Origin of the sequence: Arthrobacter sp. C9C5 (genome assembly GCF_013359735.1) — a bacterium.
Classification (GTDB): Bacteria; Actinomycetota; Actinomycetes; order Actinomycetales; family Micrococcaceae; genus Arthrobacter.
In genome coordinates this window covers 1-57,671 of sequence record NZ_JABFMX010000023.1, presented here as the reverse complement: position 1 = coordinate 57,671, position 57,671 = coordinate 1, and the positions used below count along the sequence as shown (strand labels likewise).

General features: G+C 62.7%; 41 protein-coding genes and 1 pseudogene (1 of these 42 running past the window's edge). 14 read left to right on the top strand and 28 right to left on the bottom strand.

The genetic code is table 11. The annotated features are described in order from the left end of the window. Positions 1-750: the 5' portion of a biotin synthase BioB gene (gene bioB / locus HNO80_RS16030; protein ID WP_175323847.1), read on the bottom strand. Its footprint begins 276 nt before the window's first position; 750 of the gene's 1,026 nt are visible here — the first part of the coding sequence; it begins with the start codon at positions 748-750; its stop codon lies off the left edge, out of view. A gap of 647 nt (positions 751-1,397) precedes the next feature. Here bioB and HNO80_RS16025 point away from each other — a divergent pair. Together HNO80_RS16025 and HNO80_RS16020 are read left to right on the top strand one after the other, a co-directional pair. Beyond that, on the top strand, positions 1,398-1,721 hold the full coding sequence (locus HNO80_RS16025) for a hypothetical protein (protein WP_175323846.1): 324 nt from the start codon (positions 1,398-1,400) through the stop codon (positions 1,719-1,721). Positions 1,722-2,289: 568 nt separating this feature from the next. Next, positions 2,290-3,333, top strand: a pseudogene (locus HNO80_RS16020) (IS110 family RNA-guided transposase); the annotation flags it as partial. Positions 3,334-3,423: 90 nt separating this feature from the next. Here the strand turns inward: HNO80_RS16020 and HNO80_RS16015 are convergent. The 9 genes from HNO80_RS16015 to HNO80_RS15975 form a co-directional block, all read right to left on the bottom strand. Continuing rightward, entirely contained in the window at positions 3,424-3,705 is a 282-nt protein-coding gene (locus HNO80_RS16015) for a winged helix-turn-helix transcriptional regulator (protein WP_175323845.1), read from the bottom strand. Further along, positions 3,702-4,106, bottom strand: a complete 405-nt coding sequence (locus tag HNO80_RS16010) for a VOC family protein (protein ID WP_175323844.1) — start codon at positions 4,104-4,106, stop codon at positions 3,702-3,704. Before HNO80_RS16010 ends, HNO80_RS16015 begins: the two co-directional genes overlap by 4 nt. Before the next feature lie 204 nt (positions 4,107-4,310). Next, positions 4,311-4,955 carry a YegP family protein gene (locus HNO80_RS16005; protein WP_175323843.1) on the bottom strand — a complete coding sequence of 215 codons (645 nt, stop codon included), beginning with the start codon at positions 4,953-4,955 and terminating at the stop codon, positions 4,311-4,313. A gap of 558 nt (positions 4,956-5,513) precedes the next feature. Next, entirely contained in the window at positions 5,514-6,188 is a 675-nt protein-coding gene (locus tag HNO80_RS16000; RefSeq protein WP_175323842.1) for a response regulator, read from the bottom strand. Beyond that, complete coding sequence (locus HNO80_RS15995) at positions 6,185-8,860, bottom strand: DUF4118 domain-containing protein (RefSeq protein WP_175323841.1); 2,676 nt, start codon at positions 8,858-8,860, stop codon at positions 6,185-6,187. Before HNO80_RS15995 ends, HNO80_RS16000 begins: the two co-directional genes overlap by 4 nt. Positions 8,861-8,893: 33 nt before the next feature. After that, complete coding sequence (gene kdpC / locus HNO80_RS15990) at positions 8,894-9,502, bottom strand: potassium-transporting ATPase subunit KdpC (RefSeq protein ID WP_175323840.1); 609 nt, start codon at positions 9,500-9,502, stop codon at positions 8,894-8,896. A 12-nt stretch (positions 9,503-9,514) separates the two neighbouring features. Continuing rightward, entirely contained in the window at positions 9,515-11,656 is a 2,142-nt protein-coding gene (gene kdpB, locus HNO80_RS15985; protein ID WP_175323839.1) for a potassium-transporting ATPase subunit KdpB, read from the bottom strand. Continuing rightward, positions 11,653-13,320, bottom strand: a complete 1,668-nt coding sequence (gene kdpA / locus HNO80_RS15980; protein ID WP_175323838.1) for a potassium-transporting ATPase subunit KdpA — start codon at positions 13,318-13,320, stop codon at positions 11,653-11,655. The genes kdpB and kdpA overlap by 4 nt, the downstream gene beginning before the upstream one ends. 7 nt (positions 13,321-13,327) lie before the next feature. Continuing rightward, positions 13,328-13,426, bottom strand: coding sequence for a potassium-transporting ATPase subunit F (locus HNO80_RS15975; protein ID WP_175323837.1), 99 nt, complete (start codon positions 13,424-13,426; stop codon positions 13,328-13,330). Positions 13,427-13,865: 439 nt separating this feature from the next. Here HNO80_RS15975 and HNO80_RS15970 point away from each other — a divergent pair, with 439 nt between their 5' ends. Continuing rightward, on the top strand, positions 13,866-15,842 hold the full coding sequence (locus HNO80_RS15970; RefSeq protein WP_175323836.1) for an APC family permease: 1,977 nt from the start codon (positions 13,866-13,868) through the stop codon (positions 15,840-15,842). 738 nt (positions 15,843-16,580) lie between these two features. Here HNO80_RS15970 and HNO80_RS15965 read toward each other — a convergent pair. Both HNO80_RS15965 and HNO80_RS15960 read right to left on the bottom strand, forming a co-directional pair. Next, positions 16,581-16,868, bottom strand: coding sequence for a hypothetical protein (locus HNO80_RS15965; RefSeq protein WP_175323835.1), 288 nt, complete (start codon positions 16,866-16,868; stop codon positions 16,581-16,583). A gap of 101 nt (positions 16,869-16,969) precedes the next feature. After that, complete coding sequence (locus tag HNO80_RS15960) at positions 16,970-17,644, bottom strand: hypothetical protein (RefSeq protein ID WP_175323834.1); 675 nt, start codon at positions 17,642-17,644, stop codon at positions 16,970-16,972. A 613-nt stretch (positions 17,645-18,257) separates the two neighbouring features. Between HNO80_RS15960 and HNO80_RS15955 the strand changes: the two genes are divergently transcribed. The 3 genes from HNO80_RS15955 to HNO80_RS15945 all read left to right on the top strand — a co-directional run bounded on the left by HNO80_RS15955 (position 18,258) and on the right by HNO80_RS15945 (position 22,265). Beyond that, positions 18,258-18,854, top strand: a complete 597-nt coding sequence (locus HNO80_RS15955; RefSeq protein ID WP_175323833.1) for a recombinase family protein — start codon at positions 18,258-18,260, stop codon at positions 18,852-18,854. Positions 18,855-19,344: 490 nt separating this feature from the next. Next, on the top strand, positions 19,345-20,253 hold the full coding sequence (gene dprA / locus HNO80_RS15950) for a DNA-processing protein DprA (protein ID WP_175323832.1): 909 nt from the start codon (positions 19,345-19,347) through the stop codon (positions 20,251-20,253). A gap of 659 nt (positions 20,254-20,912) precedes the next feature. Beyond that, positions 20,913-22,265 (top strand): ParB/RepB/Spo0J family partition protein, encoded by a 1,353-nt coding sequence (locus HNO80_RS15945; protein WP_175323831.1) that lies wholly within the window; start codon positions 20,913-20,915, stop codon positions 22,263-22,265. A gap of 445 nt (positions 22,266-22,710) precedes the next feature. Here the strand turns inward: HNO80_RS15945 and HNO80_RS15940 are convergent, their stop codons facing one another. Genes HNO80_RS15940 through HNO80_RS15915 form a run of 6 tightly spaced genes read right to left on the bottom strand, consistent with a single transcriptional unit; the run spans position 22,711 to position 33,498 of the window. Next, the gene (locus HNO80_RS15940) at positions 22,711-24,354 is read right to left on the bottom strand and encodes a UvrD-helicase domain-containing protein (RefSeq protein WP_175323830.1); all 1,644 of its coding nucleotides are present in this window, start codon (positions 24,352-24,354) and stop codon (positions 22,711-22,713) included. Continuing rightward, a complete protein-coding gene (locus tag HNO80_RS15935) occupies positions 24,351-25,976 on the bottom strand; it encodes an ATP-dependent nuclease (protein ID WP_175323829.1) in 1,626 nt (541 codons plus the stop codon). Before HNO80_RS15935 ends, HNO80_RS15940 begins: the two co-directional genes overlap by 4 nt. A gap of 3 nt (positions 25,977-25,979) precedes the next feature. Beyond that, positions 25,980-26,705, bottom strand: a complete 726-nt coding sequence (locus HNO80_RS15930; RefSeq protein ID WP_175323828.1) for a M48 family metallopeptidase — start codon at positions 26,703-26,705, stop codon at positions 25,980-25,982. Beyond that, positions 26,692-29,790, bottom strand: a complete 3,099-nt coding sequence (locus HNO80_RS15925; RefSeq protein WP_175323827.1) for a type I restriction endonuclease subunit R — start codon at positions 29,788-29,790, stop codon at positions 26,692-26,694. Before HNO80_RS15925 ends, HNO80_RS15930 begins: the two co-directional genes overlap by 14 nt. Positions 29,791-29,827: 37 nt before the next feature. Further along, entirely contained in the window at positions 29,828-31,066 is a 1,239-nt protein-coding gene (locus HNO80_RS15920) for a restriction endonuclease subunit S (RefSeq protein ID WP_175323826.1), read from the bottom strand. Then, the gene (locus HNO80_RS15915) at positions 31,063-33,498 is read right to left on the bottom strand and encodes a type I restriction-modification system subunit M (RefSeq protein ID WP_349627377.1); all 2,436 of its coding nucleotides are present in this window, start codon (positions 33,496-33,498) and stop codon (positions 31,063-31,065) included. The genes HNO80_RS15920 and HNO80_RS15915 overlap by 4 nt, the downstream gene beginning before the upstream one ends. A gap of 432 nt (positions 33,499-33,930) precedes the next feature. Between HNO80_RS15915 and HNO80_RS15910 the strand changes: the two genes are divergently transcribed. The 4 genes from HNO80_RS15910 (at position 33,931) to HNO80_RS15895 (ending at position 38,466) form a co-directional block, all read left to right on the top strand. Beyond that, positions 33,931-35,619: a TnsB C-terminal domain-containing protein gene (locus HNO80_RS15910; RefSeq protein WP_175323824.1), complete on the top strand. Its 1,689-nt coding sequence runs from the start codon at positions 33,931-33,933 to the stop codon at positions 35,617-35,619. Positions 35,620-35,621: 2 nt separating this feature from the next. Continuing rightward, positions 35,622-36,530: a TniB family NTP-binding protein gene (locus tag HNO80_RS15905; RefSeq protein ID WP_175323823.1), complete on the top strand. Its 909-nt coding sequence runs from the start codon at positions 35,622-35,624 to the stop codon at positions 36,528-36,530. Continuing rightward, positions 36,527-37,729: a TniQ family protein gene (locus tag HNO80_RS15900; protein WP_349627376.1), complete on the top strand. Its 1,203-nt coding sequence runs from the start codon at positions 36,527-36,529 to the stop codon at positions 37,727-37,729. Before HNO80_RS15905 ends, HNO80_RS15900 begins: the two co-directional genes overlap by 4 nt. Positions 37,730-37,830: 101 nt before the next feature. Then, a complete protein-coding gene (locus tag HNO80_RS15895) occupies positions 37,831-38,466 on the top strand; it encodes a recombinase family protein (RefSeq protein WP_175323821.1) in 636 nt (211 codons plus the stop codon). Positions 38,467-39,094: 628 nt separating this feature from the next. Here HNO80_RS15895 and HNO80_RS15890 read toward each other — a convergent pair. Next, a complete protein-coding gene (locus HNO80_RS15890; protein WP_175323820.1) occupies positions 39,095-40,492 on the bottom strand; it encodes a diguanylate cyclase domain-containing protein in 1,398 nt (465 codons plus the stop codon). A gap of 872 nt (positions 40,493-41,364) precedes the next feature. Beyond that, the gene (locus tag HNO80_RS15885; protein WP_175323819.1) at positions 41,365-41,931 is read right to left on the bottom strand and encodes a hypothetical protein; all 567 of its coding nucleotides are present in this window, start codon (positions 41,929-41,931) and stop codon (positions 41,365-41,367) included. Positions 41,932-42,053: 122 nt separating this feature from the next. Here HNO80_RS15885 and HNO80_RS15880 point away from each other — a divergent pair, with 122 nt between their 5' ends. Continuing rightward, positions 42,054-42,743, top strand: a complete 690-nt coding sequence (locus HNO80_RS15880) for a TetR/AcrR family transcriptional regulator (RefSeq protein ID WP_175323818.1) — start codon at positions 42,054-42,056, stop codon at positions 42,741-42,743. A 597-nt stretch (positions 42,744-43,340) separates the two neighbouring features. Next, positions 43,341-44,522 (top strand): EAL domain-containing protein, encoded by a 1,182-nt coding sequence (locus HNO80_RS15875; RefSeq protein ID WP_175323817.1) that lies wholly within the window; start codon positions 43,341-43,343, stop codon positions 44,520-44,522. Positions 44,523-44,681: 159 nt separating this feature from the next. On the opposite strand, the gene HNO80_RS15870 is transcribed toward HNO80_RS15875, so the two are convergent. From HNO80_RS15870 to HNO80_RS15850, 5 genes are all read right to left on the bottom strand, one after another. After that, the gene (locus tag HNO80_RS15870; protein ID WP_175323816.1) at positions 44,682-46,838 is read right to left on the bottom strand and encodes a putative bifunctional diguanylate cyclase/phosphodiesterase; all 2,157 of its coding nucleotides are present in this window, start codon (positions 46,836-46,838) and stop codon (positions 44,682-44,684) included. A 37-nt stretch (positions 46,839-46,875) separates the two neighbouring features. Then, positions 46,876-47,214, bottom strand: a complete 339-nt coding sequence (locus tag HNO80_RS15865; protein ID WP_502707873.1) for a YegP family protein — start codon at positions 47,212-47,214, stop codon at positions 46,876-46,878. A 201-nt stretch (positions 47,215-47,415) separates the two neighbouring features. Then, positions 47,416-48,615, bottom strand: a complete 1,200-nt coding sequence (locus tag HNO80_RS15860; protein ID WP_175323852.1) for an IS30 family transposase — start codon at positions 48,613-48,615, stop codon at positions 47,416-47,418. Positions 48,616-49,038: 423 nt separating this feature from the next. After that, positions 49,039-50,229, bottom strand: coding sequence for a sensor domain-containing phosphodiesterase (locus HNO80_RS15855; RefSeq protein WP_175323814.1), 1,191 nt, complete (start codon positions 50,227-50,229; stop codon positions 49,039-49,041). Between the two features lie 221 nt (positions 50,230-50,450). Beyond that, positions 50,451-51,149, bottom strand: a complete 699-nt coding sequence (locus HNO80_RS15850; RefSeq protein WP_175323813.1) for a hypothetical protein — start codon at positions 51,147-51,149, stop codon at positions 50,451-50,453. A 656-nt stretch (positions 51,150-51,805) separates the two neighbouring features. Between HNO80_RS15850 and HNO80_RS15845 the strand changes: the two genes are divergently transcribed. After that, positions 51,806-52,132 carry a histone-like nucleoid-structuring protein Lsr2 gene (locus tag HNO80_RS15845; protein ID WP_175323812.1) on the top strand — a complete coding sequence of 109 codons (327 nt, stop codon included), beginning with the start codon at positions 51,806-51,808 and terminating at the stop codon, positions 52,130-52,132. 327 nt (positions 52,133-52,459) lie between these two features. Then, on the top strand, positions 52,460-53,830 hold the full coding sequence (locus tag HNO80_RS15840) for a competence protein CoiA (RefSeq protein ID WP_175323811.1): 1,371 nt from the start codon (positions 52,460-52,462) through the stop codon (positions 53,828-53,830). A gap of 66 nt (positions 53,831-53,896) precedes the next feature. On the opposite strand, the gene HNO80_RS15835 is transcribed toward HNO80_RS15840, so the two are convergent. The 3 genes from HNO80_RS15835 to HNO80_RS15825 all read right to left on the bottom strand — a co-directional run. After that, complete coding sequence (locus HNO80_RS15835; protein ID WP_175323810.1) at positions 53,897-54,490, bottom strand: recombinase family protein; 594 nt, start codon at positions 54,488-54,490, stop codon at positions 53,897-53,899. 20 nt (positions 54,491-54,510) lie between these two features. Continuing rightward, positions 54,511-55,767: an IS110 family RNA-guided transposase gene (locus HNO80_RS15830; RefSeq protein ID WP_175323851.1), complete on the bottom strand. Its 1,257-nt coding sequence runs from the start codon at positions 55,765-55,767 to the stop codon at positions 54,511-54,513. Between the two features lie 803 nt (positions 55,768-56,570). Beyond that, positions 56,571-57,671 (bottom strand): aldehyde dehydrogenase family protein (locus tag HNO80_RS15825; RefSeq protein ID WP_175323809.1); only part of this gene is annotated, 1,101 nt, incomplete at its 5' end.

Below are 57,671 nucleotides of genomic sequence, written 5' to 3'. Positions count from 1 at the left end.
GGGGCGGGGGTTCAGGAAGTTCAGCGGGACCTCGTGGGGTTCCAGCGCGGCGAGCTGGGCAGCAAGTTCGGCACGCTGCTCCAGGGATTCGCCCATGCCGATCAGGGCGCCGCAGCAGAGCTCCATGCCGGCGGCCTTGACCATGTTGCAGGTCTCGAGACGCTCCTCGTAGCTGTGGGTGGTGACCACCTCGGAAAAGTAGCTGCGGGCTGTTTCCAGGTTGTGGTTGTAGCGGTGCACTCCCCAGGCAGCGAGCTGGTCCACCTGGTGCTGGGTGAGCATCCCAAGAGAGCAAGCGATGTTGATCTCCACGGCTTCGTTAATCCGGTCGATCGCGAACTTGATCTGGTTCATCAGTTTGATGTCCGGTCCGCGGACTGCTGCCACGATGCAGAACTCCGTGGCGCCAGTGGCAGCGGTTTCCTTAGCTGCCTTGACCAGCTCCGGGATGTCCAGCCAGACGCCCCGCACGGGGGAATCGAAGAGCCCGGACTGGCTGCAGAAGTGGCAGTCCTCCGGGCACCCGCCGGTCTTGATAGAGATGATGCCCTCGACCTCGACGTCCTCACCGCAGTGCCTGAGCCGGACCTCGTGGGCCAGCTGCAGAGCCGCCGGAAGGGCTTCATCGGGCAGGCGGAGCACCTCCAGCAGTTGGCCCTGCGTGAGTCCGCGTCCGTCCTCGAGGACCTGCTGGCGGGCGGTTTCGAGAATCCCGTACCGGGTAGGTGCCGGATCTGCCTGAATCGTCATTGATCGTCCTTTGCGCTGCCTGGTTGCTGGTATGCCGTAGAACTGAGGCTAGTTTCCCGATGAGGGCAGGATTTTGTTGGGTATCTACAAGCGGGTGGTTGAGGCTTTGGCCCAGCCCTCACTGACACGTGACCCGCAGCCCCGGTCCCTGGTCCCCGCGCCGAAAGACTTCAGGCTGCGTGAATCGCTCGACTCCAACCCCCTGCGGAGACATCGGACGCTGGGCGGCGGCGGGGAGGAAAAGATCCTCTCTGCGCTCGGACAGCACAAGCATTTTTTCTTTTTTGCCGCTGTCCGTTGGATCCTACGTGCCCGCTCCACCGCCGCAACCGTCCTGCGGACGGCCGCGCAACGGCTGTCTTGGGTTCGGCGCTGCGCTTATTTCCTCACCCAATCCATCCGCTGCTTGCCCTGCGGGTTGCCCCGGCTCCGTTGGGCACAGCTACGCGATGCTCCGCCAGCAGGCAAAAAACATGGTGGGGGAGAGGGAAACCGGCACTTCCAGCGCCCGCCCCGCCCGAGCGAAACGGAGCATCACCTCATGAGTATCCAAATCATGACCAGCACGGCCGCAGCCGATAGCGCGGAACCGGTGACCCGTCCCGGCCCTTCCCGCCGACGACCGGGCAGGAGACGGGTACGACTGGATGGACACCCTCGAGGGCACCGCGTGGTCGGTGCTGCCGAACTGGGCCAGCGAAGGCTGGGACGCCGGAGCGTGGCCCTACATCATCTTCGCCGTCGCCCGCACGCGGGACCGGAACGGGGAACTGTTCGGCTACGGAACCTACGTCGAGGGCGACACCTCCGCCTACTGGTTCCGGTCCCAAGACGCCTGCTTCGAAGCGGTCACCGCCGAGGTGTTCTTCCACTGGGCCTCCGGACAGTCCGACGGACCCGACAACCTGCCCGCCACAGCCGCCGAACTGTCGGAGCCGGACCGGAAACCCTACCCCGGCTGGAGGGATTAAAACCTCTTGCTGGCGTCCCGGCCACCAACGGCCGGGACGCCAGCAAGACACGCCAACACCCGTTGACAACATCATTGAGATTCCTTCGGATTCTAGGCGTCCGCTCCACCCCGTCTAGCCCCTCCTTCGTCGGGGCCTGCGGTGCAGGAAATGTCCCTCCGGCGCTCCTGCGTCGCTGATTTCCTCCGGGAATTTCCTCCCCCTTGCCCTGCGGGTAGACAGGGCTCCGTCGGCCGCCGAGCAAGCGAGCTTGCCAGCAACCAAAAAACAACTGTGAGTCTTTACGTGGCTGGTCTGGGACTAGCTGGCAGTGTTGATGCCGGTCGTTCTGCTTGGTGCGTGACTCGAAAAAACAATTGCCCCTCGAGGGTGCGTTTCCCCCGATTTGTCCACGCTGGGTGGAGCGGCCGGCGCTGACCTGTCCCACGTCGGTGGCTTGATTAGAAGCTTGCCCAGCCTCTGAGGTTGTGGCTCATCACAGTTTTGCCTCGAAGTGACTCTTCCCAGGTCCGGCGCCGGTCGCACTGCGACCTGTCTTGTCCGTTCGAAAGGAAGGAGCGTGGCCGCGTTGACTATCGTTGCGCAGACCCGCCCGTTCGTCATCGGCGTGGACTGTCACGCCCGCACACACACTTACGCCATCATCGAGGCCGGTACCAAGCGACAGGTCGCATGCGAGCAGTTCCCAACCACCTCCGCAGGGATTTCACGCGCACTTGCCTGGGTAGGCCGACGAACAGACGGCGATATGGGGTGTCTATGGGCTGTTGAGGGTGTCGGCTCCTATGGGGCCCGTCTGGCCAGGGCGATAGCCGACGCCGGTTACGACGTCGCCGAAGCTCCACGCATGAACGCCCGAGGCCGTCGGGGGCTGGGCAAATCGGACCCGTTGGACGCCACCGCCATCGGAGCCGCTGTCCTTGGCTTGGAGGAGTCCCAACTCCGGGTTCCGCGACGGGACGAAGGAACCCGTGCCGGACTCAGGATCTTGAGTGCAGCCCGGGATCAGCTGACGCGGGAACGAACGATGTATGTAAATGCACTCATCGCCCTCCTTCGGGCACATGATCTTGGAATCGACGCCCGTAAATCTCTGGTTCCCGCCCAGATCGCCGCGATCACCAGATGGCGGGAACGGCAGGAGCAGATCGAACTATCGATCGCGCGCGAGGAAGCGGTTCGGTTGGCGCGCCGCGTTCTCGAAGTGACCGCTCAGCTGGCCGCTAATCAGAAGCGCATGACTGAGCTAATCCAGCAAAGTCCCGCCGCCCCGCTATTGGAGATGGTGGGCGCTGGGGCCGTTTCAGTCGCTGCCGTCCTGACGGCTTGGTCGCATCCAGGAAGGGTTCGCAGCGAAGCTGCCTTCGCCTCACTGGCAGGGGTGAATCCGTTGCCGGCCTCAAGTGGTAACACGGTCCGGCACAGACTCAACAGGGGTGGTGATAGGCGCCTCAATCGTGCCTTGCACACCATCACCATGACCCGGATGGTTCACCACCCTGGAACGCGGGAGTACGTCGCCAAACGCACCCAGGAAGGCCGTAGCTACCGCGAAATCCGAAGATCCCTCAAGCGCTACCTTGCCCGAACCCTCTACCGTCAGCTCAACACCCTTTACGCCTCTATGGATGCAGCCCGCCCACGTGTTCCAGGGGCAGAGCTCAGCCAACTCGTCGGAGCGCGTCGCGATTCCGCGCCACGCCTAGGCCTCATCGCTGCCCCAGCGTCCTAGCGCGATGATCGCCTCACGCAAGGCAAGCCCGCGATCGGTCAGCGCATAGGCCCGGGTGTTGTGCCGGAGGGGCAGACGGGACAGTACCCCGGCCGCTTCGAGCTCGCGCAGGCGGGTCGCGAGAATGTTCGTCGGCACTCCGAGGTCGCGGTGCAGATCGCCGTAGCGCTGCGGCCCGTCGAGCAGCCGCTCCACGATGAGCAGGGCCCACCGTGTTCCGACGATATCGAGGGCCGCGGCGAGGTCGCTCACTCGGTCGGATCGGCGTCCGGTTTCATCCAAAACGGCGAGTAGTGGTAGCCGTCAGGGTCGTCGAACTGGCGCTGGTACATGAAGGGGTAGTCGTCGATATCACCGATCCGCCCGCCGGCGGCACCGGCGCGCTCGACGAGCTCGTCAACCGCCTGACGGCTGCCGAGGTCGAACGAGACCGTGACCTTCGAGGGCGTATCGGGCCCGCCGACCAGCTCCTCGGCGCCGCCGACGCTCGCGTACATCTCGCGGCTGCCGAGCATGACGTACTGCTCGGGCGCGATCGCGAAGCATGACACGTTGTGATCGGACATTTCTGGGTTGAGGGTCCAGCCCAGGGAGGTGTAGAAGGCGGTCGCGCGCTCGACGTTCTCGACCGGGCAGGTGATGAAGAGGCTCATGTGCCTCATACTTGCAAAATGCAAGTGTGACGTCAAGATCTCGGCCGCGCGGTCCGCAACTTGCAGGCGTGTAGGAGCACGTTCAGAGGTACGGGCGAGTATTAGGGACCAGACCGTGCGTTGGGCATTGGTGCAGAGATTTGTCGCGCTCCCACGGGCCAGCTAGAAATTGTCTCGAAACCCTAGGGATTCGAGGCATCTGGGTTATGAGACACTTCGCGAAGAAGATCCCGAGTGCCCGTAAGAGAATTGGCGGATGCTATCGATTGTCGCAACACTCGACCTGTCTGCAAGCGTGAGGGTTTCGAAAACATCCGAGAGGAGCTGGCTCAGGCATTCCGGGTAGGAGCGCTTGAGTCGGTGCTCGTCCAAGTGGACCTCCAAGGCTCCCAGCCAAGCCTGGCGGAGCCAATATAGCTCCACTGGCCCGTGTGCAGGCCCCAGGACCGGGCAACGGTCAGGGCCCGGAGCCAGCCGGTACCCATTGCCTTCACGATCCATGACGTAGGGGAAATCGTCGAGAAGAGCGAACGCGTCGATGAGGTCCTGGGCCGACCGGTGGTATGCAAATTTCCCGTCGGCGTCGACTGAAATGAAGTCTCTTGCGCATTGAGACGGTGCCTGCACGCCGGGACATGCCCGTACGGTTGTTTGCGGGGCAGGAGCTATCGGGCAGAGATCATTGATCAGGCCCATGCCTGCGCATTCTCGCATGGAGCTAATGCCGGCCACAGCTGCGTGCTTGTTGGGGAAGACCCTGGAAACGGCCAGCGCTGTTCCGTCGGATGCTTTGAGTATGAACCGGAAGTACATGTCCTCGTCGGCGAAGAGCTCAATAGTTCCGTTCATTGCGGTCCTTCCGGATGTGGGGACGTCGAGCGTCCGTCATTTCTGCTTGGTCCATTCGTGCGTGCTGTCGTACTGGGCTCGTACCCAAATATTTGTCAGTTCTTGCCTAACGACCCCGGTCCACGGCAGCTGCCTTGTCCCTTGCATCCATGGGACACCCAAAAATCCCCTGAGTTGGCTGTCTTAACAGACTCCATACGCAAGGGGCACCGAAATTTACACTTTCTTCACACCGGTCCGCGGCACCCGGAGGAAAAGGCTGTCCACCTGCGCTACCTCCTTCTGGGCCGCTGCGACGCATCTCCAGTCGCCCGCGAATTCTTTTGGAAGCAAAGCCCGGCCCGGCCCGCAGAGCCCGCACCCAAGTAGGCTGATCGGACCAGGGCGATGGGCTGGGGACAATGACGGCGGCGGTGGCTGCGGCCGTCGGCAGTTGGCCGGTAAGGAGCTGAGTCGGACTTGCTGCCCAGGTCTTTGGCGGGCTTCCGTGGGCCGTCGTGACTCCTGCTGTTCCCGGCGGCCGCTTACCCCGGACCGGGTTATTTCCGCCGTCCCTGCTCAGGGCTGGAAGCGATAGCCGAGACCGGCCACGGTGAGGAGGTAGCGCGGGTTTGCGGTGTCTGGTTCTAGTTTTCGCCGGAGCTGGGCCATATACACGCGGAGGTAGTTGGCATCCTTGGCGTAGGCCGGTCCCCAGACTTCGGACAGGATTTGCTGCTGGGTGAGGAGTTTTTCGGGGTTGCGTACGAGCAGTTCCAGGACGCTCCACTCCGTAGGCGTCAGCCGGACCTCGTTGCGGTCCCTGACGACGCGGTGTTTGGCTAAGTCCACTGTGAAATCCTGCGTGACGACGACGGGTTCCTGTTCGGGGTCCGTGGTCCGGCGCAGAAGGGCACGCAGTCGTGCCAGGAGTTCGTCCGGGCCGAAGGGTTTGGTGATGTAGTCGTCGGCCCCGGCGTCCAGAGCTTCGACTTTGTCATCGGAGCTGTGGCGGGCCGAGAGGACCAGGATTGGTACCCGGCTTGCGGTGCGGAGTTCCCGGATGACGGTCGTTCCGTCCATGTCGGGCAGGCCCAGGTCCAGGATGATGACGGCGAAGGGTTGCTGGGACGCGGCGAGGAGCGCGGTGTGGCCATCGGCCGCGGTGGTGACGTCGTAGCCGTGAGCTTGCAATGTGATTTTGAGGACTTTGAGCAGGTCAGGGGCGTCATCGACCACAAGTACGGCAGTCATGGTGCGCCCGGGGCGGGCGGTGTGAGCGGCCGCGCATGGATCCGTCCGGTCAGGAAAGATTGCGGTTCCAGGGGCGACTGACGGACGTGTCCTTCTGGCGCGGTGCCGGTCGAGAGGGGAAGCCGGATTACCATGGTCAGTCCCCCTCCGGGGGTCTGTTCTGCTGTCAGGGTCCCGCCCATGGTCTCCGTGAAGCCTTTCGCCACGGCCAGTCCGAGTCCGACGCCCGTGGTCTGTGGAATGTCGTCCAGTCTCTGGAAGGGCCGGAACATTTCGACGACACGTTCTGCCGGGACGCCGTGGCCGTGATCGATGATCCGCAGTTCTCCGGCGGGGTGGCCTCCCAGTGTGGTGGAACTAAACCCGCCGGCGGCACCGACGATGACGATGTCCGAATCGGGCGCGTACTTCACGGCGTTTTCGACGATGTTTGCAATCACACGCTCCAGCATGCCGGGGTCGGCGTCAATCTCCGGCATATTGGGGGGCAGGTCGACCCGGACCTTTCCTGCGGGGACACCGTGGAGCGCGGCCGGGATCACCTCGTGCCAGCGCACCGGCCTGAGCAGGGGATTGACTGAATCCGAAGTGATCCGGGACATGTCCAGCAGATTGCCGACCAGCAGATCCAGCCGGTCCGAACATTCATCGATGGTTTCCAGCAGTTCCCTTTCCTGCTCCGGGGTGTAGCGGTTTCCTTCCTGGAGGAGGCCGCCGACGGCTAGCTTGATTCCGGCCAGGGGTGTGCGGAGGTCGTGGGAGACTGCCCGGAGGATGGACGCGCGCATGGTGTTGCTTTCGGCCAGGCGCATCATATCCCGTCTGCTTGCCACCAGCTGCTGGCGTTCGAGCTGCGCGGCCAGATGGACACCGAAGGCCCCCAGCAGGCGCCGGTCGCTCGCGGGCAGAATGCGTCCGAACAGCACAAGGCGGGTGGAGGGGTCGATTTCTTCGACGTTGTCGCCTTCCGCGCGTTCGACCTGATCGACCCGGGAAGCAGCTGGCTTCTCACCCGCGGCGGCCAGCAGCCGCCACTGTCGGCCACTGGCTCCCGTTCCTGCGCCGGCATCACTGTCACCGAGGTTGAACAAGGCGGCCCCGCGGACCCGGAAGACGTCCAGGGCCTGCTCCAGCAGCCCCTCTATAGGGTCTTCCGAGCCGACCGCGCCGCGGGTGAGATCCCCCAGGGTCGTGGCTTCCGCGCGGGCACGAGCGGCCTCCTTCGACCGGCGGGCTGACAAATCGACGACGACGGCCACGGCTGCCGAAACACCCACAAACACCAACAGGGCGAGGACATTTTGCGGATCGTTGATCGTTAGGTTGCCCACCGGAGGGGTGGAGAAGTAGTTCACCAGCAGGCTGCTCCAGAGCGCGGCGAGGATCGCCGGCCAGAGCCCTCCAATCAGTGCGACGGCGACGGACCCGCTGAGCTGGACGAGCACTGCTGTGGCCACGTTGGGATCGGGGTTCAGTGCCAGCAGCAGCTGTAGCAGTATCGGCAGGACAAGGGCGAGTCCAAAACCGATCACCACCCTGACCCGGCCCAAGTCGCGTTGCCGGGACGGCCGGGTGCCGTGGCCGCCGAGCGGGTGGGAGACCATGTGGACGTCGATGTCGCCGGAATCGCGGACCACCCGCGTGCCGACACCTCCGCCGAGCAGGTTTCCCAGCAGCGCCGAGATCTTCTTGCGCCGGGAGATGCCGACGACGATCTGGGTGGCGTTGACGCTGCGGGCGAAGTCCAGCAAGGCTGCGGCCGGATCCTCGCCCGTCACAATGTGGTAGCTGCCGCCCAGGTCCTGGATCAGGCGTCGTTGGGTCTCGAGCGCCTGGGGGGATTCGCCGGCCACACCGTCCGAGGCCCGGACGTGGACCGCCAGGAGGTCACCGCCATTGACGCGGTTGAGGATCCTGGCACCCCGGCGAATCAGGACATCCCCTTCGGGTCCGCCGGTCAGCGCGACCACGATGCGTTCCCGGGCGGGCCATGTGACATCGATACCCTGATCGGCCCGGTACCTGGCCAGGCCTTCATCGACCCGGTCCGCGAGCCACAGCAGCGCGAGCTCGCGCAGTGCGGCGAGATTGCCCAGCCGGAAATAGTTCGACAGGGCGGCGTCGACCTTTTCCGGGGCATAAATCTTGCCGTCGCCGAGGCGCTGGCGGAGCAGCTCGGGGGAAATGTCGACCAGATCGATCTGGTCGGCCCGGCGGACGACCTCATCCGGCACCGTCTCGGCCTGATGGACCTCGGTGATCGCGCTGACGACGTCCCCAAGCGACGCGAGATGCTGAATGTTGACGGTGGAGAGGACGTTAATGCCGGCGGCCAGGAGTTCCTCGACATCTTCCCAACGCTTGGCGTGGCGGCTCCCCGGAATGTTGGAATGGGCGTACTCGTCCACGACCGCCGTCCCCGGGGCACGGTCAAGGACGGCGTCGAGGTCCATTTCCTCAAATTCGGTGCCCCGGTACGGCAGCCGCCGTGGCGGAATGACTTCGAGCCCTTCGAGCAGCGCCCGCGTCTCGCTGCGTCCATGATCAAGGGCAAACGCGACGACAACATCCTCGCCGCGCTTGCCCAGCCGGTGCGCCTCTTCGAGCATCTCGTAGGTCTTACCGACCCCGGGCGCGGCCCCCAGGAAAATACGCAGCGTTCCACGTGCCATGCCGTCAGTCTCTCACTTGAATTGTGCCAGCTATTACGGCTGCGCTGCGGCGGCCACGGCGAGGTTCAGGGCCGTCACGTTGACGGACGGCTGACCCAGGAACGCCAGCAACCCGCTGCTGGTGTGCCGGTCCACAAGCAACGACACGGCTTCTGCGCCCAGGCCATGCGCCGCGGCCACCCGGGCCACCTGCAGTCTGGCGTACTCCGGGGAGATGTGCGGGTCCAGTCCGGAACCGCTGGCCGTGACGGCGTCCGCCGGAACCTCGGACTCGCTGACGCCTTCCGCGGCAGAGACGGCGGACCGGTTGGCCTCAACTGCCTCCAGGAGCTTGGGATCGTTGGGGCCGAGGTTGCTGGCCGAGGACGCCGCCGGATCCCAGCTCACGGCCGAGGGCCGGGCATGGAACCAGCGCGGATCCTGGACGCCGTTGTCGTCGGCGGCGGCCTGGGCGATCAGGGCGGACGCGGCAGGGGCGCCGGCATCGTCCCGGATGATCGAGCCATTGGCCTGGTAGGGGGCGATGAGCTGTCCGACGCCGAAGACGGCGAGCGGATAGGCCACGCCCAGGACCAGGGTGGCAAAGACAAGGAAGCGCAGGGCGGTTCCTGCCTGGCGGAAATAGCCGCTGAGAGTGTTCATAAGGGCGTGCTCCTAGCCGATTCCGGGAATGAGGGAAATGATCAGATCGATGATCTTGATGCCGATGAAGGGGGCGATCAGCCCGCCCAGCCCGTAGACCAAGAGGTTCCGGCTAAGGGCCTGGTTCGCAGAGACGGCACGGTATTTCACGCCGCGCAGTGCCAGCGGGACCAGGGCGATGATGATCAGGGCGTTGAAGATCACTGCAGAAAGGATTGCCGATGACGGGGTCGAGAGTCCCATGATGTTCAGCAGACCGAGCCCCGGGAACGCCGCGGTGAAGAGTGCCGGGACGATCGCGAAGTACTTGGCAACGTCGTTCGCTACCGAGAAGGTCGTCAGTGCGCCGCGGGTGATGAGCAGTTGCTTCCCGATGCCGACGATGTTGATGAGCTTGGTCGGATCAGAGTCAAGGTCCACCATGTTGGCGGCTTCCTTGGCAGCCGGGGTGCCGGAGTTCATCGCGACTCCGACGTCTGCCGCGGCCAGGGCAGGGGCGTCGTTGGTTCCGTCCCCGGTCATAGCCACGAGCCGCCCTTGGGCCTGTTCCTTCTTGATGACCGCCAGCTTGTCCTCCGGGGTGGCCTCCGCCAGGAAATCATCGACTCCGGCCTCGGCGGCGATGGCCTTGGCAGTGATGGGGTTGTCACCGGTGATCATCACGGTTCGGATGCCCATCTTCCGCAGTTCGGCGAAGCGGGCGCTCATCCCGGGTTTGACGACATCGGCGAGGTGGATGGCTCCGAGGACCCTGGCCTCGCCGTCTTTGTCTATACGGGCCACCAGCAGTGGTGTGCCGCCCTGCCCGGCGATTTCCTGCACTATCCGGTCCATCTCCGCGGGGGTGTGGCCGCCGTGCTCGGCGACGAAGGCGGATACCGCGGAGGCGGCGCCCTTGCGGATCTGCGTTCCGTCAAGGTCCAGCCCGCTCATGCGTGTGCTGGCGCTGAATTCGATGACGGCAAAATCGCCGGTGACATTCTGCAGCCCGGCAAGATCGTGTCCGGTGACGCCCTTGTCCGCAGCAAGATCGGCGATGGAGCGTCCTTCCGGGGTTTCATCGGCCAGGCTGGAGAGCCGTGCCGCCTCGGCGAGGGTGCTGTGGCTGACGCCGTCGGCAGGCAGGAAGTTGACGGCGCGGCGGTTGCCGTAGGTGATGGTGCCTGTCTTGTCCAGCAGGAGGGTGGTGATGTCCCCGGCGGTCTCCACGGCGCGGCCGGACGTGGCGAGGACATTGTGCTGGACCAGGCGGTCCATACCCGCAATACCGATTGCCGGCACCAGCGCCCCGATGGTGGTGGGGATCAGGCAGACCAGCAGGGCCACCAGCACGATCGGGGACGGTGTGGCACCGGCCAGGGCCGCGAACGGTGCCAGGGACATGGTCACGACGAGGAAGATGATGGTCAGGGACACCAGCAGCACGTGCAGTGCGATTTCGTTGGGGGTCTTCTGGCGGACCGCGCCCTCGACCAGCTTGATCATCCGGTCGATGAACGTCTCACCGGGTTCGGCGGTGATGCGGACAACGATCCGGTCCGAGAGAACCCGGGTGCCGCCGGTGACCGAGGACCGGTCACCGCCGGATTCGCGGATCACCGGGGCGGATTCGCCGGTGATGGTCGATTCGTCGACGCTGGCGAGGCCTTCGATGATTTCACCATCCGAGGGGATCACGTCCCCGGCCTCACAGACGACCACGTCATTGAGCCGCAGCTCCGTGCCGGGTACGTCCTTGGTAGTGCCATCGGGTTGCCGGAGCCGGGCCTTGACCCCTTGACGGCTGGCGCGCAGGCTGTCGGCCTGGGCTTTGCCTCGACCCTCGGCGATTGACTCGGACAGGGTTCCGAACAGGACGGTGAGCCAGAGCCATATGGTAATGGCGATGCTGAATACCGAGGGCCGGACCAGACAGATCCCCGTACAGAGTACGGCTCCCACCAGCACGGTGAACATGACCGGTGAATGGATCATCTGGCGCGGGGATAGCTTCCGGACCGCGAGCGGCAGGGCGGCCGCGACGGACGCGAGCGTCAGTTTCGCCGGGGCCTTGGTGTGGTGTTTGTGTTCGCCGGGGGTGCCGAGGGGGTTGCCGTCGGCGAAGGTGGTGGCGGCGGCGGTGTCCGTGGCTGGTGCCGTGCTGGACCGGGTCATTTGAGGAGTCCTTCTGCGAGGGGGCCCAGGGCAAGGGCCGGGAAATAGCTCAGGGCGGTCAGGATCACGGTCACGCCGAGAAGCAGCGAACCGAAGAGCGCGCCATGGGTGGGAACGGTGCCGGCCGATGCGGGCACCTTGCCCTGCCTGGCCAGGGATCCGGCCAGGGCGAGGACCAGGACGATCGGTAGGAACCGGCCCAGTAGCATGGCCAGGCCTATCATGACGGACAGGAAGGGCCCGGAGCTGGTGATGCCGCCGAACGCGGAGCCGTTGTTATTGGCGCCCGAGGTGAAGGCATACAGCACCTCGCCAAACTGGTGCGGTCCCGTGGAGGGCGCGTTGGCCATGATCTCCGGCAGCAGCACGGTGATGCCGGCCAGCGCGAGCACCAGCGTCGGGGTGACGAGGATGTACATGGCGGCGAGCTTCATTTGGGTGGGGCCGATTTTCTTGCCGAGATATTCCGGGGTGCGCCCGACCATGAGACCTGCGATGAAGACGGAGATGATGGACAGGATCAGCATGCCGTAGAGACCGGAGCCGGTTCCGCCGGGGGCTACTTCGCCGAGCATCATGTTGACCATCGCAACGCCGCCGGCCAGCGGCGGCAGGGAATCGTGGGCAACATTGACTGCGCCCGTGGAGGTCAGGGTGGTGGACGCGGCGAAGATGGCGCTCGGAGCCGCACCGAGCCGTTGCTCAAAGCCTTCTCCCAGTCCGCCCGCAGCGGCCGTCGCGTTTCCTTGTCCGGCCGCTACGGCCCAGCCCATGAGGGACATGGAGGTCAGCCAGAGAGTACCCATGACGGCGGCGACCGTGTAGCCCTGTTTCTGGTCCCCGACCATCCGGCCGTATGCGTAGGGAAGGGCCGAGGGAATGAGCAGAATCAGGAACACCTCGAAGAGGCTGATGAAGGCATTCGGGTTCTCGAAGGGGTGGGCGGAGTTGGCGTTGAAGTAGCCGCCGCCGTTGGTACCCAGCTCCTTGATGGCTTCCTGTGAGGCGACCGGTCCGCCGGGGATGGTCTGGCTGATCCCGGCGGCCTGGTTGGTGACGTCGGTGGGCCAGAAGTTCTGCATCACGCCGCCGAGGACCATTACTAGGGCCGCGATGAACGCGAGCGGCAGCAGTACCCGGAAGGACGTGCGGGTCAGATCAGCCCAGAAGTTTCCCAGGCGATCCGTTTTCGTGCGCGCGATGCCGCGGATGAGGGCGACGGCGACGACGATGCCGACGGCGGCGGAGAGGAAGTTCTGTACCGCCAGCAGGGTCATCTGGACGAAGATGCCGATCGTAGTTTCCGGTACGTAGGTCTGCCAGTTGGTGTTGGTGACAAAGGAGATGGCGGTGTTCATGGCAATCCACGGATCCACGCCGGGCAGGGATCCGCTGCCGGGCAGGACGCCCTGCAGCCGCTGGAGGCCGAACACCGCCAGAATGGAAACTGCGGAAAACGCCAGAACGCTGCGCAGGTACACGGACCAGGTCTGGTCCGCGCTGGCGTCGATGCCGGCGAGCCGGTAGAACAGCCGCTCTGGCCGGCTGTGGGTCGTGCCTTCGAAGACGCGGGCCAGGTAGATGCCCAGCGGCTTGTGCAGCGCCGCGAGGACCAGGATCAGTGCCGCCACCTGGATGACAAAGGATGCAGTGTTGAACGTCATTGTCCGCTCACCACTTCTCAGGCCGGACCAGGGCCGCAAGCAGGTAGCCGGAAAGGCTCAGCCCCGCCAGAAGCAGAATCAGCCACATCACAGCATCGGCGCTCACTGGTTGCCCTCCGCCCGGTCATCGGCGGCGCCGACCATCCAGGCCAGGCGGTGGCCTATCCACATCACGAAACCCATGGAGACCATGAGGATTCCGATAACAGCCACATCGGCCATTGCATGTTCCTTTCATTCGATCCCCGTTTGCGGGGACAACCCCAGTCAACCCCCGGGAACCAGCGGAATCGTCTGTCCTAACGAATTCTTAACGCGGCCGGGTCGAATCCTGACACCTTCTTAACGCCAACCCGGCGCCCTCTCGGTTTAGGCGGCAAGAATCCACCGGAACGCGCCCGACGAGGCTCTCAGTGATGCCTCCCTGCGCGTTAAGGGAGCGTTAAGGATTCGTCAAGATTGGGGCGTCCCCGGGTCTTGGCGCTAATGATGGTGCTACGGTTTTCCAGCGAACGCGGTGCCGGGCTGCGCGCGGAGAGGCCCACTTGACGACAATGAGCAGACCGCCGGCAGACCCGTCGGCACTCCGGCCCGGGCGGGGAGATGCGTTCAAGAGCTGGTTGCTGTTCGGCCTTCAGGACCCTAAGGGCTTCCATCAAGGCCCGGGAGGCCTGACATCTCCAGGGGAGAAGAAGCACCCGTGGTGGCAGGTCATGTGCCTGACCGGCGTCGACTATTTCTCCACCCTCGGATACCAGCCGGCGATTGCCGCCCTGGCCGCTGGTGTGATCTCGCCGCTCGCGACTCTAGTGCTAATCGCCATCACTTTGTTGGGCGCCTTGCCCGTCTACCGGCGGGTGGCAGGAGAAAGCCACCGGGGTGAAGGCTCCATTGCGATGCTCGAGCGGCTCATGCCCCGCTGGGGCGGAAAGCTGTTCGTCCTGGTCCTGCTGGGTTTCGCCGCTACAGACTTCATGATCACCATGACGCTCTCAGCAGCGGACGCCACGGCCCACCTGATCCAGAACCCGATAGCCCCTGGCTGGCTGCAGGGACAGAACGTGTTGATCACGCTCTTCCTCCTGGCGCTGCTGGGTGCTGTTTTCCTCCGCGGTTTCAAGGAGGCCATTGGCGTCGCCGTCGTCCTCGTCGCCGTGTATCTGGGTTTGAACCTGGTGATCTTGACAGTGTCGGTCTTCGAGGTCTTCACGCACCCCGTTGCCGTGGACGACTGGTGGCAGGCAATCTCCACCTCGCACGGTAACCCGCTGCTGGCCGTCGGCTTTGCCTTGATCGTCTTCCCCAAACTTGCTCTGGGTCTGTCCGGGTTCGAGACGGGTGTGGCCGTCATGCCTCAGATCCGGGGACACGCGGGCGATACCGAGGACAACCCGGCCGGCCGCATAGCGGGCACCCGCAAGCTGCTGACGACGGCGGCACTGATCATGAGCAGCTTCCTGATGGTCAGCAGCTTCACCACCGTGGTGCTGATCCCAGAGCAGGAATTCCAGCCTGGTGGCCAGGCGAATGGGCGCGCCCTGGCGTTCCTCGCCCACGAATACCTGGGCGTGGGATTCGGGACCGTCTATGACATCAGCACCATCGCAATTCTCTGGTTCGCCGGCGCCTCCGCGATGGCGGGGCTGCTGAACCTGGTGCCCCGTTATCTGCCCCGCTTCGGGATGGCCCCGGGATGGGCCCGGGCCGTGCGGCCGCTGGTGCTGGTGTTCACCCTGGTCGGGTTCCTGATCACCTGGCTGTTCGACGCCGACGTCGATGCCCAGGGCGGTGCCTATGCCACCGGCGTGCTGGTACTGATGACCTCGGCGGCGGTGGCCGTGACGCTCTCCGCCCGCCGCAAGCGCCAACGCAAACGCACCGTCGGATTCGGCATCATCGCCGTCGTGTTCATCTACACCACCGTCCTCAACATCATCGAACGCCCCGAAGGCATCCGGATAGCGTCGGTCTTCATCCTGGGCATCATCGTGATCTCCCTGCTGTCGCGGGTCCGCCGCTCGTTTGAACTGCACGCCACCCACGTCCGTCTGGACCGGCAGGCCTTGGAATTCATGTCCTCCAACCTGGGCGGCCCCATCGCCCTCATCGCCCACGAACCCCTGCGGCTAAGTGCCGGGGCCTACCGGGACAAGCTGACCTCCGCCATCGAGGTCAGCCACCTGCCCCTGGACCACCAGGCAATTTTCCTGGAAGTTGTCGTGGACGACTCCTCCGACTTTGAAACGGAGCTCGTCGTCCGCGGGATCACCCGGCACGGCTACCGGATCTTGGAAGTCCACGGTCCCGTGGTCCCGAACACGATCGCCTCCGTCCTGCTCCACATCCGCGATGTGACGGGCCTGATGCCGCACGTCTACTTCCGCTGGACCGAAGGCAACCCGGTCGCCAACCTGCTCCGCTTCCTGGCGTTTGGCGAAGGGGAAATCGCGCCGGTGACCCGGGAAGTACTCCGCGAAGCCGAACCCGACGTGACCAAGCGCCCTTGGGTCCACGTCGGCTAACCGTGCCTGCCATGGGCACGAGACCAATCAGATCTCCCGACCTGCAGGCCAATTCCAGCCACCGGGACATCTCCCACAACAGCCACCAGTCGCTACTTCGTTGCACGAATGAGGGAAACCACGAGCCAGATCACCAGCGCCGTCATGGACACGAAAAACAGCACAGCGCCCGCGTCTTCGCCGCTCATTACACACTCCGATCCAACTAAGGCGAGAACCGCTGTTTCGCGGCCTCCCCGTGCTTAACACCAAACATCCGCAACCGGAACGCCGGGACTGTTCTGCTACTTGCTTGAAGACCGGAACATCCCGCACTGACACACAGCGAACGAACCATCCAACTGGGCCGAACTTGGGCGCAGGGTTCCAATTGGTCAATTACGGCGAAGTCCATCCAGCCGGACAGAGCACATCTTGCTTAGGGACGCAGCCAACTCTGTCCTTGTCATTCAAACGGCTGTTTTTCGCCGTAGTCGGATAGTGTTGCGAGGCAGCTCCGAAAAGACTCGGCCGGCTAAGCGGCAACGCATTTTCGGCCCATGGCGAAAAGGAAAATGTGCCGGGCGCAGGAAAAACATCTGCGGTCTACTGCAGTTAGCCTCTAGTCCGTTTCCGGACCCAGGCAGTAGTGGCAGTCTGAGTCGCACAGTATCGCTACTGCTTCGGGATGAATCGGTGGGGGTTCGGTCCCCTTTGCCGGGACTGGCGGTCGGCCCGGGTTACCTCTTGCTGCAAGCGTCATGCTTGTACTTCGGAAAGATGAAATCCGTCGTCGATATGCAGCAACTGACGGTAGCCGTTCTTCCGGAGAATCCACACGATTGTTCCGTCATCTGTTCTATCCTCCACCACGCCTTCATAGAGAATGTGCCCGTCTCTACTTACCGAGACCACGTCGTTGAGGCTCATTTCCGGCCAGTGAATCCTGCTTGCCCGTGGCCAGCGCTCTGCGTTCTTTATTGCGTCCTTCAAGATGGCCTGATAGCTGGATGAAGCTGGCAGGGCTGGGCCTGTTGCTGCATCCACTTCTGATTTCGACTCAGGCGGGCCTGGCCAGGTCGCGCAGGTAGGCCGCTGCTCGTGTTTCCCCGCGGCTGTCTGGTGCAGAGGCGCAGGGGTCTGTGGGTTCATTGCGTTCGCCCGGCCCTTGCGGTGGTGACGGGGATGCGCGTATCCGGGGGAGGCAGCTTTCTGCCCTTGGGAGGAATTTCGACGTAACAGATGAATCCGGCAAACCGTGGCAGGTACCGGTGTCCGAGGTGCCTTACCGGCCGGTATCTGTGGCCGAAAGGATCCTGAACTACGACACTGTCCAGCCGGACCAGATCCGAGAGCTGGCGGTTTAGGTCGCCCAGGCTTCCCGGGTGGGTTTCAGTGTCGTCCAGGACTACGGTCCACGGTCCGGGTGTCGGGCCGGTCCTGTCTTCGAGTTCCAGCACCTCGAACAGCCCGGCGAGGAGTTCGGTCCTGTCCGTGGGGTAGAAGCGCAGTAACGGGTGCTCTTGCACACGGATCCGCTGGGCCTCACGCCATGCCTGGCGCAGCCAGTGGAACTCGACCGGACCAAATGAGCGCCCAAGACGCAGATCGCGGTTCGCGTCCAGGGTCAGGCGGAAGTTGTTGCCTTCCCGGTCTATGATGCACCGTGCCTCGTCGACGTACTCGAACGCCTGGATCAGGTCCTGTTCGGAACGATGAAAGGAAAAATTTCCGCTGTCATCGACAACGATGAAGTCCCTGAAAGCGGCTGTGGCTGTCGGGTGCCCAGGTCCTGCCTGCTCTCGCGCTGGGATCGTACTCAAATATGTGTCAGCTCCTGCCCGGTGAACGTCCCTGGTCCAAGGCAGCTGCCATGTCCCTTGCATCCATGGGACACCCAAAAACCCCCCAACCTGGCTGTCTTAACAGATCCCATACGCCGAGGGCACCAAAATTAACACTTCCTTCACACAGGCACGCCGACAGCGGCAGCCAGATCACCGGAGAGACCCCAAAGGCATTGCTCGTCCCGGGGCCGCGGCCCTAATGATTCATCTGATGAAATATGCAGAGAACAAGTTGACGCCATCACATCGGCAAGGCTTTCCGGCCAATACTGTTCTGTGACAGCCTCCCGCAGCGTCGCGGCCCTATACCCGCACTTCGTCGGACTGACCTCGGCTTCCGGATTGACCGATTTTGACACGGCAGCGCTCAAGGACGCCCAACTCCGAAACACTACACAAGAAATGTGCCTCGAAACCCATGAGATACGAGGCGTCTCGTCCAGAGGAAAGCAACGCGTCCGTAGGGTACTAGTTCCTGTGCAATCACATGGCTTTCCCAGCGCCAGTCCATTCTCATAACTATGTCTCGAAACCCTCTGCTCGAATTGGCATACTAATCATTAGTTATGAGACACATTCGGAGGCAGGCATGTCGAAACTTATTGGCTATGCACGCGTTTCGACACGGCAGCAGTCCACGGACCGGCAGCGAGCAGATCTCTTGGCCGCCGGCGTTCGACCCGATGACCTGTACACCGACCATGGAGTCTCCGGGGCGCGTGCGTCGCGACCACACTTCGACCAAGCACTGGACGCGCTCATGGAAGGTGACTCCCTCGTCGTCACGACTTTGGACCGGCTCGGCCGATCCACCCAAAACATGCTCGCCTTCGCCGATGAACTCCGCGGCAGGGGTGCGGGTTTGCGTGTGCTGAACCTGGGCGGAGGCGACGTCGACACCGCAACGCCGATGGGTTCAATGTTCTTCACGATCATGGCCGCTCTCGCGCAGATGGAACATGAGATCAAGCGCGAACGCGTCACGGATTCCATCGAAAAGCGAAGAGAGGCGGGCCTGGGTCTTGGTGGCCGGCCCCGCCGGGTCACTGATAGCCAGATTCGAACTGCTGTCCGATTGGTACAAGGTGGAGAGCCCGCGGCGCAGGTTGCCAGGGACCTGGGAATGTCCCGAGCAACCTTCTACAGGCGGTCACGAGCCCTTGCCAGCCAGCAGGCTGCCATTTAGCACCACAAAAGTCGGCCATATAACGCCATCGTTGACACCCGACTCCGTTGCGGGAGTGGGAGCGGTGATGTCGTGAAAAGCAGTGTCCTTTTCAAAACGCTGGTGTCTTTCCCCAGCCCGATTGAGAGCGCCCGGCGAACTTCGACGGTGCACAGCGCTGGGCGCTGTGTAACGGTCCTCGCTTCGCTCGGGCTGTAGAAGCATTTTTCTTGTTTTGGCTGCTGTCCCAAGGGATTGTACGTACCCGCTCCGTCCCGTCCAGCCCCTCCGTGAACTCCGGGGCCTGCGTGCCAGGAATTTCCCTCCGGCGCTCCTGCGTCGCTGATTCCCTCCGGGAATTTCCCGGCCCTTGCCCAAGGGTAGACGGGCCTCCGTCGGGCACAGCTCCGCAAGCTTCGCCAGCAGCCAAAACAACCGGGGGAGAGGGGAAGCTGGCCGGTCACCAAAGCCGCCCCACCCACCGGATCCTCAGCAAAGGATGAGAGAAACCATGAACGATCGCATTGCACGCGCAGCCCTGACCCGACTCTTCGAACCCGGCGACCGTGTCGGTCGGGCCATCGTGGGCAGGCTCGGCGCGTACGCCGCGTTGAGACTTGCCACCGGCGCGCAGCCCGTACACGCCCTTCCGGAGGCCACGGGCGAAGAACTGTCAGAAGCGTTGAGTCGGTGGGCTCCACGGGTTCCGGAGGTCGACCCGGAGAAGGACCTGGCCACCATCGAACGCCTGGGCGGAGGGTTCCTCATCCCCGGAGATGAACACTGGCCTGAAGGCTTGGACGATCTGCCCGACGCCCCGTACGGGCTTTGGTACCGGGGCAACATCGACAACGGCATCCCCGCGCCGTCGAAGTGTGTGGCCCTTACCGGTTCCCGGGACTCCACCAGTTACGGGGCCTCCGTTACAGGCGATATGGCATACGGGTTGGCCCAACGTGGAATCTGCGTGATCTCCGGGCTTGCCTACGGCATCGATGCGCACGCGCACCGGGCCGCGTTGGCCGGAAGCCAGGGAGAAGGACCGGCGACCCTCGCGGTACTGGCCGGAGGCCTTGACCGTGACTGCCCCTCCGGTAACGCTGACCTCGCCGCCGCGATCCGCGGCAACGGCCTGACGCTCTCAGAGCTCCCGCCCGGTTCCGCCCCGACCCGGCACCGATTCCTGCAGAGAAACCGCATCATCGCCGCCCTCGCAGGGGTGACCTGTGTCGTGGAAGCCCGCTGGCGCTCAGGGGCGCTGAACACCGCCCACCACGCCGAAACCATTGCCCGGCATGTCGCGGCCGTCCCCGGGAGCGTGCACAGCGCCAACTCGGCAGGATGCCACCGGCTACTGAAAGAAGGCGCGGCGGTGCTGGTTTCCGATGCTGCCGAGCTGGCCGAACTGCTCGCCGGCTAATCCTTTCAGGTGGCCGTCCCGTTGCCGGGGCGGTCACCGCTGGCGGTCCGCCGTCGTGGCCGGCTTGGGCGGTGGGTTGGCGGCGGCGGACCGCCATTTTCGCACGCGCAGTGCCGGGGACCGGGGGTGTGCGGCCGCCGATGCCAAGGACGTAGTAATAAGACCCGGGGTGCTGATGGAAGGGTTCGCAGGGCTCACCCAGGAAAGGGCGTCCGCTGGCGCGGCCGGCTGTGGGGCCAGTGCCGGCTCCGCAGGGCTCCGCCGCCCCTGGCCCTGTTCTGTCTACGACGTTTTGGCTGCTGTCCTGTCGGATTGTACGTGTCCGCTCCGGCCCGTCTAGCCCCTCCTTCGTCGGGGCCTGCGGCTCAGGAAATGTCCCTGCGGCGCTCCTTCGTCGCTGATTTCCTCCGGGAATTTCCCGCCCCTTGCCCAAGGGTAGACAGGCCTCCGTCGGCCACAGCTCCGCAAGCTTCGCCAGCAGCCAAAACAACGGGGGGAGAGGGGACGCTGGCCGGTCACCTAAGCCGCCCCGTCACGGTCCGCGCCAGCACCCGATTCCAGCCGCTTGACAGACATAGAAGCGTCGGGGGGAGAGGGGACGCTGGCCGGTCACCTAGGCCGACCCACCCACCGGAATCCTCTGCAAAAGGAGCAACACCATGAACACCACACCCACCCTCGAAATGCTCGACCCGACCGCCCTGACCGTTGACATCAACGTCCGCAAAGACGCCGCCCTGACCGCCGATTTCATTGCCAGCATCAAAGAGCACGGCGTGATGGAACCCGTGATCGCCCACCGCAAGGACGACGGCGTGGTGCACGTCCTGATGGGACAGCGCCGCACCCGCGCGGCCGTGGAAGCCGGACGCGCCAGCATCCCGGTGATGATCATCGAGTCCCCCGAGGAAGCCGAACGGATCGTGACCCAGGTCGTGGAGAACATCCAGCGCGCCGAACTGACCGAAGCGGACGAGGCCGACGCCTACCACCAGCTGTCCCTGATCGGCGTGTCCGCTGCCGCGATCGCCAAGAAGACCGGGCGCACCAAGACCACCGTGGAAGGGGCTTTGAAGGCCAAGTCCTCGAGCGCCGGGTCCGCCGCCCTGGGCAAGGGATACAGCATCGATGAAGCGCTCATCATGGCCGACTTCGAAGGGGACCAGGACGCGACAGAGGAATTGGAGTCCGTGATCGCGGACGAACCCGATCAGCTCCTGCACGTCGCGCAGATGCTCCGGGACCGCCGCGACCGCGCCGCCGCCCTCGCCGCCCTCATCGCCGAGCTCGAGGCGGAGGGCAAGACCATCGTGGAGGACGCCGGGCACTACGCGAACGAAAAGAACCTGTACGTCTCGGCCGCGAAGCGGGCCGACGGGGAACCGGCCACCGAGGAGGACGCCAACGCCTACCTGATCAGCACCGACTACCGGGGCCAGCACAACGCCAAGCCTGTCATCACCGGCTGGCAGGACCTGGGCTTCACCCCGAAGTACGAACGCTACGACGGCGGCACGCAGGCCCAGAAAGGCCCGATGACCGAGGAACAGAAAGCCGAACGGAAGACCCTGATAGCCAATAACCGCGAGATGGAGAGTTCAACCAAGGTCAGGCGAGAGTTCGTGAAGACCCTGCTGTCGCGCAAGACCGCGCCGAAGGGCTGGCAGTACTTCACCGTCCACGCCATCACCCACGACCCCGAAACCGCCAGCGGCTACGACGGCAAGGTTGCCACCGAGATGATCGGTGCCAAGACGGGGGAGGATACGGACCGGTGGGGATGGAACCCGTTGCGGGACCACACCGCCAAAACCACCGCCCGGCCCGAGTTCTCCGTCATCGCCCTGATCTGCGCAGGGTATGAAAAGACCATCCAGAAAGACTCATGGCGGAGCGCCGAGAAGCGGCACTTCCACTACCTGAACCAGCTCACCACCTGGGGATACACGGCAAGCACCGTGGAACAGATCATCCTCGACAAGCACGCCGCCGAAGACACCGCCACCGATTAGGCGCGAAGCGTCCGGATGGCAGGGACACCAACCTGCCATCCGGCGCAACCGGCCAGCCACCCACCACACGCACCGTCCGGAACCTGGAAATGGTGGGCGGTCCGCCGCACGGGGCAGCATACGCTTCACCCACCGGCGGCGGACCGCCATTACGCAGCAGGCACCGGCTTGCCCGGCTGCCGCGGATCCGCCTCACCGCGCCCCCGGCAACGTGGCCCGGGCAGTGAACAGCGCTAGACTCAAACCCATACACATTTCCTTTTGCAGAGGGAAAACAGAAGGGGCCGGCTCCTAGGAGCCGGCCCCTTACCTCGTTAACAATCCTCGTGCGGGCAGCAGGTCTTTCCTTGAAACTCACCGCCACCATCCGCCCCATCGAAACCCGCACCCTCCAGGCCGAGGCCGGGGACTAGAAACGCGACGACGTCGGCTGCGGCGCGTCGGCCTACGCTGAGACTTCGGTGTGGAGAATGTGCGCTTTCAGCTCAGCCTTCGACATGGCGCAAGATTCCGCAATCGATTCCCACCATTGACTCTGGCGGGTTGGGTAAGGCCTTCCTGCTTTGGAAATGAGCTGATTGGCGCGGGACACAATAATTCCGTGGCGGGCTCGCGACAGCATGACGAGCAGGACACGCTCCTCCTCTGCTTTCTCGGATGGCGTTTTTGCCTGGCCGCTGGGAATGTGAAAGTCCTCAAGCCCGGGAATGAAAACCCAGTCGAACTGTTGCCCTTTGCCAGTGTGTGCATTGAGAAGGTGGACGCCGGACTGAATCGGAGCATGTGGGTCTCTGACTTGCAGATTTGAGACGATCGATCGCAGGGTTTCCATGTCCTCACAGGATTCCTCCAGATCGTCCATGGCATCCCTAATCATTCCCAGCGTGTCTGGATCATGCGGATCTACCAGATTCTCCGCTGCGACGCGGACCCCCTCCAGCGGCGTATCGGTTGGAAGTGAACCGACCGCGCGCTGGAGGAGTTCGACGATTCGGGGATCCTCGAGAGCAAGATCCCACCTAAGGAAGTCAACGCCCGTAGTTGACAGGAAGTGTGCATCAATGGGTTTTCGCCGCCACCCTCCGCGGACGATTACCCCGATGGTGGCTTCGGGGTCTCGTTTCATGATGGCGCTTGAAGCAGCGTGGACGTAGGCCGCTTCACCTGTGCCGGTATCGAAGGTGAGGGCTGCAGCAGCACCGCCGTCGCGCCATGCTGCTGGATTGGCTGCAGTGAGATTTGCCGCCCCCAAAATTGAAGACGCAACATTTAGAACGTTTAGCACGGCAGGGGAAGATCTGTACGACGTAGACATCTGCAGGGGCTCACCGCAAAGTTCTCTTAGGTGGTTTTCTACCTGTGTCGGTTGCGCGCCAGCCCAGCTGTAGATGCCCTGGAGCGGATCGCCCACGAAGATCCGGCGACTATCGCAGCTGTTCAAGGCGATTTCGAGTTGTTGGACTGAGAGGTCCTGAAACTCGTCCACGAGCACTGCCCCATAATGCTGCTTATACAGGTTGGAAAGCACTGGGTTTTGAAGGAGTCGCTGTGCATGTCGAAGCAGGTCGTCGTAATGGATCTGACCTGCATCGATTCGTCCTGCCTCGACCCTCTGAGCCAACTGGTCTCCTGCTTGAACGAGTAGCTGCATCACCTCCTCATCCGATATGGCCGCTCGCTTGCTGTTTGATAGGAGGGCATTCGCCACCTTCGGATCGTCTCCGTCCCGCGCATGTTCGGCAAGCGCAACGGGCAAGGTTCGTTTGGTCGGCATGTCAAACGACGTTGGAATACCGAGGGTAGTTCCATGGGATCTGACAATCTCTGCAGCGTGCCCGTGGAAGTTCCTAACGGTCACGTACTTTCGGAATTGATCGCGACCCATCTTGGCGCTGATGCGGTCGCTGAGGTTCTGCTTTGCACGATTGGAGAAGGTCAATGCCAGGATCTTTTGGTGCGGAAGTATCTCACTCACCAGGGATTCAGCCCGAGCCGCCAAATGCTCGGTCTTTCCACAGCCCGGAGGGGCAATAACTAGAACATTCGAGCTGGAAGCTGAGACTTGCTGCTGATCGTCCGCACCCGTCATTCGGATGTCAGCCTCTTCAGCTCGTCCAATAGTGCAGTGACGCTCGTTATCTTGCGGGCCGTCGTGCGCGTCAAGGCGTTTGCTACGGCCGTCGCAGTCAGCACCTTGTCCTTGCGTGAGTAGGCTGCCAAGGTCTCCGCCGTGAGATCCTCCAGCGACTCCACGTTGCCGGACATAAGCAGCGCCTGTTCTTGGGCGATATTGGCGTCAATAAGAACTTGCGCTAGGCCTGGGCCACCGAAAGCAGCTGCGTATTCGTCTTCCAGGTCCTCTTTAGAGACCCAGACATGGCGCCCCAGTACGTTCTTGGGGCGACCACCAAATGCACCAAGCCATGGGTTTTTCTCTTTGTCGTCCACGAGCCCGAGGATGTGTGCGCCGAATCCTTCTTTGCCGAGGACCTTGTAGACGTGAGCGAACTTGTCCGCCCCATCAAGTTCGAACACTACGGCGCCTAAGCGATCAAGGCTTATATCTAGAGCGCTGGCGGCTCCTTCGACAATGATGCGGTCAGCCACGCCCTCAACGACAATGACGAAGCGAGCAGTGAGCGCTTCGAGGAGACGGGGCGACCACCAGTGAGAACGGACTTTTTCTACTGCCGACAGCTTATGTTTGGCGACTTGATGGGCCTTACTGTCCCTTCCAATGGCTACAACCTGAGATGGTTCGAATCGCTGCACGATGTAGGGCGAGTGCGTGACGAGAATTTTCTGGTTGTGACCGCTCGTGAACAAGTCGGCGATTGTTCGTTGACTTGAAGGATGTAGATGAAGCTCCGGTTCATCTACAGCAACCATGTTGGAACTCCCCTCGGAGAGGTCGAAAAGTGTCATCGACATCAACTGGCGCAGGCCGTCGGATTGTTCCGTGATCGGGACAGTCCTGCCGCCACGGTTGACGAACATGGATACGTTCTCAAGGACGGACGATTCAGGGTCGGCAGTAGAACGAACAACTAGGTCCTCCGTCTGCACGTTGTGGGGCATGGCTTTAGACATGTGGCCCGCAATTTGTTTTCTCAAGTCCGAGAGGACTTTGCTTCCACCAAGTTCAGTGTTGAAGTCGTCCATCAGTGATCCTAAAGACAACTTCTCTACACCCAGATCCAGGCCGTCCAGCAAGATCCGCAGGGCACTGTTCGGGCCCACCATTTGGGATGGGCCGGATCCTCGAGTTGCGGGCAGGTAGCGCCATCCAATGGCTGCCATTTGCTGGCGTGAAAGCCGGGCGCTTTCATCGCCTCTGTCGGGGAATGACCGAGTGGCGACGATACTTTCGGTGTCATCTACGTCAGGGCTGACATCCAACCGAATACGGAGTGATTCGGAGTCGTCGGACGCGTCAACAGCAATTTCCCGATGAAACAATCCACGCTCTGGATCCGTGAAGCCGCACAGGGTCACGGTGACTACGAGGGGGAGATCGGGATCTCGCAGGTCAACTGGCGAAAGATGCTGGTAGAGCTGGCCGGTTGAGGATCCGAGGACGAGATGAAGCAACCGGAGGATGGAGGACTTACCTACATCGTTAGCGCCGACGATCACCAGGTGTTCCCGGATTTGTATGTCCAAATCAGCTATTCGAGCATGATTGGTTATCTCCAGACGACTCAATTTCACGAACTATTTCCCCCAAATTTCATTGCGTAGTGGTGCGGTGTTTAATTCATCGCGGCGGGCTCGCCAGTCCGGTAGAAACGTGTCCATGAGCTCGGTGAAGTGATCGTTGTGATTACGTTCCAACAGATGAGTCATCTCGTGCACGACGATGTACTCCAGGCAGTTGGGGTGCTTCTTACCAAGCTCCAGATTCAACCAAATGTGGGCTGACTCGCGGTTGCAGCTGCCCCACTTGGTCTTCATACGGCGTACGGTGCATTTCGCCACGCTGCGTCCCACAATTGGCTGCCACTTCGCTATGAGTTCAGCGATCTCGTGTTTGAGCGCCGTGCGGTACCACTCATCCATAGCTTCACGACGCTTGCCCGCAGTGCTGTCTTTCGGAGCGTGTACCGTTAGCCGCTTGCCCGCGACATCAAACCGAATCCGCCCAGGTTCGTTGATGACCTTGAGTCGGTATCGCTTACCCCACACGTAGTGGGATTCTCCTGTCACCATTTCGCGTTCGGTCTGGCGAACGGCGTTGCGAAGCTGCTCACGTTGTTTCTTGATCCACGGCAGTCGTTGCACGACGGCAAGTCTGATCGTCTCGTCGTCAAGTCGTTCTGGAGCCGCTACGCGCACGCGACCGAGGGGAGGGTAGACGGCGATGTGTAAATTCTTGATGTTCTTGTAGATAACATCCACATCGATCCCGGAGACGGTGAGATAAGCGCTAGCGGTACTCATTTCGGGCCCTTATCAAATCGAACAGTTCATCGAAGCGGTCGAAACCGGCCGGTAGGACGCGACGAATTGCTCGTGCGACTTCTCTTTCCTTGATCGTGTTGCCGACCCAGCCGTGCGGCTTGCTGGTCATGATGGCGGTGTCGACCTGGATGGGCGTCGCAGGATCTGCCCAGCCGAAGTCGACGATAGCCCGTTGCGCACCGTTTGATGCCCACGCAGGGTAGACGGTATCTGATTCCTTAGAGCCGACCTTCTGGGCGTGGGCGATCAGCTGCTCTAGGTACTCTTTGTAGTCAATAGCGCCTTGTCGTCGTTGCTCAATGATCGCGTCAAGCAGGCTGGACATGGTCTCGTAGTACTTTGGGTTCATCGCGTTCTCGTCGATGATGACTTTGCGGATGTTGTTGGCAATGGTTTCGGCGACAGCTTCAGGATCCTTCTTGATCCCGGCAGGAAGCTTGTCGATCGCAGCGGCCCCTTGTTCAACGATGAGGTCAACGAGCCCGACGTTTTGGAAGTCGGCGACGACCTCGGAGGCATCAGCCCGGATGTAAGTATCAAGCAGGAAGCGCATGCCAGCTTCGTACTGTTTAAAGTCGACGTTTTCGCCGGCACCAAGCTTGACCTCGTCACGGACCGCGACGTAGTGGGTGACTTCCATGGCGATAGCGGCTGTTTCTGTCTCGCTGTAACCGGCCTCGGCCATGTCATTGGCGATGGCGCCGTACGTCCGGACCAAAGCGGCAACGGACTTGTAGAGCTCGACGCGCTTGGCTTCGTTGTTCTTAATCTGCTGGCCGTTGCCCTGTTCCCTCGCGCAGAAGAAATGCTGGTATTGCAGTGTTCCCTGGGGTGGTTCGACCGGCTCGCACAGCGCGCGGATGCGTTCGAGGGCATCGCCCAGGTCTTCACGGGCCTGTTGGATGCGGTCTTTGAGCAGACCGTCGATGTCGGACTTCGCGTAGCCGTCGAGCGCTCCCGACGTGTAGTCAGTAATGGCGTTTTCCAGGGAGTTGAAGAGATCCTGGTAATCGACGATGTAGCCGTAGTCCTTGTCGTCACCGTCGAGCCGATTGACACGGCAGATGGCCTGGAAGAGTCCGTGGTCCCGCATCTTCTTGTCGATGTACAGGTAGGTCGCCGATGGCGCGTCGAATCCGGTCAGCAGCTTATCGACAACGATCAGTAGACGCATCTGGCCCGGCTCGTTGATGAAGCGGTCTTTGACTTCCTTTTCGAACTGCTCGATCTTCGTGACCGCTTGATCAGCCGGTTCATCGAAGTGATCGGCAAGCATCTGCCGATAGATGTCGTATTGGCGCAGTTTTTCCGTTGCACCGTGGCCTGAATCCTCTTTGGAGATATCGCTAGCCTGAGGGATGTAGCTCGTGACGATGGCGCACTTGCCCTTGAATCCGGCCTGGCAGAACATCTCGTAGAACTTGCATGCCTGGTAGATGCTGGACCCAACGAGCATGGCATTGCCCTGGTTATCCATAAGACGCGGCTTCGTCTCCATGTCGAGCAGGATGTCGTTGACGATCTGCTTCGATCGGGGCTCGGAGCTGACGACCTTTTGCATCGTGCCCCAGCGCTTCTTGAGCTCAGCCTTGGAAAGATCCGTCATGCCCTTGGTCTTGGCATCGAACCACTGGTCGATTTTGGAGGAGGAGATAAGGTCTTGATCGATGTTGCGCGCCTCGTAACGAAGGTCGAGCACCACGCCGTCTTCGACCGCTTGATTGAACTTATAGGTGTGGATGAAACTGCCGAAGGTCTCGATGCTGGTGGCCTTGTCGGCTTTGAGGAGCGGGGTGCCAGTGAAACCGATGAACATTGCCCCGGGAAGCAACTGCTTCATGGCCTTGTGCATTTTTCCGGACTGGGTGCGGTGCGCTTCGTCGACGAAGACGAACAGATTGCCCTTGGCGGAGAAGCCGGCGGGGATCTTGGAGTTGAGCTCAGCGATAAAGTCGCCATCGGCGTCGTTTTGGGCTTGGTCGTCATCGCCGCCGCGGAATTTGTGCACGAGCGAACACATCAGCCACGGATCATTGCTGTTCAGGGAACCCATAAGATCGGCGCCGCTCTTCGTGCGGTAGATTTCCTCATTGACACCGCTAAAGACTCGCTTGATCTGATCATCCAGCTCGGTACGGTCCGTGATGATGAGGACACGGGCCTGGCTGTCGCCGCGTGTCTGGTGCTCACGGATCCACTTGGCGAGCCACACCATGGTGAGCGATTTACCGGACCCTTGGGTGTGCCAAATAATGCCACCTTCACGCTTCGCGATGCGCTCCTGGGCGGCCTTGACGCCGAAAAACTGGTTGTGGCGACAAGTCTTCTTCGTACCACCGTCAAACACCATGAAGTCATGGATGATTTCTAAGAAGCGGCTCTTTGAACACATCTGCACGAGCGCGCGATCGAGCGGCTCCTGGATGTCAGACGGTTCTTTCCATTCCAGCCAATACTTCTCAGCCGTATCAATGAGGCCGTAGCGCAGGCCCTCGACGTCATTGCCGGCCATGACCAGCTGCACCGTAGTGAAGAAAGGACGAATGAAGTCCTTTTTTTGGTTGCCAATGTTCTGCCGGATACCCTCAGAAACCGCCACTTTTGAGCGCTTAAGTTCGATGACACCAAGCGCCAGGCCGTTAACGTAGAGAACGACATCCGGCCGCTTGCCGTGCTCGCCCTTGATCGATACTTCCTCAGCAACAGAGAAGCGGTTGGCCTCGGGGTTGTGCCAGTCCACCAGCCAGACGGTCTCGGTTTGTTCGCCAATACCCGGCTTGACCTTTACGCCGTAGCGAAGCAGATTATAGGCCTCGTGGTTGGCTTCGTAAAGACTGCGGCCGCCGCCCAGAGACGCCGTCTTCTTGAGCTGTTCAACAGCTTTGTTGATCAGATTGGCATCGTAGCCACGGTCCTGCAGGTTTTGTTCAAGCAAGCTGAGCTCTAAGTGTGAGTTGTTTTCGCGGTACCCCCAATTGCCTAGGTACTCGTAGTCGAGCTCATGCTGAAACAGATCAATGACGCGGTCCTGTGTCTTACGTTCCACCTGTCCAACAGTGCTCATGATTCATTTCCCCCAAAAATACGTCTGAGACCCTTCCTCATGATGTGGCCTTCAGAGGCTGCAATCGCGTGCGACCAGTCAGTAGTTCTTGCATCATGCCTTGCTTGATTGACATCGCTTTAGTCAGGCGGTCCTGTGTTGCATAGATGTCAGTGTCTGCGTCAGCGAGAGCGGAAGCAATCGCAACTTGTTCTTCACGAGGAGGTAGGTGGATAATCAACTTCTCAATGTCACGCATCCCGATATTTCCTTGAGATGATGTATTCGTGAGCAGCGCGATTTGATTTGCAGCGGAAGCGCTTTTGAGCTGGTAGTAGACAAAACGCGCAAAATTTTCGTGCCCAATACGAATCATGGCAATTGGCGACCAAATATTGAATTCAATATCAGACTCGACGATAGCAACTTTCCCGACAGATGCAGCCTTCCCAAGAAGGATGTCACCGCGTCGTGGAGCACATTTCTTTGAAAACTCGACGTGATCGGACTTTGACACATACCGGATATCGGAGAGATCGAGCCTTCCGTCAACTAAGTTGTTCACTGAAAGGAACGGAACTCCAGCCGATAAGAATTTTGGTGTCAGGTGTGGTCCGTCCGTAATTGGTGTTTGGACTAACTCCTTCAGCGGCTTGCGAATCCACTCGCCGGCAAACCCCGGCAGGCGAGTCTTGCCACTCAGGAGCTGCTGCATCATCCCCTGCTTGATTGCCTGTTTCTTAGCAACTAAGCGCTCCAATGAGGCGATCAGGGAATCGACATCAGTCAGAACTTGCCCAATTGCTTTCTGTTCTGACGGGGGCGGAGCCAACGTGGTGAACTCAGCCATCTCGACACGATTCATTTTGGGGATGCCACTACGAGCAGAGACACTTACGGCAAAGTCCGTGAACGGCTGCGAGAGGATTAGATTCAATACGAACGTGCCGTCGACTCCGGGCTTAGGCCGTAGTGGATACATGTCGGCACTGCAAAGACCCGTGAAGTCGCTCAGCACTGCCTTTTGCAGGTACGGACGGATCTTGCTGTAGATGACGTCGCCCGGTTCAACGAGGTACTTGCCGCTGATGGCACCTTGCCTAGACGCCGATTCCTTCGCGAGAAGCCGTCCCGTGCCAGATTCAACATGATCCGGCGCTACCAGCACCATTGAACGATATGGCACCTGCAGGGGACTGACCTGACCATTGCGTATGGACACAAGGTCCATCAACCCAACAGAATTCCAACCATCCGGTCCAGCGGACGATTTAGCTTCGCCTGTCGTTAAGCTCATTTGACCCCCATGTCAGCGAGATGACGAGAAACTTTGGTGCTAAGTGTCTCCAGCTCAGACTCCAGATCGCTTACTGTTTCGTCGTACCGTTCACCGAGCTGTTTGATCCGCCCAACTAGATTGTGGGTCAGCTCCGTGATTTCACTGGTAATTCTGTGCGTAATCGAAGCCTGCCATTTGTCGTCGAGTACGAGCTCCTTCACATCCTCCTCAGTGAGCTTGCCATATTGGGCGAGGACATCGCTGTTCAGCTTGGACTCCGCGTCCTTGGCGAGTTTCTTGGCACCTGACTCACCGTTGTAGATCTTGATCAGATGTTCGAGGGCTTTGATCTCGTCCGTGTCCCCATGTTCCCGTTTGCATTCTTTAAGTCGGGCAGTGGCCAGGGCCTTGCTGATCTTGCCATCGTCCATGGCATCGGCGAGCAGCCCCTCTTCGCCGGCGTGTTCCTCGGTGTACTCCTCAATTTGGCGCGCTACGTCGTCCACTACGGCAGCCAGTTGGTCAAGGTAGGCCTGCTCCTTGGCGAAGTAACGGTTCACAATCAAAGCGGGCGGGATCAAGTCCATCTTGTACTTGATAGCCGACCGGCCTGCACCAACCACGAGATCCGGGGTCTCGGATATCTTGCGGTCCTTATCTTCGATTGTCTTGCGTGGCTTGGCCGCGTGGAGCCAGCCCTCGTGCATGACCAGGAAGACGTCATCATGCATCGTGCCATGCCAGTACGTCATGAGTTGCTCATAAACGTTGTATTCGTCAAGCAGTGCCGTGTCCTTGAATCGCGCGAGAAGGTCGTCGCCCAGCTCGGCAACTAGGTCGTTGGGCTTCGTGTCCTCGTCGATCGATTCCAGGGCAGCACGATGAGCGGTGTACCAGGCAGCAAGCTCAGCGCGGGCTTTGTCGGAGAACCTGGCGAATTCCTCCGAATCCAGGATGGCCTGCTGTACGTCTGAGATGTCGACGGTCAGTTCGCTGTATCCCTCGCGTCCTGCCCTCTTGAACAACTGCTGCCGCAGCGTCGGGAACGCGTCCCAGCTGGCGCTCAGAGCGTCAATGTCGCGACTAGGGATGCCGCCATGTATGTGCGCATAGAGATCCTGGATGTCTTCGGGCTCCGACGAATCGATGTAGCGCGGGATGTTGAGGTTGAAGTCATTGGCGTCACTACTAATCTCAGATAGCGGCACCATGCGCGAATAGCGCTCGACTTCCTGCTGCTTGACGAAGACATCCACGATCTTGTGCATGTCCTGGGAACGGATGCGGTTTTTATTGCCGTCTTTTAGGAAGCCCTTGGAGGCGTCGATCATGAAGACCCCTGTACGGCTCTGGGCGTTTTCCTTATCGAGCACGATGATGCAGGCCGGAATACCGGTGCCATAGAAGAGGTTGGCGGGCAGTCCGATGATGCCCTTGATGAAGCCGCGTTTGAGGAGCTGCTTGCGGATGCTAGCTTCAGCGTTGCCGCGAAACAGGACGCCGTGCGGAAGGATGACAGCAGCTTTGCCCGTGCTCTTCATCGACTTGAGAACGTGGAGAAGGAACGCGTAGTCGCCGTTCTTTTCAGGTGGTGCGCCGTATTCAAAGCGCCCGAAGTCGTTCTCCAAACCGTTGCTCCAGGATTTGATGGAGAACGGTGGGTTGGCCACAATGAAGTCGAAAGTATCCAGGCCGTCGCCTTTGGTGAACTGCGGGCTGGTAATCGTATCGCCCTTGCGGATGTCTGCGATCTCATTGCCGTGCAGGATCATGTTCATCTTGGACAGTGCCCAGGTGGCGTTGTCCTTCTCCTGGCCATAGATGGTCAGCCCGTTGCGTGATTGGGCTGCCACCTTGAGCAGCAAGGAACCAGAACCGCAGGTGGGGTCGTAGACCGTGGCTGAGCGGGGCGTATCCGGTGTCACGCTTATCAGCTTCGCGATCACTCGTGAGACCTCGGCCGGGGTATAGAACTGTCCCTTTGACTTTCCTGACTCGGTAGCGAAGTGACGCATGAGGTATTCGTAGGCATCGCCAAGAAGGTCGTCGCCCTCAGCATGGGAGCCACGGAAGTCGAGTTCCTGGAAGATAGTGACGAGCTTGGAGAGTCGGTCCTGCATCTCCTTGCCCTTGCCGAGCTTTTCCTCGTCATTGAAGTCAGCGAGATCGATGACCTTTTGCAAGTCGTTGGCTTCGGCAAGTTTTGCGATGATCTTGTTGACCTTGTCGCCGATCTCCTTGTCGCCCTTGAGCGCGATCATGTCGTCGAAGGAACCGCCGAGAGGGACCTGGATCAGCGAATTCGGATCGGTCTTGGCTTTATCCGAGACGTACTTCACGAACAGCATCGTCAGGATGTAGTCCTTGTACTGACTGGCGTCCATGCCACCGCGCAGCTCATCACAGCTCTTCCAAAGCGAGCTGTAAAGATCTGATTTCTTGAGCGCCACGGCCCGTACCCCTTGCGTTTGTTCCCGATTCAAATGAACTTGTGATGCGGCAGTCTCCAGCCACATACGGTAGCCATTTATTGTTGGTTTCAATCTACCCGGCGACCGAGACGGTGAGCGGCACCATCTCGGTCAGCACCGACTCAGAGGACCCGTGAGCGCGTTGCCGCTCGTTGTCGTCGTTCCTGTGCAGGGAGAGCGTCGAAGTCTCGCTACCTGCTCCCGAGGGATGCTCATAAACGACCCTTTGTGCCTGTGTCGAGATGGAAGACCGGGAGCCCTCCAAAATGTCATTTTCCACACTCGTCTGCACGACGGTCCCTCTGTCTCCGTGGTTGTGCAGATGGGTATTGGGCACTGGTTTTTCCGTACTCCTCTGCACTAGGGTCGTTTTTGCTTACTACTCCTCTGCACGGCGAGGGAGGTGGCGGAGTGGATGCGGAATCGGTGCCCCTTCGTGAGCCGGGCACGTTGACGATGCCGGATGTTCTATGGGATCGGGCTAAGTCGGTTTCGGCGGTGATCGCGCCCTTGGCTTCACATGCGGTTGTTGGCAGGGCAGCGGTTGATGCTGCCGCCGCGGCGTTGGGCATATCGCGACGCCAGGTGTACGTGCTGATCAGACGCCAACGCGACGGGTCTGGGTTGCTGACGGATTTGGTTCCTGGCCGTTCCTCCGGAGGGAAAGGAACAGCGCGTCTGTCAGAGGAGGTCGAGGACCTTGTCCGGGTGATGGTGCGGAAGCAGTTCCTGACCCGGCAGAAACGGACTTTGGCTGCGGTGTATCGGGATATTGCTGCGGCGTGCAGAGCACGGCAGCTTCCTGTCCCGGCCCGAAACACGGTGGAGCGGCGCATCCGGGAGTTGAACCCCGTTGAGGTAGGCCGGCGCAGGGGAGGCGCCGATGCGGTGCGGCCGTTGCAGTCTGCTGGGGACGAGGTGCCGGCGGTCGGCTCGATTCTGGAGCGGGTGCAGATCGACCACACTGTGATCGACGTGATCGTCGTGGACGAGCGGGAGCGGCGACCGATTGGTCGTCCGTATTTGACTGTCGCGATCGATGTTTACAGCCGGTGCATTGTTGGCATGGTGGTGACCCTGGAGGCGCCCTCGGCAGTGTCGGTCGGACTGTGCCTGGCGCATGCCGCCACCGACAAACGGCCGTGGCTTGAAGGTCTGGGTATTGAGGCGGGGTGGCCCATGTGCGGGAAGCCGCGACTGCTTTACCTGGATAATGCCAGCGAATTCAAGAGCGAGGCGCTCCGGCGGGGATGCGAGCAACACGGTATCGAGCTGGCCTACCGTCCGCTGGGCCGCCCTCATTATGGCGGGATCGTGGAACGCCTGATCGGCACCGCAATGAAGCAAATTCACGAACTTCCCGGGACCACTTTTTCCAACCCCAGCGAACGGGGCCGGTATGACTCGAACCGGAAGGCGGCGCTGACCCTGCGCGAGCTGGAGAAATGGATGACCCTTGCCGTCACTAACTACCACGGCACCATCCACAGCACGCTGGGGCAGACACCGGCTGGTCGGTGGGCGGAAGGGGTCGCGGCCACAGGTCTGCCAGCGGTGGCCTCGAACCCGACAGCGTTCCTGGTCGATTTCCTTCCCGTCGTGCGTCGTACCCTGACGCGGACGGGCTTCGTGATCGACCATGTCCACTATTTCTCAAATGCGCTGAAACCGTGGATCAGCCGGCGCGAGACGCTTGGGCCGTTCTTGATCCGCCGGGATCCCAGGGACATCAGCAGAATCTGGGTGTTGGAACCAGAGGGGGCTCACTATGTCGAGGTCCCTTACCGGACGATGGCTAACCCCTCCGTGAGCCTGTGGGAACACCGGCACGCCCTAGCGCGGCTACACGAGCGCGGCGTAGCGCAAGTGGATGAGGCGGCATTGTTCCGCACAATCGAGCAAATGCGAGAGATCGCGAACAGTGCCTTGAAGATTACCAAGCGCACGCGCCGCGAGGCCGAGCGCCGCAACGCATCGACGCCACGTCGGGCCGGGACACCCGCCCGGTTACTCCCGCCCGAAGCCGCTGCTGAGCAGGCACCGGACACGCCCGCGGATGCGGCCCAGGTGCCGGTCTTCGATCAAATCGAGCAGTGGTGACCATGCCTGAGTACGAGGCACCGGAGTTGTCCCACCTGCACCTGAGTGTGCGGGACGCGGCACGGTTGCCTGCGAACGAACGGGTTGAATTGATCCGGGCCGACCGGTGGATCGGCTACCCGCGCGCGGTGGAAGCGGTGGCCCGCCTGGAGTCCCTGCTGTCTTGGCCGGACAAACAGCGCATGCCGAACCTGTTGCTGATCGGGCCGACGAACAACGGCAAGTCGATGATCGTGGAAAAGTTCCGCCGGGGACACCCGCCCGTGGCCGAGCCAGAGCGGGAAAACGTTCCGGTGTTGTGCGTGCAGATGCCGTCTGAGCCTTCCGTGCTGCGCTTCTACATCGCGCTCCTGGCCGCGCTTGGGGCACCGCTTCAACCACGGCGGCGGCTGGCTGACGTGGAGCAGATCTTGCTGAAACTGCTGCGCTTGACGGGGGTGCGCATGCTCGTCATCGACGAGCTGCACAATGTCCTTGCCGGGCAGGGCAACAGCCGTCGGGAGTTCCTCAATCTCCTGCGGTTCCTGGGCAACGAGCTGCGCATCCCGATCGTCGGCGTCGGAACGCGGGAGGCATATCTTGCGGTTCGTTCCGATGATCAGCTGGAGAACCGGTTTGAACCCATCGTCCTTCCCTTGTGGAACGCGGGTGTGGACACTCTGTCGTTGTTGGCCAGCTTCGCGGCCGCCCTGCCGCTGCAGCGCCCCTCGGACATCGCTACCGCCGATATGGCGCAGTATTTACTCGCCCGAAGTGAGGGAACCATTGGCGAACTCGCCCGGCTCCTGACGACCGCGGCGATCGCTGCCGTGGAAAGCGGTGAAGAGCGTATCAATCGCCGCACTCTGGTTATGGCTGACTATGCAGGACCTACCGAACGGCGCCGCTTGTTTGAACGCGAACTGATGTGAGACCGCCGGAGCGCTGGCCCCTTCATCCGGCACCTGCAGCAACGGAATCTTTGTCCTCCTGGCTGCGGAGGACGGCGAGTAGCTACGGCATGTACTCCCACCAGCTGCTCGAACACGGACTCGGTCACCGGGAACTCAGCGACGCAGAGCTGGATCTGGACCCGCCAGGTCACCTGCTCGACGAGCTCGCCAAACGTACGGGCCTCGACCAGGACCGCGTACAGGCCATGACCATGGTCGGCTGGGTGCCATGGCTCTTCGACTCCCTCACCCCTGCACCCGATACTTACGAAACCTATGTGCACCAGTTCTCGGTACTCCTGCCACCGGCGCGGCGCCAAATCTATACACCGCGGAAGTGGCTGCCATGGCTCGCGGAAACCAGGGTGCTGCGGGGATGCCGCGAATGCCTGGAGTCCGGCGCGACGATACTGCTCTTCTGGCAACTGCCGCTCATGGCCAGCTGCCCGGTACACCGACACCGGCTCGAGACCTATGAAGGACACCCTGCGGACTACATCAAGTGGACAACTCCCACCCATGACCAGCGGGAACTCCCGGAGTCATTGACCCTGATGGACCGGCGCACCTGGCAGGCAATAACAACAGGATCCGTCGACCTGCCCCGGCGCTCGGTTCACGCCGGAGTCTGGTTCCGGCTGCTGCGGACCCTCCTGGACGAACTCAGCACGGCACAGGGACGATACGGCCGGCAACTAGAGGACGTGCGCCGGGTCTGGGACCACTGCGGCCACCCGTTCCGGGCCGGCCTGCACTCATGGCAACCGTTTGAGACCCTCCACTGGACCAGGCAGCAGCAACTGCTCGAAGCCGCTGCCGCCGCGATGGAAATGGTCGAGGGCGACTCCCTGACCGCCCTGGGTACCTCCGGGTACCTTCTGCGTTCCGAACCGAAGGCACCGATCAGCAGTGGGACCCCGCCCGGATCACCGACAGCTCGCGCGGGCACGCAGAAGCAGCCGACACTGGACGAGCTATGGAATCAGGTGACGGCTACCCGGGATGCGTGCATCGCAGCAGCCAAAACGGATCCAGTGGTCGCGAAGCACCTCTTCGACTTCGCACGCTACGGGTGCCGCAGTCAGGAATCCGTCCGCGGTCTTCGGGACACCTTCGCCGAGCTTGGGATACCCCTTGACTTCCTGTCACAAACAGAAGGAGGACAGCCCTTTGACTGACGTAGAATAAGTAACGGCTTAAGTGACATATTCTGATTTCGAACCAGATTGAAAACTCGGTGTCACTTAAACGAACGTATAAATGACGAAGGGTAAATGCTGTGTTGGTCGGATATGCGCGGGTCTCCAAGGCCGACGGATCTCAGAGCACTGACATGCAGAGAGATGCTCTTCTGGCCGCCGGCGTCAGGCCCGGACAGCTGTATGAGGACAAAGCCTCAGGTAAGAAGGACGACCGACCCCAGCTGGCCGCCTGCCTGAAGGCGTTGCGCGACAACGAGGACACTCTGGTGGTGTGGAAGCTGGACCGGCTCGGCCGGGACCTGAGGCATCTGGTCAACATCGTCCACGACCTGACCGAACGCAGCATTGGGCTGAAAGTCCTCACCGGGCAGGGCGCAGCCATCGACACCACCACCGCGTCCGGGAAGCTGGTCTTCGGGATCTTCGCAGCCCTGGCCGAATTCGAACGCGAACTTATCTCCGAACGCACTCTCGCCGGGCTTGCCTCCGCGCGTGCCCGGGGCCGCAACGGCGGACGCCCCTACAAAATGACGCCCGCGAAACTCCGCCTTGCCCTGGCATCCATGGGCAAGCCCGGCACGAAAGTAGGGGAGCTCTGCAAGGAGCTGGGGATTACGCGGCAGACTCTCTACCGGCACGTCTCACCGGCCGGGGAACTGCGCCCGGATGGGGCAAAGCTCATTTCCAGGAACCAGAGGTTCCCCGCTGGTTAGACTGCCGGCAGGTCGAGTTGGACCGGGCGGGTTTGGCTTCCCCCGACGCTATTATTCGGAATGTGCGTGGCCTTGCAGGGCTGCTGGCAGGAGGGGCGTGCGGGTTGTGGATCCGACAATGGGGGTGCTGAACCTGACGTTCGCGGTGACGGTGGGCCTGGTGTCTGATGTTTGTCGTCTACGCCATCCTTTCCGCCGGGCTTCTGGCGGTGGCGGGGGCCGCCCGACTGGCGAACTTGATCTTTACAGCTCTTTGGCAGGGATTCTCCCGGAGGGCAGCCACGTGTGTGGAGCCGGTCTGCCTCAGGTGACCGAACGCTGCTGAGCACAGCTGGCCGGCGGTTGCAGTGGGGATCTAGCGCGGATGATCTCCAGTGCGTCCATATCCGGTAGCCTGCCGGTGCCTGTGAAGGCGTCCAGAGTCCGGAACAAGCCCATACCCCGGTACGGCCCGCTCACCAGCCGCGGGGGCTGAGCCCGTCAAGCCGAGGAGCCGCAGTCATTGCTAGCAGCTACATTGACTTCGCGCGCACCGGTGGTAGCCGGGCCGTCATGTGGAAAGCCTGGACCGGATTTGAACGCTGAATGCCTTGGGCGGCGACCATTTTGTTCCGGTAGGGACTGCGGGTCAGCTGAGGGGGAAGGTTTCGATGACTGGCCGGTTTCCTCGGCCCGGACCGGTTGGGGGTTGTGACGGGGTGAGGGTTTGGCGCAGTTCGGTCCAGAATTGGGTTGCCGTCGCGGGCATGCGCTGGGTGAGGATTTTTTGGGTGACGAGTGCTTCTGCCCAGTTCTGGACGAGGTCGTGGTGGAAGATGAACTCTTCAAGCGCAGTACCGTGGGGAAGAGTGAGTTCAGCATGGTGGGGGCCGGGGTGCAGGTGGTCGATGGCCCTCAGCAGGGATTCGAGGGTCCGCCGTGCTGTTTCGGGGCCGCGGGTCTGTTCGGGCAAGGTGCCTTTGGTTTTTGCTGTGTCGATCTCTGCGCGCAGGGATCTCGTGTAGCGGGCCCAGGCCCGGGCGTGATCGGGGTGGACCCTCAAGCTGCCTTGATCGCCGGGCGTTATTGCTGTGCCGTGGATGAAGTATCGTTCTCGGCCGGCGTGTTTGGCCGAGTACATTGCCTTGTCGGCGCGCTCCAGCAGCTCTTCGGGGTCTTCCAGCCCGGAGCCGATGGCTATCCCGATGCTGGCGGTGACCTTCAGCTCGGTTCCCGCGACATGGACCGGTGCGGCGATGGCCTCCATGATGCGCCGGGCCATGGGCCCTGCGGTATCGGTCCCGGCGGCGGGGAGCAGGAGTGTGAACTCGTCCCCGCCCGTGCGGGCCGCGGTGTCCCCGGCCCTGATGCAGGCCTGGAGTCGCCGTCCCAGCTCTGCCAATAGCCGGTCACCGGCGGCGTGGCCGTGAGAGTCGTTGACGGGTTTGAACCCGTCAATATCGATGCAGAAGACGAGTAAAGGTTGTGTGCCCGCGGCGCTGGCGGCGACGGCCTGGCTCAGCCTTTCGTGGAGCAGCGTCCTGTTCGCGAGCCCGGTCAACGGGTCATGGAGCGCCTGGCGGGCCAGACGGTCCAGAAGAAGGCGTTCCTCCGTCCTGGCGTGTTCATGGATTCTCCAGTGCAGGGTGCTCGTGAGACAGATGGCGAGGAACAATCCGCTGAGGAAAGGCGTCCACTGCAGGGGCGCCGCCGTGGCCGCGGGATGGTTGTAGAGGTGTCCCGGGGCGAAGAAACCGAGAACACGCTCGTGCGCCACGACTATCACGGATGCTGTCGCGATCGGCGCCCAGTCTTCGTAAAGTGCGACTACCGGGACCATGATGAAGAACAGAAAATGTGCCTCCGTGGTCCCGGAGACGTTCACGGCCGTGGCCGCGAGGACCATCAGCGAAGCGGCGCTCAGCGAGCTGCTGAGCCGCCGGCCGCAAGGGGCCTTCCATGCTGTGATGGCCACCACCGCCGGGATGGCACCGGAAACGAGCGCATCGAGTGAGGGTAAGCCCTGGAGAGCCGCGAACACGCTCACGCCCAACGATGAGGCCAGGGCGAAAAAGACGATCAGGCGATGCCGAAAAGCCCACGCGGCAGGAGAAAGCAGGGAACCACGCGGAAAGATCGTGCCTGCAGAACGAAGCCACTGCGATGTCACCGTCGACGCCCCCATCCCGGACCGAATGAATGCCCGCGCCGCTAACAGGACCGGGGCCCTAACCGCCGGGCCCCGGGGGGACCGGGTACGTCATCCTCTCACGCGGGTCCCCTTTACGGGACCATGGCAGGTCATTTCGACACGATTCCCGGAACCGCGGGCAATGACGGTGCCTGCCCGGATTCCTCCCGGCCAGGACGGCGCGTTTCCTGATCCGGGCCCGAGAACCGCCGCCAGATCCCCGTGCCGGGAACCCCTTGCCGGGACCTCAGAGCCGCCGGCCAATGCCGTCGGGGGCACTCCCGCGGTCCGGAAGGCCCCGTGCCGGTCACTACAACCCAGCTGCGCCCGGCTTGCGGTCCGGAATGATTAAGGACACGAAGTGCATCCCGCGCGGACGTGGCTGAGCCGATGATGGGCAGGGCCGAGGATCAGCCGAGAGTTGCGCCGCCGTCGGTCCGCTGGCAGGCATTCGGGTCGGGCCCGTCGGCCGCCGGGGCGGCCGGATCTGTGAGGGGCGGTTCACCCTCTTCGCGCTCGGGGGTGAATTTTCCGGCGCGGTAGCTGAGCCAGTACCCGCGGGCCGGGCTGTACGTCGAGGGCCGGTGGCTGACCCAGGTACGGTCCCCGTCCCGTGGCGGACGCCACGCCCGGGGCCTGGCTGTGGCCGCGCGTTCGGCGGCCTCGGGCCTCGGGTCCGGGGCCGACGCCGGGACTGGGGTTTGCGGGGGCGGAGTAACGGGGAGCATTCAGTGCCCCGGCTCAGATGCCGGCCATGCGGGGCCGGGGTAGACGGCGCCGTCAGCGGCGTCCATGACCTCAACCGCTGGCAGGTGTGCCGCCGCAGCCCTGTCGCCGGCCGGTGTCCCCCCGATCACAGCCGTGGTCATAGCCGAAGGCGCGCCGGCGAAGTCCCCTCCGCCCGGGAGCGAGGAATCGTCCCGCACAGGTGCTTCCTCACCGGAGAGGAGCCCGATAGCGCCCACAATCTCCTTCGACTCCACGGACGACCCCGCGGGGCCATGGACGGGTGCCGGATCCCGGAAGGCGCCGGGCACCAGCGCCAGGGTCCGGATGGCCTGAAGGTGTTCGGCCAGTGCTGTCTCCGGATCTTCCGGATGAGCGGCGCATTGTCTGCGGAGCGCATCCCTGGCGCGGGCCTGGCGGGGATCGGTCCCTGAGAGGACCTCCGCGATGATGCCGGCGGCCTGTTCGCGTATCTCCGCGAGATGCACCCGAGCGGGCCTCCTGGCCTCAGGAGCAGAAAGTTTTTCGTTTCCGGTCCGTGTCGGCAGCGCCACTGGCTGGATCGGCATTGGCTTCTCCTTTGCTCAACAGCGCCCGGGCGTGATATTCCGGACGGTAGACGGAACCTCGATGGACAAATTTTACAGCGGTACCGACCGGTCTGTCCCGGGTCGGGTGGTATTTTTGAATCATGGATTCCCATACCGGGCCCCTGCGGCCCACCCCTGAAACCTCGGCCGATGACCTGCCCGCCCCCGGCGTCTTGGCTACCGCCCGAAGCGCCGACGTCCGGGGAACCGGAGCGGCGGGCGCACCACCGGCGGGCCCGGATGCCGAAGAGAGGATTCTGGCAGCGGCGTATGGACTCTTCTCCCGCAGGGGGATCCGGGATGTGGGAGTCACCGAACTCATCGACACTGCGGGGGTAGCCAAGGCCACGTTCTACCGACACTTCCGGTCCAAGGACGACGTGGTCCTGGCCTTCCTGGCCCGCCGCGACCAGCTTTGGACCCTAGAGCAGATCATCGCCGGGGCACGGGCCCGCGGAACCACCCCCACGCAACAGTTACTGGCAATCTTTGATGTCTTCGCCGACTGGTTCGCCCGCGAGGACTTCGAAGCCTGCACGTTCATAAACGTTCTGCTGGAAATGGGCTCCGGACACCGGCTCGGGCGGGCCAGCATCGACTACCTTGCCCGGATCCGCGGACACGTCCGGGCGCTGGCCGAGGAAGCCGGCCTGGACCGGGCCGATGAGTTCGCCCGGTCCTGGCACATCCTGATGAAAGGATCCATCATTTCCGCGGCCGAAGGAGACGCCGATGCCGCGGCCCGCGCCCGCCAAATGGCCGGCTGGCTCATCGAACACCACCAGCCCTAGCGGCCCGGCCCGCAGAAAGAAACCGGCAATCGGTGAGGAAGGTATTCGCTGTTCTCAGACTGAAAGGCTTCCGTCATAGTGATTGCTCCCGGGACCTTTGGTCCTTTGGCGCTGCCCGCCGCGAACGGCGGCTTCAGGGCCATGAAATACCGGGGCCGATTGCGCAGCTTGCCTCGATGACCGTATGCCGTTCAGTAACGGGGAGGTGTCACCGGTCCGGAAAGTATCGATCCGGTTCTAACGGATGGATCCGTCGTGGGGCCGCAGCCGGACGACGGTTTCGGCCGCTCCCGGTCCTGGCAGGCGACTGTCTCCGGCGGCGTCGGCAGGGACGGGCCGAGCACCAGGCGGCAGCAGCCCGGCGGTCCGCGGTGCATGGATGAAACCCGTCGCGCGGGGACGCTGTCCGGCAGGCGGACCAAGGCCAAGAGTGCCAGTGAAAAAATCCTCCCTGCAGCGGGTCAGACCGGTCAGTCCCGTTGTAGGCTTCTGCTACGGTCGTCAGCCCTCGCGTCCCAGGAAATCTGGAAGACGTCAGCGGATGACCGGCTTTGTGTTCCGGGCTCAGCCGGAACCGGGGAACAAAAGGAATAGCCAATGTCGATAGAGCCATCGTCTTTTCCAGAACACACCGATACGGCAGATGAGGTGGAACCGGAGGACGACCCGCCCTGTGGTGGGGCGTCCGGTATACGCCGTCAGGCGGCCGAGATCATCGATGCGGTGCTGTCCGCTTCCGAGCCGGAGCGCGCTGAGGTCCGGGATCAGCTGCGCCGGTGCCTGGCGGCCCATCCGGGCCGGCCGGAGGCGGCGCTCGTGGAGCACCTGCTCGCTTTGAGATCCTTGACCGGGTTTCCTGCTGGAATATCGGACCTACCGTTGCCGGGCGGCGCAACGCCGCCGCAGCCACTGGACGCAATCCCGTCCCAGCAGATGGAGGAGAACGTCAGATCGAGGATCGAGGCGGTCCTGCAGGGCCGGATGCTGGTGACAGCCTTCCAGCCGATCTCTGACCTCTCCAGTCGGGGAGTCGTGGGTGTCCAGGCTTTAACACGCTTCCTCAGCGACGGCCGCGATGAGGCCGCGGGCTGGTTCGCCGAAGCCAGGGACCAGGACTTGGAAAGCGATCTGGAATTTGCGGCCATGGAATCGGCCCTCACCGCCGCCAGGCTCCTCCCGGACCACCTTTACGTGGCACTGAAACTCTCCGCGGCCACCTGCCTGGACCCGCTCCTTCCGGGAGTCCTGGAGGAATCAGCGATTGCTCCAGGGCGGCTGGTCCTGGAACTCACCGAGGCTATGACCCGGGAACAACCCGCCGCTCTGGTTAAGGCATTGGCTCCATTGCGCAGGAGCGGGGTCCGGCTCGGAATTGATCACGCCGGATCCTACTTCACGTCGATCCGCCATATCAGGGAACTTGAACCGGACATCATCAAACTGGACCGTACCCTGGTAGCCGGAATTGATACGGATCCGCTCCGTTCCTCACTGGCTGAGGCCATGATCGGGTTCGCCCGCCACATCGATGCCGTCGTGACCGCAGAGGGAATCGAAACACCCGAAGAACTGTCAGCCGTCACCGGTCTCGGAGCGACAGCCGGCCAGGGCTATTTGCTGGGTGCGCCCACCATCCGCCCCGGGGATTGGAGCAACTGGACCCCCGCAGAGGACCTTCAGGGGCCCATCGTTTCCGGCACCGGATACCGTCGGCGGGGCTCCGAGACTGGCACCGGAACCCTGGACGTCCCCATCCCGAAGGCCCGGCAGGGTTCATAGTTTCCGCACCGTCTGCACGAACAGCGACGGACCGAGGGCCGAAGATTGCCGTGTCCGCGATCTGCATCCGGCCCGAAGGCTTCACGCGGTCGTCCGGTTCCCTGGACGCCGGGACGGGCCGGGCAGTTCCCGGGGCCGCGCTGGTTCTTCCGTGTTCTATTAGCTCTGGGATTTTGCTATGGCGGGGTTGAGCTCCCTGATCCGCTGTGCGGCATCGGTTTCGGCCGTGGGCAGGTCTTCGGCGGGGACGGGGCGGGAGAAGTAGTACCCCTGGAGGGAGTCGCAGCCGAGGCCGAGCAGGTGCAGTGCCTGGGCCGGGGTTTCCACGCCCTCGGCGGTGATGCGGAGTCCGAGATGGTGGGCCATGGCCGTCATGGAGCTTAGGATCGGCAGACTCTCGTTCCCGGTGATGATGACGGAGACGAACGAGCGGTCGATTTTGAGGATGTCGACGGGAAGGTCCTGGAGCCTGCCGAGGGAGGAATAGCCGGTGCCGAAGTCGTCGAGGGCAACCCGGATTCCGTGACCGCGCAGCAGGGTCAGCTGGGCGGTGATGTGCGGTGCGGGGTCCAGGAAGACACTTTCGGTGACCTCCAGGATCAGCTGGTCCGCCCGGACTCCGGTAGCGGCCAGGGTCTCCAGGACGGTGCGGGCGTAACCGGGTTCGCGCAGCTGCACGGCGGAGACATTCACCGCTGCGCGGCGTTCCTGGTCCCGTTCGAGCCATGGCCGTAACCGGGCGCAGGTCTGGGTGAGGACTTCCTGCCCGATCGCGTTAATCAGCCCGGTACTTTCGGCCGCGGGGATGAAGTCCGAGGGCGGGACGAGACCTTCTGGCCGGTCCCAGCGGACCAGGGCCTCGACCTGGGTGACCCGGGCCGATACGGCGCTGACGACGGGTTGGAAGTGCACCGTGATTTCTTCGCGGTCAATGGCGCGGCGGAGGCCGGTTTCGAGCTCGTTGCGGGCCAGCAGGGCGGTCATCATGTCCGGGTGGAATCGCTGGTAGCGGTTCTTTCCCGCCGCCTTGGCGACATACATGGCAATGTCGGCCCGCCGCAGCAGGTCCGGGGCCTGGAGGCCGGTGTCGGCGCTGATCAAGCCGAGGCTGATGCTGGGGTGGAGTTCATGCCCGTGCAGGGTCATGGGCAGGTTCGCCGCGGCGACGGCACGGGCCGCCACGGCGTCGGGATCGGCCGTGGAGGTCAGGAGGATGACGAATTCGTCGCCGCCGAGCCGGGCAACGGTATCGGCCGGGCCGACGCACCGGCGCAGGCGGCTCCCGACTTCGGTCAGCATCTCGTCACCGGCCTGGTGGCCAAGGACGTCGTTGACTTCCTTGAAGTTATCCAGGTCCAGGAGCAGCACATGGATACCGTCGCGTTCCGGTGCGGTCAGTGCTTTTTCGAGGCGTTCACGGAACAGTGCACGGTTGGGAAGGCCCGTGAGGTGGTCCCTGAACGCGAGGAGTTTCAGTTCCTCGGTCTGCCGGGCGACGTCTTCCAGCGCCGTTTTGGCCTGGTCCTGGGCCTCTTTGCGGGCGCTGATGTCCCGGAAGCTCCAGACGCGCCCGACGATGGCATTGGCGACCCGCTGTGGCCGGGAGTACCGTTCAAAGGTCCGGCCGTCGCGGAAGTGGAGTGAGTCAAGGCTCTCGGCAGCGGGGTCCGCGTAGAGTTCCCGGACCTTTGCCACGAATGATTCCGCATCGGTGAGCTGGTCCAGGACGAAATCCATGACCTTTCCGTCGTCGTGGGATGCCAGCAGATCGGCAGGGATTCCCCACATCGTGGCAAAGCGTTCGTTGGACCCGGCGATTCTCCCGCCGGAGGTCACGACCAGGATTCCGTCTGCGGTGGATTCAAGGGTTGCGCTGACCATCGAGAGGGCCTCGCGCAGGGCCGCGTCGCTGCGTTTGCGTTCGGTCACGTCCCGGATCGATGCCACAATCCCGGAGTGGCCGGGACCGGGCAGGGGTGAGAAGTTAATCTCCATCGGGAATTCCGTGCCGTCGCGGCGCAGTCCGAACAGATCAAGATCCGTCCCCGCCTGCCGCACGCCCGGATCGGTCGCAAAAACGTCCCGGAGATCTTCGTTGCATCCCTGGAACCTGCCCGGCAGCAAGGTCCGGTAATGGCGGCCCAACAACCAGTGCCGGCGGTAACCGAACAGGGCTTCGGCAGCGGCGTTGAGGTAGGCAATCGTGCCCTGTTCGCCGATGACGACCAGCGCATCCGGGCCATGCTCCGCGAGATCAGCGAACGGAGCGCGAAGCAGATCCGCATGTGGCCCGGTTGTTCGGGGCTGCGCCGTCATCGTCCCGGCCCCGCCCAAGCCGTGATCAGCAGCCGCATCATGCTCTCCTGCCCACATTAATGAGACTCCCGCTACCTGGAAAGAACTCGCTTCCGGCCGGCGGCGCCATCGCAGGAACAGGGGAGCTGATCTCCGGCACAACGCAAGGGGTGTCGCGGCGGACCGCGCCTGACACGCCGGTGTAAGGGACAGCCGGACGGGCCCTGGGGCTGAGATCGGTGATCAGTGCTGTTCCCGCGCTTTCGCGCACGTCACGGATTCCGGCTATGGCGGCCGGCTTGTCGTCGAAGCTTCGTGATACGGCAACGACCATCCCGTCGGGGCCTTTCAAGCGGAACCGGTACCGTGATTCCGCGTCGAGAAAAAGCTCGAACATACCCGCCATTGGTTATCCCCCTCGGGGACCTCCGCCCCCTGCTGCGCTTTTCGCGCCGGGCGCTGACGACGAACCGGTTTCGGCTCCGCTGAGGCCCGGCACCCCCCAATCCGTCGGATTGCCGATGTTTCCCGAAGGGTCACTCATGAATCATGAATGACTCTCAAAGTCAATTGGTCGTTGCAACATGCCGGGGTGGTGTCATGCTGCGGCGGCGATCAGTTGGCGCATGCGTTGTTTGGGTGTTTCGAGGTTCAGTGTTGGGCGGGGCCGGTTGTTGAGTTTGTCAGCGATGGCCTCGAGGTCCTCGGCGGTGAAGGTTGAGAGGTCTGAGCCTTTCTCGAACCAGTGCCGCAGCAGCCGGTTGGTGTTCTCGTTGGTCCCGCGCTGCCATGGTGAGTGCGGGTCGCAGAAGTAGACCCCCGCGTCCAGGGCCATCTGGATGCGGGGGTACTGGACCATCTCGGAGCCCCGGTCCCAGGTCACGGTTTTGACCAGCTGGTCCGGGAGCCGGCGCATCTGGGCGATCATCGCGTCGGCGACTTCCTGTGCGGTATGCCGTCCGGGCAGGTGCAGCAGAAGCGTGTATCGGGTGCTGCGCTCGACCAGGGTGCCGATAGCGCTGCGGCCGTCCTTGCCGATGATCAAATCGCCTTCCCAATGCCCTGGCACCGCCCGGTCGTCAACTTCGGCAGGTCTCTCTGAGATCTTGGGAGCATCCCTGTAGTGCTGGCCTGCGTTTCCCCGGGGCCGCTCACCGCGGGGTGTTCGCTTGCTCCTGCTGGTACTTAGGCAACGGTAGAGATCCTTGCGCAGCTCGCCCCGTCCCTGGACATAGAGGCTCTGATAGATCGATTCATGACTGACCTGCATGCTCTCATCGTGACCGAAGGTTTGCTTCAGAACCAAGGACACCAGTTTCGGAGACCAACCATCATCCATGGCATCCTCGACGTATTTGGCCAGATCAGGGTTCTGAAGCCTGAACGCTTTAGGCCGCCGGGCACGCTCATGAGTGCGGATCTGCGCCACATCGGCCTGGTACGTCCCATCCTCACCCCGGTTCCGCCGGATTTCCCGCCAGACTACCGACCTGTCCCGGCCGATTTCCCGGGCGATCACCGCGGCCCTGGCGCCCTCCCGGACCCGAATCATGATCACCGCCCGATCCACCAAATCAAGCCGGTTGGACCCGGGCCGCACAGCCGGCACCGGACCGGCTTCAAGGCCTCCATCAACTCCCATACGCATCCGCATGCCGCCAGCCTTACCCATCCAGCCCTGGGTGGTACTGCGCCACACTCCTATCCGGGCAGAAGCCTCCTTAACCGAGACCCCCTGCCGGATCAGGGAGAAAAACTCATCCTTCAGCGCATCGGGCGCCCGATAACCACTCGGCATCACAACCTCCAAAAATCAGAATGTTGCAACGACCGTATGATTTTGCGACTTCATTGCCCCGGGCAAGTGACTTTATCCACACTTGGGGAAAACTTGTGCCAAAACAGCGCAAAGTCGAGCTGAAGTCTGGTAGCCATCCGGGAGACTCTGCAAACGTTCGGGTTATGGATGGCCACTTGTGGATACGGGCCGGCACTGGCTGACCTTCTTTCGAAGTCCACGCCCAACAGGCACGGGAGCTGTCCAACCATGTCTGACGTATTCGGAGACCAAACCAGCATCTGCGCTACGGCGGCGGAACCCGGCTTGTGCGGTGGGGGGCCGGCTTGGGCCGGGCACGAGAGATTGCCGCCTCCGGCGTCCTTGAACATGTCCGGTAGGTCAGGTCGGGCCGGTCTGTCGGGTACGTCCGGCTCGGGGGTCCTAGGCCTGAAGCAGGTCTGCCGGGTCGGTGCTGGGCCGTCCCAGCAGGTAGCCTTGGGCGGCGGTGATGCCAAGTTCCCGGGCAGCGTCCAGGTCAAAGGAGGTTTCGACGCCTTCGGCCACGGTCGCGGCACCGAGATCTCCTGCGAGGGCGACGAACGCCCGGGCCGCGCTGCGGCGGGAGTGGTCGGTGGCCATGCCGTGAATGAGGGAGCGGTCAATTTTGATCACGTCGGGTTCCAGTTCCACGATGTGGTGCAAGGAGGCGTATCCGGCGCCGGCGTCGTCGATGGCCAGGCGCACCCCCTGTTCGCGCAGGGGTGCCAGGCTGCGTCTGAGGGCTTCGTAGCATTGCACGGCGACGGTCTCGGTGACTTCAAGGACAATCCTGCTCAGATCTATCCGGGCCCAGAGGTCTGCACGGGCGGACAGCTCGAAAACCCCGGCCGGGCTCAGGTTCACCGCGAGATACTGCCCGGCGACCAACCGGGGAAGGACCGCGACCGCGTGCCGCACGGCAAGGGCCTCAAGCTCCACCCCGAGTCCGACGGTGTGGGCGGTCCGGAAGACGATATCCGGAGCGCCGACCGGGAACCGGGATAACGCCTCCACACCAAGGCGCCGGCCATCGCGCAGGCTGATGACCGGCTGGTAGGCGATCGTGACTGCTTCCGCTGCCAGGATCCCGGCAATGGGAGCCCGCTCCCGGGCCAGTCGTTGCTGGCTGTCGAGTTCCTCGACCAGTAGTTCGGCGAGCATGGACATGAAGCCCACATCGCGGGCGCTCAGGGACTCGGCATTATGTCCCAGACAGCAGAAGGTGCCATACAGGCTCCCGTCCGAGAGCCGCAAGGGAACACCGATGTAGCTGCCGATGCGCCGTTCGAGGGTGGTGTCCAGGGCGCACACCAGCGGTTCGGCCAGACTGTCCGGTACGGCATGAGGAATGTCCCCGGCAACCATTTTCTGGCAGTAGGTAGTGGGCAGGTCAGGTCCGTCGCCAAGGATGATGCCGAAGGATTCCGCCTCGCCGTCCGCGGCCCGGTAGATCTGCTTGCCGGCGGTGAACTCCGAGAGGAATGAGACATCCATCTGAAGATGCGTCCGCGCCAGCTCCAGAACCCGTTCGATCTTCAGATCGGCCAGGCCGGTGAGGGCCCCGCCGGATGGTGCAAGTACCTCGGTGTTCATACGCGGCCCCCCCCGACCAGTGACGGACGCCTCGGAAAAGCGCCCCGATGCGGCCACCCTAGCCCATTCCGCATGGATCCAACAGCACCCCGGCGGCCGTGGTGGTCACCGCATCACCTGACCAAATCTTTTACACCGGCACCGTGTCCGACCATGCTGTGCGCCGGGGACCCGTGGAGCCGATACCGTAGCCTCACCCCGTGGCGGTGCCGATAGAAGCGTCAACCGGGCGGGCGCGCGGTGTAACGCTCACTTTCCGCCACGGCTTGCCTGTAACTCTTGATAATGCCGTGGCCTTCCCCATGGCCTAACCCTGAAATTTCACGTTCGCCTGCCGGCAGGACCAGCCGGAGCGTCTCGCCGGCGGTTTTCTTACCCAGGGAAATGCCCTGGATGGAGCCGTGAGGCACATCAAGGACGAGACCCGCACTGGCGTCGCCGTCCCCGAAGACCAGGAAACGCGTGCCCGTCAGGACGACATACCCTCGATGATCCCCGAGTTGTCCGTGGCCGACGGCGCGGACGGATTCATTCCTGCCCAGTACACCGACCACGTTGCGCCGTTCCTTCACCTCGCCCAAGACGAGACCTGCCCTCGCCGCGGCGGACAGCAGCCCGTGGTAATACACGACCCCCTCCGGCAGCTTCTCCTCAATGCCGAGAAGGTGCTCCAAGTGCCCGGTCCCCTGATCATCCGCGGTCCACGAAATTTCCGTTCCCCTGGCAGAGGCCGAAGCGGAGCCGGTCAACCGCGCCGCCCTGCGCCGCCAAAACAGGGAACGCGGCACACGAACACAGACCTCTGCCACCCCGCCGTCCTCAGGGCTGAACCCGGCATCGGCGGCGGCCCGAATCACGAGCCGCAACGCCGCTTCGACGTCCCCAAGTACCGTCCAGCGGACCAACACCGCAACCGCCATCTGTTCCCCCAACCTACGCTCGCCCCACAGCGCGGGACAAGGAACGGGAGACCGGACGCTTACCCTCCCGATGACCGAACCCAGGGGAAACGACCCTACTCCCTGCAAATCCAAGAACCGAAACAGATAAGCACCCCATCCCGCCATCCCCCACTCCACCAGAGACACATGCCGAAATGATCTTTCTGACCCTAGCCGCCAGGCCATTCGCTGACTAGATCCAGGACAAGACCGCCTTGTCCAGAACCGAGAGTTCGCCCATTCGCAAAGGACTTTCGACATTCCATGCAGACAACTTCGGAAAATGGAAACACCAAGCAGTAATCCGCGATGCGGCGCCCTGGTGTCGTCAGGGCCCCGCGAGTCAGAAAACTCACTCGGGCGCTCCCGCTCGGACAAGCAGTGCAGGCGACTTCTGACATTCCGTGCAGACGACTTCTGAAACTGACAGAGGCGTCCCCTTCGGCGCTCATGCGCAGCGGCAGAACTCGACTACGGAACCTTCGGGGAGATTATTTGGCAGAATCCCGAGAGAGATGAGTTTCGCGGGGCCCACGGGGACGCACGACGGTGGTCCCCGAGTGAAATAGTGTTGAACTCAAAGACAGGCGTTGGCATGGGGGAGCAGCACCGCTAGACCGAGCAAAGGAACCCCATTGGCCCGCAAAGTTCATGTTCAACTGATAGATGACATTTCAGGCGAAGACGCCCAGGAGTCTGTCCGATTTGCCCTCGATGGCGTCGAATACGAAATCGACCTGGCCGAAGAGAACGCAGCGATGCTGCGCAGAGCGCTGGAGCCGTACATTGCCCGCGGCCGGCGTATTCGGGGCTCCTCAGCCGGCCGGAGCGGCGGGAACACGACCTCCAACCGGGAACAGACGCAGCGGATCCGGGAATGGGCCGAGGCGAACGGCCACAACCCCAGCGCCCGCGGCCGCATTAGCCAGGACATCAAGAAGGCCTACGACGAGGCCCACTAAGCGGACCTCCGGCCTGACTATCCCTTGGCTGAGCCGCAGCCGACCGAGCAAGGGGTGTGGGGCTGCATCGGTTCGCCGGGCCAGGGGAGTTGCAGCTGTGAACCTCGATGTTGTCAGCGTGCGGGAGCGTCGATAGAACGTCGAGCGAGACATTCCGGGGTATCGGGCAATCTGGGTAGCCGGTTTGCTTCCTGGGACTGATGAGTCTTGCCGGCCATTTCGCAGGCGCGTTCAGGAAGAATCTGTCTGATGCCCTGCAGATGAGCCTCCGTGTGGTGAAATCCCCTGTGAAGGCCAGAACCTCTGGCCGCTGAGGGTTGGGGGACCATGCTGCTGACTGCAATGCTCGATGGGAGTCGGGTCTACGCCCCAACGTTCACCGCTGAAGCGTGGGCGGAGCTTCAGCGGTCAGAGGACCGCAAACGGATGGTCATGCCGGTCTGTAACGTACGTGCCGTCGCCAAGACCCGCGGACCCCTCACCCGCTATTTTGCGCATCACAGGAAGCGCGACTGCGAGGTAGACCATGGCGGAGAATCACCTCAACATCTGGCCATGAAGGAAGCTTTGAAGCTCGGCATTGACCGGGTGCCTGGTTGGCACGCGATCGTCGAACACCCTCACCCGTCCCGGGAATGGATTATCGACGTCTTGGCCGAGTCTGATGACTTCTCTAGGCGAGTCGCATTCGAGGTGCAGCTGTCATCCCAGACGCCGGAGAACTACTTTGCACGGTCCCAGCGCTACTTCGACAGCGGAGCGTTTCCGGTCTGGCTCATCCCACGGCAGCTCGAGTACCACGAGACAAAGGTTCCAGTAGTGGTGACGGGCTTTGGTAAGACGTCCGAGGTTCCGGATGACCCCTCTGAACTGCTTGCTCTGCCTGCGGACCAAGATTTTGTCATGACCGGAGGCAGTGTTGGTGTCTTCGTTGAGGCACTGCTCCGGCAGGGGCCGTCCTGGATACACGGAACCCCGAATGCCCAGGCGGAGGCTCGAAGGGCCGTTGCTGAGGCTGTGGCCGTCGCTGCAGAAGCCGAGCGCATGAAGCAGGTAGCAATCAAGCAGCAAATCGAGGCGATGAACGACCTTTCCGCTTCTCCCGAATCGGCTTTCGGGCGCCACACCGTGCGCACCCGAATGGATATTTATCTCTGGGGCAGTCTCACCTGCTGTTGGGGGTGCGGAGAACCGATGCTGGTCTGGGATGCACGCACGTGGGCCTGGGGCGGCGGCATACCTGCACTCAAATTAAAAGCTGCGGTCGATCAGAAGCGACTCGAGAACCACCCAGAGGTTCACCGCGCGGTGGATCAGTGGATTCGGGCGGCAAAGCCCGATGTCCCGAAAGCAGCCATCAAAAAGAGGCACACCAAGGCGAGCGGCCGGCTCTACAGCGCGTTCGTCTGTCCATATTGCGACAGCACGATGGGCCAATTTTTCATCGCAGCCATCCGTCCGGAAAAGTGGTCAGTCTTAGGCAACCCCGGCGCCGTACCGCCGCTGCTCCCTGCAGCCGTCCCCCCGCCGGTCCCCGCAGCCGTCTCTCCGCTGGCCCCCGCAGCCGTACCGGCCACCAAAATCTCTGCGGCAACCAGTTCGCCTGCGCTCTCACGATGCCGTATCCACGAGATTCCAAGGGAAGAATGCGATTGGTGCCAGAAGCGGCCCTCGCCGCGCTTGGGGCGGCGATACTGAGTCTCCGTTTTCAACGATGCCAGCCGGTGTCGTGAGCGAATCTGTGGAATCGCGGAAGCGAAGAGGCTAGCCGTTCTGTCCGACCGGAAGGGCTTGGGACCGTCTGTAGAACGTCGCGCGGGACATGCCGAGATCGCGGGCAACCTGAGCAGCAGGCGCGCCGCCTTCGACCAGGCGCACCGCGCTGCGGATCTGACTGTCCGTGATCCGCCGGGGCCGTCCACCCAAGTCCAGCCCGGCTTGCCGTCGTTTGCTGATGGAGTCGGTGACGCGTTCGCGTTTGATCTCGTGCTCCATCTGGGCGAGAGCGGCCATGACGGTAAACAGCATCGACCCCATCGGCGTCGAGGTATCCACCTCGCCCCCGCCCAGATTCAGGACCCGAAGGCCGGCCCCGCGGGTCCGGAGTGCGTCGGCGAAAGCCAGCATGTTCTGAGTGGAGCGCCCGAGCCGGTCCAGGGTGGTGATGACGAGAGTGTCACCCTCGACGAGTGCCTCCAGTGCCCGGTCGAACTGTGGCCGCGAGGAACGAGTCCCGGAGACGCCATGGTCGATGTAGAGGTCATCCCGTCGGACGCCGGCGGCCAGAAGGTCTGCCTCCTGCCGGTCAGTGGACTGTTGCCGCGTCGAAACGCGCGCGTAGCCGATCAGTTTCGCCATGCCTGCTCTCAGGGTGTCTACTAAGAAAACGAAGGTGAGCTCCCCGCGGAAAGGGGGGTGAGGTTGGGCTCGAATCCGAGCGCTACCATTCGGCGTTGGAGGCGTTTCCTGGCGCGTTCGGGGTTGGTTTTGTCGTAATGATCGATGCCGAGTTCGTCGTAGGCGACTCCGTCGTGGAGCATGTTCCAGACGATCACGAGCAGCGTGTGTTGGAGCGCGACTACGGCACGCAGCGCGCCGGCATGGGACTGAATGCGACGGTATTTCACGGCGAGGTAGGTCGTTTTTGATCGGGACACGGCCAGGGCGGCGATTCCCAGTGCGGCTTTGAGGTAGTGGTCGCCGGGTCGGGTTTGGGTGGACTTGACCCGCCCAGCGGATTCATTTTGGCTCGGACATACTCCCGCCCACGATGCCAGATGGCCCGCAGTGTCAAAGACGTTCATGTCCACGCCGGCTTCGGCGATGATGACGTTAGCGACATTCTTAGAAATCCCAGGGACGGTCATCAGCAGCTCCCGGGCAAGCGAAAAGGGTTCCATCACTAGGTCGATGCGGGTGTCGAGGGCTGCAAGGGTCGCTTCGATCTGATCAATGCGGTTCAGATGCAGGTGCACCATGAATGCGTGGTGGTCGGTGAAGCGGCCGGTGAGGGCTTCGACCAGCGCTGCGGATTTGCGGCCCATCGAGGAGTGCGCCAGCGAAGCTAAGGCCTGCGGGTCACGTTCTCCGGATACGAGAGCGTTGAGGATGCTGCGGGCGGATTGGGTGGTCAGCGTGCTGACGACTGAGGACAATTTGATGCCGGAGTCCTCCAGCGCTTTTTCCATTCGTGAAAATTCACGGGTGCGCTCATGAGTCAGGTTCGATCGGGTCCGGGTCAAATCCCTCAACTGACGGATCGGCTCTGGTGGCACGAAACTGGCCCGCAGGAGATTGTGGGCGGCGAGCTCCGCCAGCCACGTCGCGTCGGAAACATCACTCTTCCGGCCCGGGATATTCCGCGCAGCTTTGGCATTAACCAGTTGCACGTTCAGCGACTCCGCCAGCAGGAAGTAGAAGGGTTTCCAGTAGTCGCCGGTGGCCTCCATTACGACCACCGTGACCGCGGCTGCCTCGAGATCACGGCGCAGACGCAGGATCTCATTCGTCGTGGCCCCGTATGTGGCAACTGTCCTACTGGACGTTCCTGCCCGCGTTCCCGGTATCCGGACGCAGACCTTCGCATCACGTTTGGAGATGTCCATTCCCGCGGCACGCTCGTGCACGATGTCCATCATTTACTCCTCGCATCCGGTCCAACAACACCACCGGCCGGCAGTGTTAGGTGCCGCGGGAAGGGCGGGGAAATGATTCAGGAATCTACTAAACGGGCTCGTCAACCCCAGGCTGTTGGGTTAGCGGCACCAATCCACGGTTCCCGTGGAAGCCCTCCACACCATGCTCATAAACAGGCTCTGAGCACTAAGACACAGCGGCGTCGACCGCGGCACCGCCAATCATCCGACGCTACCCAAGCCAGCCACAAGGCCGTTTTCTCAAGCCCCCAACGCCGCGGAGCGGCTCCCCAGCTCATAACTAATAGTGAATACACCGATTCAACCAGATGGTTTCGAGACGTAGTTATGAGAATCGCGGTCGCCGGGAAATGTCCCGAGAATTGGCGGAATCCTGCTGTCGTCGTCGTGGCCGCGGCGAGGTCCGGTGAGACGTCTCGTATCCCATGCGTTTTGAAACACTGAGATGGCGCGGGAACCGGCAGTGGGCGGCATGTTCCGCCGGCTCCAGCACTCGTAGCAAGCTGTCCCCGGCTTTCGTTTGGCCCGGACGAGGTGCAGCTTTGCGGTTCAGTGGCGCCCGGGCGGCAAGCACCCTCCTTGCCAGCCGGCAGCCTCCAAAGGCTGGTTGAGGCCGAACACGGCCAGGATTTTCCTATGTTTGGTCAGAGTCCTTTGGAGCAGCGTTTCGTCGGTGGGGAGGGTCTTGCCGGAGCCTCACACGAGTTTGAGCAGGAGGCCACCGCATGATGTTCTGACCAAGCCCAATGGAAAGGGAGATCTTTACGTCTATCAGTAGAGCCCTAGAAGGGGTAGGGCGCGATCTGCGGGCGCATGGTGAGCCACTGGACTTCGGTGAACGCCTCGATGTTGGCGGTGGCTCCGCCGAACCGGGATCCGGTCCCGGAGGCGCCTACCCCGCCGAAGGGGGCGTTGGCTTCGTCCATGACGGTCTGCTCATTGATGTGCACCTTGCCTGAGTGGACCCGGTCTGCGAGGTCCATCGCCGTCCCCACGTCGCCCAGGATGCCGACGGAGAGGCCGTACTCGTTGGCGTTGACCAGTTCCACCGCCTCATCAAGGGTGGAAAACTTGATGACCGGGGCGACGGGGCCGAAGATTTCCTCGGCAAAAGCCGGGTTCTCCTGGCTCAGCTCCGACAGGACCGTGGGCTGGTAGAACAGCCCGTCATGGGTGCCGCCTGCCGTGAGCCGGGCGCCCGCCTGGAGGGCGTCTTCGACGATCGCATGGATGCGCTTCAGCTGCGACTCGTCGATGATCGGGCCCAGGGCCACGGTGCCGCTGGCCGGATCGCCCACCGGCAGCTGCGCGGCTTTTTCGCTGAGTGCGGCGACATACGCGTCGTACAGGGACTCGTGGACCAGGTGGCGGCCGGTGGTCATGCAGATCTGGCCCTGGTGCATGAAGGAGCCGAAGGCGCCCGCGGAGGCAGCCTTGGCGACGTCCGCGCCGGGGAGCACGATCAGCGCGTTGTTGCCTCCGAGTTCCAGGTGTGCGCGCTTGAGGTGCCGGGCCGCTGCTTCGCCGACTCTGCGGCCGGCCGCCGTCGAGCCGGTAAAGGAGATCACCCGGACCTCCGGGGCCTCGACCACGGCGGCGCCCGTCTCCGCACCGCCGGGCAGCAGGGAGAGCGCACCCGCCGGCAGGCCGGCCTCCTCGAAGACCCGCATGAGGGCGACGCCGCCGCATACCGCGGTGCGCGGGTCCGGCTTCAGCAGCACCGTATTGCCCAGGGCCAGGGCCGGGGCGACCGAGCGGATGGACAGAATCAGCGGGAAGTTGAAGGGGGCGATCACGGAGACGACGCCGGCGGGCCGGCGCCGTGCGAACGACCAGCGCGCGTCATTGGAGGTCAGGACTTCGCCGGCGGGGTGGGAGGGCAG

Coding starts and splice junctions, on each gene's coding strand:
- kdpC (WP_175323840.1), bottom strand. CDS start 9,502: ATGAACACTCTCAGCGGCTATTTCCGCCAGGCAGGAACCGCCCTGCGC.
- HNO80_RS15865 (WP_502707873.1), bottom strand. CDS start 47,214: ATGTTCGAGCTTTTTCTCGACGCGGAATCACGGTACCGGTTCCGCTTG.
- HNO80_RS15925 (WP_175323827.1), bottom strand. CDS start 29,790: ATGAGCACTGTTGGACAGGTGGAACGTAAGACACAGGACCGCGTCATT.
- HNO80_RS15870 (WP_175323816.1), bottom strand. CDS start 46,838: ATGACGGCGCAGCCCCGAACAACCGGGCCACATGCGGATCTGCTTCGC.
- HNO80_RS15835 (WP_175323810.1), bottom strand. CDS start 54,490: ATGGCGAAACTGATCGGCTACGCGCGCGTTTCGACGCGGCAACAGTCC.
- HNO80_RS15830 (WP_175323851.1), bottom strand. CDS start 55,767: ATGGACATCGTGCACGAGCGTGCCGCGGGAATGGACATCTCCAAACGT.
- kdpB (WP_175323839.1), bottom strand. CDS start 11,656: ATGACCCGGTCCAGCACGGCACCAGCCACGGACACCGCCGCCGCCACC.
- HNO80_RS16005 (WP_175323843.1), bottom strand. CDS start 4,955: ATGAACGGAACTATTGAGCTCTTCGCCGACGAGGACATGTACTTCCGG.
- HNO80_RS16010 (WP_175323844.1), bottom strand. CDS start 4,106: ATGAGCCTCTTCATCACCTGCCCGGTCGAGAACGTCGAGCGCGCGACC.
- HNO80_RS16025 (WP_175323846.1), top strand. CDS start 1,398: ATGGACACCCTCGAGGGCACCGCGTGGTCGGTGCTGCCGAACTGGGCC.
- HNO80_RS15880 (WP_175323818.1), top strand. CDS start 42,054: ATGGATTCCCATACCGGGCCCCTGCGGCCCACCCCTGAAACCTCGGCC.
- HNO80_RS15875 (WP_175323817.1), top strand. CDS start 43,341: ATGTCGATAGAGCCATCGTCTTTTCCAGAACACACCGATACGGCAGAT.
- HNO80_RS15905 (WP_175323823.1), top strand. CDS start 35,622: ATGCCTGAGTACGAGGCACCGGAGTTGTCCCACCTGCACCTGAGTGTG.
- HNO80_RS15840 (WP_175323811.1), top strand. CDS start 52,460: ATGCTGCTGACTGCAATGCTCGATGGGAGTCGGGTCTACGCCCCAACG.
- HNO80_RS15930 (WP_175323828.1), bottom strand. CDS start 26,705: ATGAGTACCGCTAGCGCTTATCTCACCGTCTCCGGGATCGATGTGGAT.
- HNO80_RS15885 (WP_175323819.1), bottom strand. CDS start 41,931: ATGCCGATCCAGCCAGTGGCGCTGCCGACACGGACCGGAAACGAAAAA.
- HNO80_RS15855 (WP_175323814.1), bottom strand. CDS start 50,229: ATGAACACCGAGGTACTTGCACCATCCGGCGGGGCCCTCACCGGCCTG.
- HNO80_RS15940 (WP_175323830.1), bottom strand. CDS start 24,354: ATGACGGGTGCGGACGATCAGCAGCAAGTCTCAGCTTCCAGCTCGAAT.
- HNO80_RS15945 (WP_175323831.1), top strand. CDS start 20,913: ATGAACACCACACCCACCCTCGAAATGCTCGACCCGACCGCCCTGACC.
- HNO80_RS15850 (WP_175323813.1), bottom strand. CDS start 51,149: ATGGCGGTTGCGGTGTTGGTCCGCTGGACGGTACTTGGGGACGTCGAA.
- dprA (WP_175323832.1), top strand. CDS start 19,345: ATGAACGATCGCATTGCACGCGCAGCCCTGACCCGACTCTTCGAACCC.
- HNO80_RS15860 (WP_175323852.1), bottom strand. CDS start 48,615: ATGCCGAGTGGTTATCGGGCGCCCGATGCGCTGAAGGATGAGTTTTTC.
- kdpA (WP_175323838.1), bottom strand. CDS start 13,320: ATGACGTTCAACACTGCATCCTTTGTCATCCAGGTGGCGGCACTGATC.
- HNO80_RS16000 (WP_175323842.1), bottom strand. CDS start 6,188: ATGACTGCCGTACTTGTGGTCGATGACGCCCCTGACCTGCTCAAAGTC.
- HNO80_RS15995 (WP_175323841.1), bottom strand. CDS start 8,860: ATGGCACGTGGAACGCTGCGTATTTTCCTGGGGGCCGCGCCCGGGGTC.
- HNO80_RS15955 (WP_175323833.1), top strand. CDS start 18,258: ATGTCGAAACTTATTGGCTATGCACGCGTTTCGACACGGCAGCAGTCC.
- HNO80_RS15920 (WP_175323826.1), bottom strand. CDS start 31,066: ATGAGCTTAACGACAGGCGAAGCTAAATCGTCCGCTGGACCGGATGGT.